The sequence below is a fragment of the Pseudomonas sp. GOM6 genome, assembly GCF_029537485.1.
Lineage (GTDB): Bacteria > Pseudomonadota > Gammaproteobacteria > Pseudomonadales > Pseudomonadaceae > Aquipseudomonas.
The window spans coordinates 1-56,783 of sequence record NZ_JARPUS010000015.1 but is presented as its reverse complement, the minus strand read 5'-3'; the positions used below and the strand labels follow the sequence as shown (position 1 = coordinate 56,783).

The 56,783-nt window shown below is 63.0% G+C and carries 52 protein-coding genes and 1 pseudogene (1 of these 53 running past the window's edge); 22 read left to right on the top strand and 31 right to left on the bottom strand.

Features of this window, described 5'->3' with window-relative positions:
• The 3 genes in view from P7A97_RS16720 to P7A97_RS16710 are tightly spaced (at most 47 nt apart) and all read right to left on the bottom strand, a layout consistent with a single transcriptional unit that may run on beyond the window.
• A protein-coding gene (locus P7A97_RS16720; protein ID WP_277691201.1) for an FAD-binding oxidoreductase crosses the window boundary here: on the bottom strand, positions 1-776 show its 5' portion. It extends 643 nt beyond the left edge of the window; the window shows 776 of its 1,419 coding nt (coding positions 1-776); it begins with the start codon at positions 774-776; its stop codon lies off the left edge, out of view.
• 47 nt (positions 777-823) lie between these two features.
• A complete protein-coding gene (locus P7A97_RS16715) occupies positions 824-1,642 on the bottom strand; it encodes a nuclear transport factor 2 family protein (RefSeq protein ID WP_277691200.1) in 819 nt (272 codons plus the stop codon).
• A 43-nt stretch (positions 1,643-1,685) separates the two neighbouring features.
• The gene (locus P7A97_RS16710; protein WP_277691199.1) at positions 1,686-2,465 is read right to left on the bottom strand and encodes an AraC family transcriptional regulator; all 780 of its coding nucleotides are present in this window, start codon (positions 2,463-2,465) and stop codon (positions 1,686-1,688) included.
• Between the two features lie 226 nt (positions 2,466-2,691).
• On the opposite strand from P7A97_RS16710, the gene P7A97_RS16705 reads away from it, so the two are divergent.
• From P7A97_RS16705 to P7A97_RS16695, 3 genes are all read left to right on the top strand, one after another.
• Positions 2,692-3,630 (top strand): triacylglycerol lipase, encoded by a 939-nt coding sequence (locus P7A97_RS16705; protein WP_277691197.1) that lies wholly within the window; start codon positions 2,692-2,694, stop codon positions 3,628-3,630.
• Between the two features lie 55 nt (positions 3,631-3,685).
• Positions 3,686-4,696, top strand: a complete 1,011-nt coding sequence (locus tag P7A97_RS16700; RefSeq protein ID WP_277691195.1) for a lipase secretion chaperone — start codon at positions 3,686-3,688, stop codon at positions 4,694-4,696.
• A gap of 65 nt (positions 4,697-4,761) precedes the next feature.
• On the top strand, positions 4,762-4,980 hold the full coding sequence (locus P7A97_RS16695) for a DUF2970 domain-containing protein (RefSeq protein ID WP_277691194.1): 219 nt from the start codon (positions 4,762-4,764) through the stop codon (positions 4,978-4,980).
• Positions 4,981-4,982: 2 nt separating this feature from the next.
• Here P7A97_RS16695 and P7A97_RS16690 read toward each other — a convergent pair whose 3' ends face one another.
• The gene (locus P7A97_RS16690; RefSeq protein WP_277691192.1) at positions 4,983-6,119 is read right to left on the bottom strand and encodes an ABC transporter substrate-binding protein; all 1,137 of its coding nucleotides are present in this window, start codon (positions 6,117-6,119) and stop codon (positions 4,983-4,985) included.
• Between the two features lie 357 nt (positions 6,120-6,476).
• Here P7A97_RS16690 and P7A97_RS16685 point away from each other — a divergent pair, with 357 nt between their 5' ends.
• Together P7A97_RS16685 and P7A97_RS16680 are read left to right on the top strand one after the other, a co-directional pair.
• Positions 6,477-8,135: a nitrite/sulfite reductase gene (locus P7A97_RS16685; protein WP_277691191.1), complete on the top strand. Its 1,659-nt coding sequence runs from the start codon at positions 6,477-6,479 to the stop codon at positions 8,133-8,135.
• The gene (locus P7A97_RS16680; protein WP_277691190.1) at positions 8,119-8,616 is read left to right on the top strand and encodes a DUF934 domain-containing protein; all 498 of its coding nucleotides are present in this window, start codon (positions 8,119-8,121) and stop codon (positions 8,614-8,616) included. The genes P7A97_RS16685 and P7A97_RS16680 overlap by 17 nt, the downstream gene beginning before the upstream one ends.
• A 76-nt stretch (positions 8,617-8,692) precedes the next feature.
• Here the strand turns inward: P7A97_RS16680 and P7A97_RS16675 are convergent, their stop codons facing one another.
• Complete coding sequence (locus P7A97_RS16675) at positions 8,693-9,271, bottom strand: TetR/AcrR family transcriptional regulator (RefSeq protein WP_277691189.1); 579 nt, start codon at positions 9,269-9,271, stop codon at positions 8,693-8,695.
• Positions 9,272-9,373: 102 nt separating this feature from the next.
• Between P7A97_RS16675 and P7A97_RS16670 the strand changes: the two genes are divergently transcribed.
• A complete protein-coding gene (locus P7A97_RS16670; protein WP_277691188.1) occupies positions 9,374-9,811 on the top strand; it encodes a hotdog fold domain-containing protein in 438 nt (145 codons plus the stop codon).
• Between the two features lie 52 nt (positions 9,812-9,863).
• Here P7A97_RS16670 and P7A97_RS16665 read toward each other — a convergent pair whose 3' ends face one another.
• Positions 9,864-10,853 carry a YhdH/YhfP family quinone oxidoreductase gene (locus tag P7A97_RS16665; RefSeq protein ID WP_277691187.1) on the bottom strand — a complete coding sequence of 330 codons (990 nt, stop codon included), beginning with the start codon at positions 10,851-10,853 and terminating at the stop codon, positions 9,864-9,866.
• An 8-nt stretch (positions 10,854-10,861) separates the two neighbouring features.
• Positions 10,862-11,884 (bottom strand): protease SohB, encoded by a 1,023-nt coding sequence (sohB, locus tag P7A97_RS16660; RefSeq protein ID WP_277691186.1) that lies wholly within the window; start codon positions 11,882-11,884, stop codon positions 10,862-10,864.
• Between the two features lie 204 nt (positions 11,885-12,088).
• On the opposite strand from sohB, the gene P7A97_RS16655 reads away from it, so the two are divergent.
• From P7A97_RS16655 to P7A97_RS16640, 4 genes are all read left to right on the top strand, one after another.
• Positions 12,089-12,799 (top strand): histidine phosphatase family protein, encoded by a 711-nt coding sequence (locus tag P7A97_RS16655; RefSeq protein ID WP_277691185.1) that lies wholly within the window; start codon positions 12,089-12,091, stop codon positions 12,797-12,799.
• A 59-nt stretch (positions 12,800-12,858) separates the two neighbouring features.
• Positions 12,859-13,173: an SCP2 sterol-binding domain-containing protein gene (locus P7A97_RS16650; RefSeq protein ID WP_277691184.1), complete on the top strand. Its 315-nt coding sequence runs from the start codon at positions 12,859-12,861 to the stop codon at positions 13,171-13,173.
• 199 nt (positions 13,174-13,372) lie between these two features.
• Positions 13,373-14,440 (top strand): phosphotransferase family protein, encoded by a 1,068-nt coding sequence (locus P7A97_RS16645; protein ID WP_277691182.1) that lies wholly within the window; start codon positions 13,373-13,375, stop codon positions 14,438-14,440.
• Between the two features lie 24 nt (positions 14,441-14,464).
• Entirely contained in the window at positions 14,465-15,232 is a 768-nt protein-coding gene (locus tag P7A97_RS16640) for an SDR family oxidoreductase (protein WP_277691181.1), read from the top strand.
• A gap of 60 nt (positions 15,233-15,292) precedes the next feature.
• Here P7A97_RS16640 and P7A97_RS16635 read toward each other — a convergent pair whose 3' ends face one another.
• The 5 genes from P7A97_RS16635 to dnaX all read right to left on the bottom strand — a co-directional run bounded on the left by P7A97_RS16635 (position 15,293) and on the right by dnaX (position 20,609).
• Positions 15,293-16,441, bottom strand: coding sequence for an acyl-CoA dehydrogenase family protein (locus P7A97_RS16635; RefSeq protein WP_277691179.1), 1,149 nt, complete (start codon positions 16,439-16,441; stop codon positions 15,293-15,295).
• 59 nt (positions 16,442-16,500) lie between these two features.
• Positions 16,501-17,082 (bottom strand): DUF4157 domain-containing protein, encoded by a 582-nt coding sequence (locus tag P7A97_RS16630; RefSeq protein ID WP_277691178.1) that lies wholly within the window; start codon positions 17,080-17,082, stop codon positions 16,501-16,503.
• Between the two features lie 296 nt (positions 17,083-17,378).
• On the bottom strand, positions 17,379-17,978 hold the full coding sequence (gene recR, locus P7A97_RS16625; protein ID WP_277691177.1) for a recombination mediator RecR: 600 nt from the start codon (positions 17,976-17,978) through the stop codon (positions 17,379-17,381).
• Between the two features lie 174 nt (positions 17,979-18,152).
• Entirely contained in the window at positions 18,153-18,479 is a 327-nt protein-coding gene (locus P7A97_RS16620) for a YbaB/EbfC family nucleoid-associated protein (RefSeq protein WP_003460931.1), read from the bottom strand.
• Positions 18,480-18,503: 24 nt separating this feature from the next.
• Positions 18,504-20,609: a DNA polymerase III subunit gamma/tau gene (gene dnaX / locus P7A97_RS16615; protein WP_277691168.1), complete on the bottom strand. Its 2,106-nt coding sequence runs from the start codon at positions 20,607-20,609 to the stop codon at positions 18,504-18,506.
• A gap of 263 nt (positions 20,610-20,872) precedes the next feature.
• Between dnaX and P7A97_RS16610 the strand changes: the two genes are divergently transcribed.
• Complete coding sequence (locus P7A97_RS16610; RefSeq protein WP_277691167.1) at positions 20,873-22,741, top strand: UvrD-helicase domain-containing protein; 1,869 nt, start codon at positions 20,873-20,875, stop codon at positions 22,739-22,741.
• A 54-nt stretch (positions 22,742-22,795) separates the two neighbouring features.
• On the opposite strand, the gene cysS is transcribed toward P7A97_RS16610, so the two are convergent.
• Both cysS and P7A97_RS16600 read right to left on the bottom strand, forming a co-directional pair.
• Complete coding sequence (gene cysS, locus P7A97_RS16605; RefSeq protein ID WP_277691165.1) at positions 22,796-24,181, bottom strand: cysteine--tRNA ligase; 1,386 nt, start codon at positions 24,179-24,181, stop codon at positions 22,796-22,798.
• Between the two features lie 3 nt (positions 24,182-24,184).
• Positions 24,185-25,852, bottom strand: coding sequence for a glutamine--tRNA ligase/YqeY domain fusion protein (locus P7A97_RS16600; protein ID WP_277691164.1), 1,668 nt, complete (start codon positions 25,850-25,852; stop codon positions 24,185-24,187).
• Positions 25,853-26,026: 174 nt separating this feature from the next.
• On the opposite strand from P7A97_RS16600, the gene P7A97_RS16595 reads away from it, so the two are divergent.
• Together P7A97_RS16595 and lpxH are read left to right on the top strand one after the other, a co-directional pair.
• The gene (locus tag P7A97_RS16595) at positions 26,027-26,521 is read left to right on the top strand and encodes a peptidylprolyl isomerase (RefSeq protein WP_277691163.1); all 495 of its coding nucleotides are present in this window, start codon (positions 26,027-26,029) and stop codon (positions 26,519-26,521) included.
• 4 nt (positions 26,522-26,525) lie between these two features.
• Positions 26,526-27,248: a UDP-2,3-diacylglucosamine diphosphatase gene (lpxH, locus tag P7A97_RS16590; RefSeq protein ID WP_277691161.1), complete on the top strand. Its 723-nt coding sequence runs from the start codon at positions 26,526-26,528 to the stop codon at positions 27,246-27,248.
• Here the strand turns inward: lpxH and P7A97_RS16585 are convergent.
• From P7A97_RS16585 to P7A97_RS16545, 9 genes are all read right to left on the bottom strand, one after another.
• Positions 27,245-30,109, bottom strand: a complete 2,865-nt coding sequence (locus tag P7A97_RS16585; protein ID WP_277691160.1) for an HD domain-containing phosphohydrolase — start codon at positions 30,107-30,109, stop codon at positions 27,245-27,247. The two genes, lpxH and P7A97_RS16585, sit on opposite strands and share 4 nt — an antisense overlap.
• Positions 30,106-30,957 carry a transporter substrate-binding domain-containing protein gene (locus P7A97_RS16580; RefSeq protein WP_277691158.1) on the bottom strand — a complete coding sequence of 284 codons (852 nt, stop codon included), beginning with the start codon at positions 30,955-30,957 and terminating at the stop codon, positions 30,106-30,108. Before P7A97_RS16580 ends, P7A97_RS16585 begins: the two co-directional genes overlap by 4 nt.
• 193 nt (positions 30,958-31,150) lie before the next feature.
• Entirely contained in the window at positions 31,151-32,083 is a 933-nt protein-coding gene (locus P7A97_RS16575) for a class I SAM-dependent methyltransferase (protein WP_277691157.1), read from the bottom strand.
• 186 nt (positions 32,084-32,269) lie between these two features.
• Positions 32,270-33,760: a sodium/proline symporter PutP gene (putP, locus tag P7A97_RS16570; RefSeq protein WP_277691155.1), complete on the bottom strand. Its 1,491-nt coding sequence runs from the start codon at positions 33,758-33,760 to the stop codon at positions 32,270-32,272.
• Positions 33,761-33,931: 171 nt separating this feature from the next.
• Positions 33,932-34,102, bottom strand: coding sequence for a hypothetical protein (locus P7A97_RS16565; protein ID WP_277691153.1), 171 nt, complete (start codon positions 34,100-34,102; stop codon positions 33,932-33,934).
• Between the two features lie 69 nt (positions 34,103-34,171).
• Positions 34,172-34,591 carry a group 1 truncated hemoglobin gene (locus tag P7A97_RS16560; RefSeq protein WP_277691152.1) on the bottom strand — a complete coding sequence of 140 codons (420 nt, stop codon included), beginning with the start codon at positions 34,589-34,591 and terminating at the stop codon, positions 34,172-34,174.
• Positions 34,592-34,593: 2 nt separating this feature from the next.
• Complete coding sequence (locus P7A97_RS16555; RefSeq protein ID WP_277691151.1) at positions 34,594-35,448, bottom strand: DUF3034 family protein; 855 nt, start codon at positions 35,446-35,448, stop codon at positions 34,594-34,596.
• A gap of 2 nt (positions 35,449-35,450) precedes the next feature.
• Positions 35,451-37,754, bottom strand: a complete 2,304-nt coding sequence (locus P7A97_RS16550) for an EAL domain-containing protein (protein WP_277691238.1) — start codon at positions 37,752-37,754, stop codon at positions 35,451-35,453.
• 31 nt (positions 37,755-37,785) lie between these two features.
• Complete coding sequence (locus tag P7A97_RS16545) at positions 37,786-38,451, bottom strand: methylamine utilization protein (protein WP_277691150.1); 666 nt, start codon at positions 38,449-38,451, stop codon at positions 37,786-37,788.
• Between the two features lie 235 nt (positions 38,452-38,686).
• Between P7A97_RS16545 and P7A97_RS16540 the strand changes: the two are divergent.
• From P7A97_RS16540 to P7A97_RS16510, 7 genes and pseudogenes are all read left to right on the top strand, one after another.
• Positions 38,687-38,915: pseudogene (locus P7A97_RS16540) on the top strand (hypothetical protein); the annotation flags it as partial.
• Positions 38,912-39,739, top strand: a complete 828-nt coding sequence (gene nadE, locus P7A97_RS16535; RefSeq protein WP_277691148.1) for an ammonia-dependent NAD(+) synthetase — start codon at positions 38,912-38,914, stop codon at positions 39,737-39,739. The pseudogene P7A97_RS16540 and the gene nadE, both read left to right, overlap by 4 nt.
• A 312-nt stretch (positions 39,740-40,051) precedes the next feature.
• Positions 40,052-41,143, top strand: a complete 1,092-nt coding sequence (locus tag P7A97_RS16530) for an AI-2E family transporter (protein ID WP_277691146.1) — start codon at positions 40,052-40,054, stop codon at positions 41,141-41,143.
• On the top strand, positions 41,133-42,650 hold the full coding sequence (locus P7A97_RS16525; RefSeq protein ID WP_277691144.1) for a TolC family protein: 1,518 nt from the start codon (positions 41,133-41,135) through the stop codon (positions 42,648-42,650). The genes P7A97_RS16530 and P7A97_RS16525 overlap by 11 nt, the downstream gene beginning before the upstream one ends.
• The gene (locus tag P7A97_RS16520) at positions 42,643-43,740 is read left to right on the top strand and encodes an HlyD family secretion protein (RefSeq protein ID WP_277691142.1); all 1,098 of its coding nucleotides are present in this window, start codon (positions 42,643-42,645) and stop codon (positions 43,738-43,740) included. The genes P7A97_RS16525 and P7A97_RS16520 overlap by 8 nt, the downstream gene beginning before the upstream one ends.
• A gap of 1 nt (position 43,741) precedes the next feature.
• Positions 43,742-44,767, top strand: coding sequence for a DUF2955 domain-containing protein (locus tag P7A97_RS16515; protein WP_277691140.1), 1,026 nt, complete (start codon positions 43,742-43,744; stop codon positions 44,765-44,767).
• Positions 44,758-45,201, top strand: a complete 444-nt coding sequence (locus P7A97_RS16510) for a potassium channel family protein (RefSeq protein WP_277691138.1) — start codon at positions 44,758-44,760, stop codon at positions 45,199-45,201. The genes P7A97_RS16515 and P7A97_RS16510 overlap by 10 nt, the downstream gene beginning before the upstream one ends.
• 55 nt (positions 45,202-45,256) lie before the next feature.
• On the opposite strand, the gene P7A97_RS16505 is transcribed toward P7A97_RS16510, so the two are convergent.
• Positions 45,257-45,907, bottom strand: coding sequence for a hypothetical protein (locus tag P7A97_RS16505; protein WP_277691136.1), 651 nt, complete (start codon positions 45,905-45,907; stop codon positions 45,257-45,259).
• A gap of 100 nt (positions 45,908-46,007) precedes the next feature.
• Between P7A97_RS16505 and P7A97_RS16500 the strand changes: the two genes are divergently transcribed.
• Positions 46,008-46,784, top strand: coding sequence for a TSUP family transporter (locus P7A97_RS16500; RefSeq protein WP_277691134.1), 777 nt, complete (start codon positions 46,008-46,010; stop codon positions 46,782-46,784).
• Between the two features lie 37 nt (positions 46,785-46,821).
• Here the strand turns inward: P7A97_RS16500 and nudC are convergent, their stop codons facing one another.
• Genes nudC through P7A97_RS16485 form a run of 3 tightly spaced genes read right to left on the bottom strand, consistent with a single transcriptional unit; the run spans position 46,822 to position 50,169 of the window.
• Positions 46,822-47,655 carry an NAD(+) diphosphatase gene (gene nudC / locus P7A97_RS16495; RefSeq protein ID WP_277691131.1) on the bottom strand — a complete coding sequence of 278 codons (834 nt, stop codon included), beginning with the start codon at positions 47,653-47,655 and terminating at the stop codon, positions 46,822-46,824.
• Positions 47,655-49,328 carry a ferrous iron transporter B gene (locus P7A97_RS16490; protein ID WP_277691129.1) on the bottom strand — a complete coding sequence of 558 codons (1,674 nt, stop codon included), beginning with the start codon at positions 49,326-49,328 and terminating at the stop codon, positions 47,655-47,657. The genes nudC and P7A97_RS16490 overlap by 1 nt, the downstream gene beginning before the upstream one ends.
• Before the next feature lie 28 nt (positions 49,329-49,356).
• Positions 49,357-50,169, bottom strand: a complete 813-nt coding sequence (locus P7A97_RS16485) for a crotonase/enoyl-CoA hydratase family protein (RefSeq protein WP_277691127.1) — start codon at positions 50,167-50,169, stop codon at positions 49,357-49,359.
• Between the two features lie 221 nt (positions 50,170-50,390).
• Between P7A97_RS16485 and nhaB the strand changes: the two genes are divergently transcribed.
• Positions 50,391-51,893, top strand: a complete 1,503-nt coding sequence (gene nhaB / locus P7A97_RS16480; protein ID WP_277691125.1) for a sodium/proton antiporter NhaB — start codon at positions 50,391-50,393, stop codon at positions 51,891-51,893.
• Here the strand turns inward: nhaB and P7A97_RS16475 are convergent.
• The 4 genes from P7A97_RS16475 to rnhA form a co-directional block, all read right to left on the bottom strand.
• A complete protein-coding gene (locus P7A97_RS16475) occupies positions 51,877-53,220 on the bottom strand; it encodes an amino acid permease (protein ID WP_277691123.1) in 1,344 nt (447 codons plus the stop codon). The genes nhaB and P7A97_RS16475 overlap by 17 nt on opposite strands.
• 40 nt (positions 53,221-53,260) lie before the next feature.
• The gene (locus P7A97_RS16470; RefSeq protein ID WP_277691121.1) at positions 53,261-55,501 is read right to left on the bottom strand and encodes an Orn/Lys/Arg decarboxylase N-terminal domain-containing protein; all 2,241 of its coding nucleotides are present in this window, start codon (positions 55,499-55,501) and stop codon (positions 53,261-53,263) included.
• A gap of 128 nt (positions 55,502-55,629) precedes the next feature.
• Entirely contained in the window at positions 55,630-56,364 is a 735-nt protein-coding gene (gene dnaQ / locus P7A97_RS16465; RefSeq protein ID WP_277691118.1) for a DNA polymerase III subunit epsilon, read from the bottom strand.
• Positions 56,357-56,783, bottom strand: a 427-nt coding sequence (gene rnhA / locus P7A97_RS16460) for a ribonuclease HI (protein ID WP_277691116.1), incomplete at its 5' end; no start/stop codon positions are given. The genes rnhA and dnaQ, both read right to left, overlap by 8 nt.

Genomic DNA, 56,783 nt, shown 5'->3' with positions numbered 1-56,783 from the left:
ATCAGGCTCTGTACCGGCAACTGGTAGTGCCCCAGCGGCGGCATCTCGGCGGCATAGCCTTCCACCGCCGGCACCACCCAGTCGGCCCGCACGCTGCCGTGCTCGGTGCGTACCAGACCCGGCTGCCAGTCGCTCACCCGGCTCTGTTCGTAGATTTCGACGCCCAAGGCTTCGACGCTGCGCGCCAGACCGCGGGCCAGCTTGGCCGGCTGGATAGTGGCGCAGTGCGGGCTGTGGATGGCGCCGTAGGGGTTGGCCACGCGCAGCTGTTCGTTCAGCTCGCCAGGCTCCAGCCAGCGGTAATCGTCTTCGCCCAGACCCAGCTCACGCAGGTGCTGCAGGTACTCGCGCAGGCCACTGAGCTGCTCCGGATAGCGCGCCGCGCAGTACAGCACGCCGCCCTTGCGCAGATCGCAGTCGATGCCCTCGCGCGCCGTGACGGCCGCCACTTCATCGGGAATGCCATGCAGCAGGTCGAAGCCGGCCTTGCGCTGCTCGGCGGGCAAGCCACCGAGTAGGCGGTCCTCACCGAGGATATTGCCCATCAGCCAGCCACCGTTACGCCCGGAGGCGCCGAAGCCGGCGGTCTCCGCCTCCACGATCACCACCCGCAGCTGCGGTGCCTGGTGCTTGAGGTAGTAGGCGGTCCACAGCCCGGTATAGCCGGCGCCGATGATCGCCACGTCGGCACTGATGTCTGCCTGCAAACTCGGGCGAGCCTGCAGCGGCTCGTCGAGCTGGTCCATCCACAGGCTGATGTTGCGCCACTGGCTCATCGGGGAGTCTCCGCCAATCAATCGATGGCGCAGACTAGTCAGCCGACTCAGGCTTTGTCTTGCGTGCGTGCCCGCGAGGAAATTTGCTTGAGATAGGCCTTGGGCGTCATACCCATGCGCTCACGGAAGCACTTATAGAAGGCCGACAGCGAATTGAAGCCGGCGGCAAAGGCCAACTCGTCCACTCGACCGGCATCACCACTCGCCTCCAGGCCATCTAGCAGGTACTGCAGGCGCGCCTGGTTCACGTAACGATAGAAGCTCTGCCCCAGCACCTGGTTGAGCAGATGGGAGATTTGGTTGCGGCTGTAACCGGTCGCGGTGGCCACCTGCTGCAGGTCCAGCTCCGGATCGAGAAACGGCTGGTGCTTGTTGAAGTAGTCCTGCAGATCCTGCGCCAGCATGCTCAGCTGCCATGCCGACAGCCCCAAGCGACTGGTGGCCGGTCGCGTACTCGCGCCCTTGCTGGCGCGGACCTCGTGTACCAGCGTGGCGTATTCGTTGATCCGCCAGATCAGCCCATCGCGCACGGTGATCGACTCGCCGGTGCGGAACGAGGCCAGGCCCTCACTGCCCTGCAACGCGAAGCGGTACTGGATGAAGGCCGTGTGGCCGTCGATGCGGATGCGGTCGACATGCTCCAGCATTTCGCCAGGACGCCGCGGCAGGTTGTCTTCGACATACTCGCGCAACTCGTCCAGGCGCATGCTGCGCTGCTGGAAGAAGTCGTTGTACTCGATGTCCGGGTGGAACAGCGCCATCACCGCCTCAAGGTCACGGCAGCGCCAACTGAGGTGATAGAGCAGGATGGTCTCGCGCGTGCGCTCGGTTTGCGCGGCATCGTCGGGAAAATCGTCGTCTTGCATGGTAATTCGGCGCAACGGGGATTGGCCCAGCTTGCCCGATTCGTCAGCCGGCGAACAGCCGAATCCCGCGTGGCTGCGCCAACGCCGCCGAGGGGCTCATGCCGATGATGCTGCGAAAGGTGTGGCTGAAATGCGCCGAGTCGGTGAAGCCGGCTGCCATGGCGGCATCAGTCAGGTTCATCCCGCGGGCGACCCCAACGCTGGTGACGAACAGTCGGTGCCACTGCCGGTAGCGACGGATGGGCACGCCGACGTGCTGGCGGAACAACTGGGTCAAGCGCGGCACTGAAAGGCCAACATGCTCAGCGAGAAAATCGATGGACTGATTGCAGGCCACGTCCAACTTGATCAGTTCCACGACTCTCACGATACGCGGGTCGCAGGCATACCCGACTGGCTTCAGAGCCTGAGGATTGATCAGCGCCTCCAGCGTCTGCCAGATCTCCTCGGGCGGCGCGCTGACGCAGTGCAACTGGTCAAAACGCTCAACCCAGAAGGCCTCGTCATCCAGCGCAGCGTGCACTGCGCCCTGCTGCCGCGCCATGCGCGGTGCCAACAGCGCATGATCCTCACCGAACACATCCAAGTAACAGATGGCGACCCGCGAATCGCGGCAGTCCACGGTCAGATCCAACCCCGCGGGCAACAGTGCGCTACGGCACTCCAGGGTGCTGCCGGCACAATCGACCGACAAGTCGCCATCAAGGCTGAGCAGCAGCATGGCCGCCGCCTGAGACAGCTGCAGCGGCTCCGTGAAAGGGCTGAGATAGAAGGTGCGCTTATCCCACAGATAGAGCAGCACCGGGGCTTGGCTGGCCGGCATGGACGTGTTCGCCCTGATTCTTGTTGTTTTTGTTGACGCAGAGTTAGCACAGCTTACGCAGCCTCGAAAGACCAGCTGCGAAAGCCGTCGCAATAAATTGTGCGCCGTCGGCGCGATTTCATCAGTTCTTACAAGCCGGTGTCGCGTACCGGTGGTTTTATGACCACCACCTCCGCAGCTGTGAGCGGAGCTACAACAACAAAAAACGAATACACAGGAAACCATCATGAAAAAGCTGCTGACTCCGGCGCTGGCCACCCTCGGCCTGTGCGTGGCCATGTCATCCCAGGCTGGCACCCAGGCGCAAACCAAGCATCCCATCGTCCTCGTCCCCGGCATCTTTGCCTTCGACAGCATTGCCTTCGTCGATTACTGGTACCAGATCCCCAGCACCCTGCAGAGCCAGGGTGCCAAGGTCTACGTCCCCAAGATCAATGCCTTCGACAGCTCGGCCAAACGCGGTGAGGCGCTGATTAGCCAGCTGGAACAGATTCGCGCCGCCTCCGGAGGCAGCATCAAGAAATTCAACCTGATCGGCCACAGCCAGGGTGGCCTGACCACCCGCTATGTACTCAACGTGCGCCCTGATCTGGTGGCTTCGGTGACCACCCTCAACTCGCCCCACCAGGGCTCTCCGCTGGCCGATCTGGTGACCGGCGTCGCCCCTCCCGGCAGCCTGCAGGGTGTGGCCTTCGACGTATTCGCCAACGCCGTGGGCAACCTGGTCAACCTGCTGTCGAACAACAAAAAGAGCCCATCCGATGTACGCGCCATGCTCGCCGAGTTCAACAAACCCGGCGCCGCCTCGTACAACCAACGCTACCCGGTTGGGCTGCCGTCCACGGCCTGCGGCCAGGGCCCGGAAACCGTCACCCTGAACGGCAACAGTGTGCGCCTGTACTCCATGAGCGGCACTGCACCGCTGACCAACGTGCTGGACATCTCCGACCCGCTGTTCACCGTTACCTCGTTTGCGTTCAACGAGGCCAACGACGGCGTCACCGGGCGCTGCTCAAGCCACTTCGGCAAAGTGCTCAAAGACAATTACACAATGAACCACCTCGACATCAACAACCAGGTATTCGGCCTGGTGTCACTGTTCGAGACCAACCCCAAGACCGTGTTCACCAACCAGGCCAATCGCCTGAAAAACCTCGGCCTGTAACACCTGCGGCGGGCCTGGCGTGCCCCTTCGCCAGGCCCGCCACAAGGAGTATCCGATGTCCAAGCGAATCATCCTGACAGCACTGATAGTGAGCGCCGCCACCGTCGGCGGCACCTGGCTGGTCTATCGACCACTCCCCCAACCGACCAGCCAGCCCGCCATTGCGGCGGTAGACGATGCCCGCAGCCAGCAGGCCCGTGCCCTTAACCAGCAACTGCGCAGCATACCCACAGCCACACTGGTCGACCCGGGTCCGCTGCCACCTTCACTGCAAGGCAGTGAACATGGCATTGCCCTGAGCAGTGACGAGCAAGGCAACCTGAGGCTGCAGGCAGATATGCTGCAGCTCTTCGACTTCTATCTCGCCGGCCTTGAAGAAGAAGGACTGGACAAGGTACTCACCCGCATTCACCAGGAGCTAGCCACACAACTGAAGGGGCCAGCCCTGGAGCAGGCCCGCGAGCTGCTGAGCCGATATGTGGATTACCGCATCGCCCTGCAGGGCCTGCCCGAAACCGGCATGGAACTGGATCCAACCGCCCTTCGCCTGCGCCTGGACGCTATCAACGCGGTGCGCCAGCACTACTTCAGTAGTGAGGAGTATCGGGTGTTCTTCGCCAGGGAAAATGCCGAAAGCGAATACATGTTGCAGCGCCTGATGCTGGCCCGGCAGGACGGTTTGGACGACGATGCGCGACAACAAGCACGGGCCGAAATGGAGTTGCAACTAACGGAAGAGGTACGCCAGGCTCGCCAAGAGAGCATGCGTCATGGCGAACTCTACGCCACGACCCAAGCCTTGCAGGCGCGGGGTGCCAGCGCCGAAGAACTGCACCAGGTGCGCGAACAGAGCCTGGGCCGTGAAGCCGCCGACGCCCTGGCCGAACTGGATCGCCAGCAAGCAGCTTGGCAACAACGCCTGAACGACTATGCCCGCGAGCGCAATCGGCTGCGTGAAGCAGGGCTCAGTCAGACCGACCTGCAAGCGGCCATTGCCGACTTACAGGCAAACCGCTTCGATGCGCTGGAGCGCAAGCGCGTGCAGGCACTGGATGCCGAACTCTGAAAGCCACCTCCTGGCCTGGCAGACGGTTAACAACTACCTGCTAGGCTGTGTTCAGGAGGCAACTCATGGACAGCGATAAAGACGATAAACCACTGACCTTCCGCGAAATGCTGCAAAGCGTCCTGGCGGCCGCCTTCGGCGTGCAGAGCGGCAAGAACCGTGCGCGTGACTTCAGCCGTGGCAAACCCAGTCATTTCATTCTGCTGGGGGTGCTGTGTACCGCGGTATTCGTTCTGCTGCTGTTTGCCCTGGTCAAGTTGGTACTCCACCTGGCGGGTGTCTGAGTTCAGCGCAGCAGGCTATCGATAGAGCAGTTGTAGCGATGCAGTTCGCTATGCCGAGTCGCACTGAACTGACCGAAATCCAGCCCTACGTCAGCTCGTGCCAGACGCCCCTGCAATCGCAGCGCCTGCTGCCGATCCACCAGACGCAACAAGCGAGCCATCTGATCCTTGCCCCCACGTTCGGCAAAATCACGACCCTGCGCATGATCGTAAAGCATGACCATGGCGCAGCCGCCGAGCAGAAAATGTCCGAGAGCCAATACATCTGCCTTGCCTGAAATACGCGCCTGCAGCGCCTCCTTGGAGTTATTCAGCGCCGTGTAGAGCAGCTGTCGCCCCTGCTCCTTGGCAGCCTGCATCACCCCGAATGCCATCTCGTCATTGGTTGACCAGACCAGTTTGACCTCTGGGTAACGCGGCAATATGCCCAAGGCCTGCTCATAGGCACGCTGATATTTCCACTCGCCGTACAAAAGCTGGCGTAAGCGGATCTGTGGATGCTCTGCCAAGGCACGCTGCAGGCCTGCCTCACGCAGGCTGGCCGAGGGCGTATTCTTCACGCCGGAAAACGCCAGCAACTCCCCGCCATCAGGCGCCAGTTTGAACAGCGCGGAAGCCATCAGGTAACCGGCCTCTTCGTCATTCGGCACCAAGCTGCCAATCCAGTTGTGATACTTACCCCGTGTACCACCGACCAGTGACTGCTGCTCAGGCGTCAAGGTGCTGTGCAGGGAAAAAAGACGAGTACCGCTACCCTCGAACAACCTCAGAATTTCAGGCCCTGTATACATTTCGTTGGTGAATATCAGGTAATCGGGGGGCTGTTTTCGCTCCAGCACACTCCGCGCCTGGCGCAGGATATTCGAGGCGTCGCGCTGACCGTAGAGCACTTCGAGCTGCATGCCCAGATCGTCAGCTGCATCGTCCATGTAGCGGCTGTAGTCGACCCAGAAACGCTCGTTGGTATAGCCAGGGTTGAGAAATACCACGGAGGTAGCTTGAGCAGATGCCCAGCCACAGAGAAGAAAGCTGACTAATAGCGTACGAAGTAGCAACACGTTCAACCTGGCTCGAAATGCCCGCAGATTATACAGCGCCAGCCAAGATGGTATGAAAAAGCCAGCATGGCCATCAGCCAATGCTGGCTCGACGCTCTACACGGCTATTGGTGGCTGACCCAAAACACCGCGGTGGTCACAACGATCACGATCAGCGCGAAGATGGCCCAAGCATCGATGACGCTATCATTACCCTGTTCGGTCATGGTTGCCCCCTGGTTTTGTGATTATTGGCCCCTTGCAGTTAAGACCAGGCTAGCTCCGCCCTCAAGGTCAGCTCATCGCTTATCACTTTTAGTGAAGTGCATATATAAAAACATCACTTTTTCACATATTGCGTTGCTGTTATCGTGCCCGCCTCTGCCAGCAGAGCGCGTTGCCGTGCGCGAAACGAGCCTCAGCTGCCGATGAAGCAGCAGCCTGAATGACAGGACATTTATGTACGTTTACGACGAATACGATCAGCGGATTGTCGAGGACCGCGTCAAGCAGTTCCGCGACCAGACCCGCCGCTACCTGGCCGGCGAGCTGTCCGGCGAGGAATTCCGCCCGCTGCGCCTGCAGAACGGTCTCTATATCCAGCGCTTCGCGCCCATGCTGCGCGTGGCCGTGCCTTACGGCCTGATGTCCTCGGCCCAGGTACGCATGATGGCCAAGATCGCGCGCGACTACGACAAAGGCTACGCGCACATCAGCACTCGGCAGAACGTACAGTTCAACTGGCCGGAACTGGAAGACGTGCCGGACATTCTTGCTGAGCTGGCCACCGTGCAGATGCATGCCATCCAAACCAGCGGCAACTGCATTCGCAACACCACAACTGACCAGTTCGCCGGCGTGGCCAAGGACGAAATCATCGATCCGCGCCCCTGGTGCGAAATCATCCGTCAGTGGTCGACTTTCCACCCCGAGTTCACCCACCTGCCGCGCAAGTTCAAGATCGCCGTCAATGGCGCCGTGAGCGACCGTGCCGCCATCGAGGTGCACGACATCGGCCTGGAAGCGGTGCGCAACGAAGCCGGCGACCTTGGCTTCCGCGTCTCGGTCGGCGGCGGCCTGGGCCGTACGCCGATCGTCGGCAGCTTCATCAAGGAATTCCTGCCCTGGCAGCACCTGCTGGGCTACCTCGACGCCATCCTGCGCGTGTACAACCGCTATGGCCGTCGTGACAACAAGTACAAGGCTCGTATCAAGATCCTGGTCAAGGCGCTGACGCCGGAAGTCTTCGCCGAGAAGGTCGAGGCCGAGTTCGCCCACCTGAAGGATGGCCCGACCACCCTGACCGAAGCCGAAGTGGCCCGCGTTTCCGCCCACTTCGTCGACCCGGCGTATCGCCCGCTGGCTGATCAGGACGCCGAACTGGCCTCCCTCGACGCCCAGCACCCGGGCTTCGCCCGCTGGCGCCAACGCAACACCTTTGCCCACAAGCAGCCGGGTTACGTTGCCGTGACCCTGTCGCTGAAGCCGACCGGCGTCGCGCCAGGTGATGTCACCGACAAGCAGCTGGACGCCATCGCCGACCTGGCCGATCGCTACAGCTTTGGCGAGGTGCGCAACAGCCACAACCAGAACATCATCCTCGCCGACGTCGAGCAGCAGCAGCTGTTCACCCTGTGGGGCGAGCTGCGCGAACTGGGCTTCGCCACGCCGAACGTGGGCCTGCTGACCGATATCATATGCTGCCCGGGCGGCGACTTCTGCTCGCTGGCCAACGCCAAGTCGATCCCGGTTGCCGAGGCCATCCAGCGTCGCTTCGACGACCTCGACTACCTGTTCGACATCGGCGACCTCGACCTGAACATCTCTGGTTGCATGAACGCCTGTGGCCACCACCACGTTGGCCACATCGGCATCCTCGGCGTGGACAAGAAGGGCCAGGAGTTCTACCAGGTATCCCTCGGCGGCAGCGCCGGTCGTGAGGCTAGCCTGGCGCAGATCCTCGGCCCGTCCTTCGCCCAGGAGGAAATGGCCGACGTCATCGACAAGCTGATCAAGGTCTATGTCGAGCAGCGCACTGAAGAAGAAACTTTCCTCGACACCTTCCGCCGTGTCGGTATCGACCCGTTCAAGGAGCGCGTCTATGCAGCGAATCATTAAGAACGGGCAGATCATCGACGAAACCTGGCACCTGCTGCCAGCCGACGTCACGCTCGAAAGCATCAGCAACAGCGACGATCTGATCGTGCCGCTGGCCCTGTGGCGCGAACACGCGCATGCGCTGAGGGCCCGTGACGGCGGCTTGGGCGTATGGCTGGAAGCGGGCGAAGAAATCGAGGAAATCGTCGCTGATCTGGACAGCTTCCAGGTCATCGCCCTCAACTTCCCCGCCTTTACCGACGGCCGCCACTGCTCCAGCGCCTACCTGCTGCGCAACCGCTATGGCTACAAGGGCGAGTTGCGCGCCATCGGCGACGTGCTGCGCGACCAGCTGTTCTCGTACCAGCGCGTAGGCTTCGACGCCTTCGCCCTGCGCGCGGACAAGGACCCGGTCGATGCGCTGAAAGCCTTCGAGGAGTTCAGCGAGGTCTACCAGGCCTCCACCGACCAACCGCTGCCGCTGTTCCGCCGCCGCGCCTGATCCGGCTCCATGAAAAAGCCCCGCACTGCGGGGCTTTTTATTTGCGAAGGGCGTAATGGTGCCGTAGCTCGACGGCTCAGGCCTTCACCGCATCCCAGGCAATCTGCGCCAGCAGTTCGCGACACTCGCTCAGCTCACTGGTCGTGCGTCCCGCCAGCCAGTTGCGGGCAAAGTCGTGGGTCGGACCGATGATTACCGAGGCGAAGCAGTCGGCCGGCATGGCCTTGAACAGGCCCTCCTTGCGATAGCCATCCAGGGCATCGGCGATGCGCTGGTAATGTTCGCGGTTGGCCTCGCGCAGCGCCTCGCCCATCTCGCTCGCCTCCACCCGACCGCGGGTGTGCAGAATGAAACGCGCCCAGTCCGGGTTGGCCACCACCCAATCGATGTAACTGACCACCAACAGCCGCACACAGGCTTCGGCGGAGTCGGCACGGCTGAAGCCTTCGGCGAGCAGCGCCGCGTATTGCGCGGTACCGGCCAGATACAGGGCGCCGATGATGCGCTCCTTGTTGCCGAAGTGGTGATAGAGACTGCCAATACTGGCCCCGGAGCGATGACGGATCATCTCGATGGTGGTCGCATCCACCCCGTGCTCCGTGAAACAGCTCAGCGCGGCCTGGAGGATTTCGTCCTTGCGAGAACGGCGGGCCATCGGGCCTCCTTAGCAATCTAGAATTATTTTCTATAATTTAGTTCTGTTAATCGTATACTGCCCGGGCGCGCACTTCTCTTCAATCCCAGTGCAGGAATCCCCATGAGTCAGATGATGCAGATGTACCAGCAGGTCGGCCCGACCCAGTTCAGCGCCATGATCGGTCAGGTCGCGCCCTACTTCGCCAGCATCGCCCCGCAGTTCGTCGAGCTGCGCCCGGGCTACGCCGAAGTCACTTTTCCCAAGCGCCGCGAGGTGCTCAATCACATCGGCACCGTGCATGCCATTGCCCTGTGCAACGCCGCCGAGTTGGCCGCCGGCACCATGACCGACGCCTCGATTCCCGCAGGCCATCGCTGGATTCCGCGCGGCATGACGGTGGAATACCTGGCCAAGGCCGATGGCGATATCCGGGCCGTGGCCGATGGCAGCGCCATCGACTGGAGCCAGACGGGAGACGTGAAAGTGCCGGTCATGGCCTATGTTGGCGAGAAGCCGGTATTTCGTGCCGACATCACCATGTACGTCAGCCGGGCCTGAGGGTACAAATGAAAAGGCCCGGATCGACCGGGCCTTTTCCCAACACAGCTGATCAGCCGAGATTGACCAGCACCCGGCCGACCATCTTGCCGGCGAGTATCTGCTCGATGGCCTTAGGCAACTGCTCCAGGCTCACCTCTTCGGCCAGGCTTTCCAGGTTGCCGAGCTTCCACTGCAGCGACAGCTTGTCCCACATGGAAGCCTTGACCACCAGCGGCAGCTCCACCGAATCCACGCCCAGCAGGTTGACCCCACGCAGGATGAAGGGTGCCACACTGCCCTTGAAGCCCATGCCCGCCGTCAGCCCGCAACAGGCGGCACTGGCTCCGTAGCGCAGCGCCTTGACCACGTTGAACAGGATGTCGCCGCCCACGGTGTCCACCGCACCGGCCCAGCGCTCCTTGAGCATGGCCTTCTCACTGCCTTCCTGCAGCTCCTCGCGGGACACGATCTGCCGGGCGCCGAGCTGACGCAGGAACTCACCCTGCTCAGCCTTGCCGGTAGACGCCGCCACGTCGTAGCCCAGGCGTGCCAGCAGGGCTACGGCGATACTGCCCACCCCACCGGTGGCTCCGGTGACCAGCACCGGGCCGGCAGCCGGGGTCAGACCGGCCTGTTCCAGCTTGTCCACGCACAGGCCAGCGGTCAGGCCGGCAGTGCCGAGCAGCATGGCCTCACGCAGACTCAGGCCCTTGGGCCGCTTGATCACCCACGCAGCCGGTACGCGGATGTACTGGCCGAAGCCACCGGCTGTGTTCATGCCCAGGTCGTAGCCAGTAATGATCACTTCATCACCGGCGGCGAACTCGGCAACGCTGGACTCCGCCACCACGCCTGCGGCGTCGATGCCCGGGGTGTGCGGAAACTGGCGGGTCACCCCGCGGTTGCCGCTGGCGGATAACGCATCCTTGTAGTTGAGTGAGGAGTAGTGCACGCGGATCAGCACCTCGCCGGCAGGCAGGTCGTCAACCTGGCGCTCGACCACCTGCGGTACGTAGGCGCCATTTTCCTCGGTGACCAACAAAGCCTTGAAAGCTGTCATGCATCCTCCTACCAGAAACGTTGTTGATTGAGCCGGCTCCACCAGCTCAATAGCAGTCGATCCACCGTGACGCTGGCGGCGATGCCGAAGCGCTCCGGCAGGCTCTTCTTCTGCACGAAATGCAGATGGAACAGCTCCGCCTCACGGGCACGCTCGGCCAGATACTCGTCGCTGGTCTTGAGTTCGTCCACCAGGTGCTTGTTCAGCGCCGAAATCCCCAGCCAGACCTCGCCCGTGGCGATCTCGTCGATATTCAGTTGTGGCCGGTAGCGGGCCACGAAGTTCTTGAACAGTTCGTGGGTGGTATCCAGATCTTCCTGGAACTTCTCCCGCCCCTTTTCAGTGTTTTCGCCCAGCACGGTGAGGGTACGCTTGTATTCGCCAGCGGTAAGCATCTCGACATCGATGTCGTTTTTCTTCAGCAACCGGTGGATATTCGGCAGCTGCGCCACCACGCCGATGGAGCCGAGGATGGCGAACGGCGCGGACAACACCTTGTCGCCGATGCAGGCCATCATGTAACCACCACTGGCTGCGACCTTGTCCACACACACCGTCAATGGCACACCCGCCTGGCGAATGCGCGCCAGTTGCGAGGCAGCCAGCCCGTAGCCATGCACCATGCCGCCGCCGCTCTCCAGGCGCAGCACCACTTCATCCTGAGCCGTCGCCATACTCAGCAGCGCGGTGACTTCGTGACGCAGGTTGTCGGTCGCCGAGGCCTTGATGTCGCCATCGAAGTCGACCACGAACACCCGCGGCTTGTGCTGGCCCTGCTTCTTCTCCAACTTGGCCTGCTTGGCTTCGGCCTTGCGCAGCTGTTTCATCTGCGCCTTATCCAATAACTCGTGCTCGAGTCGCTCGCGCAATGCCTTGTAAAAATCATTGAGTCGCTGCACCTGCAGCTGACCGGCCGCTTTGCCGCGCCCCTTGCTGCGCAGGGCCGCGATCGTTACCAGCACCACAATCACCGCGACCAGGACGGTCAGGGTCCGCAGTAGGAAATCCGCATAATCCAGCAAAAACTCCACAAAGCCCCCTTGTCTAACAATCTCCATTGCCCACGTGGGCGTGAATCCTGTGCAGCATAACGGTGCCGGCAATGCCAGGCCAATCGCCTGAACAGGCTTCATCACGCCATTCCAGCATTCAAACAAGCGTATGTTTTTTCGTTGACAGAGGCCCGACTCAGCCCATACCCTCGCCAAACTTCAAGCCGGCAGGACTAACGCGACGTGGGTAGCATCTATCTCATTCGACACGGCCAGGCCTCTTTCGGTGCCGACGACTATGACGTCCTGTCACCGCTCGGCGTACGCCAGGCCGAAGTCCTCGGCGATCACCTTGCCGAACTCGGAATCCGCTTCGATCGCTGTGTCAGCGGCAGTCTACGGCGTCAGCAACATACTGCCAGTGCCGCCTTGCAACGCAGTGTTGCGGCAGGCCTGACGGCCCCCGAGCTGGAAATCGATGCAGCCTTCAACGAATTCGATGCCGAGTCGGTCATTCATGGCCTGCTCCCCGCCATGCTGCCGGACGAGCCCGACGCACTGACCATCCTCGGCAACCCGAAGGAGCATCGCGCCGCCTTTCAACACCTGTTCGCCCGCATCATCGACCGCTGGGTGACCGGCCAGTACGACCAGCCCAACCATGAAACCTGGCAGGGCTTCGTCGACACCGTGCGCGGCGGCCTTGAACGCCTGCTGACGCAGGCGGCGCGGGGTGACAGGATTGCCGTGTTCACTTCCGGTGGCACCATTACCGCCCTGCTGCATCTGGTCACCGGTATGCCGGCAGGCAGTGCGTTCGACATGAACTGGCAGATCGTCAACACTTCACTCTCGCGCCTGCAGTTTCGCGGCAGCGAGGTGACCCTGGCTTCCTTCAACAGCCGTGTGCATCTGGAGCTGTTGAAGGCCCCGGAACTCATCACCTATCGCTGAGTACCGGATAACAAGCGACCCGCAAGGTCGCCAGAACCCTTGATAAAAAGGACAGAAACATGAGCTCCGTTGCCGAAATCATCAGCACCATGCAATCCAAGTTCAACGCCAGCGCCGCCGCCGGCCTGGATCTGGTCTTCCAGTTCAACATCGAAGACGGCGACAACTACGCGCTGATCGTCAAGGACGGCACCTGCGACGTACAGCAGGGCGACAACCCGAACGCCAACGTCACCCTGATCATGGACAGCGCTACTCTCGAAGGCATCGCCACTGGCGAAACCGACGGCATGCAGGCTTTCATGGGCGGCAAACTGCGCGCTGAAGGCGACATGATGCTGGCCATGAAACTGGCCGAGCTGTTCCCGGTATAAGCCTTTCGGGCACTGCCGCGCAGTTGAAAAAACCGGAGTCGCGAGGCTCCGGTTTTTTTTCGCCGCCAGGGTAATCAGAACTCGTGATCCACAACTAACAGCCAGATCTATAACGCTGTGCTTTGCTTGTTAGGCCCAAGCCAGCAACATTAGATTAGCCAATAATTGATGCCCCCCATCATAAGTAGAAGGGATAAGAATGACGCTGACAGACCAGTCCACCGGCATCCGCGAAGGCGAAGAACTCGATGTCGCGCAGATCGACCCGTACCTGAAAGCGCATATTCCGGGACTGACCGGCGAACCGCGTATCAGCCAGTTCCCGGGCGGAGCCTCGAACCTCACCTACCTGCTGGAATACCCGGATCACGAATTTGTCCTGCGCCGCCCACCGTTCGGCCACAAGGCCAAGTCCGCCCACGACATGGGCCGCGAGTTCCGCATCCTCAACCAGCTCAATGCCGGTTTTCCCTACTGCCCCAAGGCCTACGTGCACTGCACCGACGAATCGGTGATCGGCGCCGAGTTCTACGTGATGCAACGGGTCAAGGGCATCATTCTGCGCAGCGACATGCCGGCCGAACTGAACTTCAGCGCCGAGCAGACCCGCGAGCTGTGCAAGAGCTTCGTCGACAAGATGGTCGAACTGCACAACGTCGACTACCAGGCTTGCGGCCTCGGCGACCTGGGCAAGCCGGAAGGCTATGTGAAGCGCCAAATCGAAGGTTGGAGCGACCGCTACGAGAAGGCCCTGACGCCCGACGCGCCGACCTGGGAACCGGTCAAGGCGTGGCTGCGCGAGAAGATGCCGGCTGACCACCACAAGCCGGGCATCGTGCACAACGACTACCGCTTCGACAACGTGCTGCTCGACCCCAACAACCCGATGCAGATCATCGGTGTGCTGGACTGGGAGCTGACCACCATCGGCGATCCGTTGATGGACCTGGGCAACACCCTCGCCTACTGGATCGAAGCCGACGACCCACAGCCCATGCAGCTGATGCGCCGCCAGCCAAGCAACGCCCCGGGCATGCTGACCCGCCAGGAATTCGTCGACTATTACGCCGAGCGCGCTGGCATCCGCATCGAAAACTTCGACTTCTACTACGTGTACGGCCTGTTCCGCCTGGCCGGCATCGTGCAACAGATTTACTACCGCTTCTTCCACGGCCAGACCAAGGACAAGCGCTTCGCCCAGTTCATCATGATGAACAAGCTGCTGGAGCAGGCGGCTCTGCAGGTCATCGGCAAATCCACCCTCTAACCCGGCTCAGACAAGGTAACCAGCATGTCCAAGACCCACCTGTTCGACCTCGACGGCAAGATCGCTTTCGTTTCCGGCGCCAGCCGCGGCATCGGCGAAGCCATCGCCAAGCTGCTGGCCCAGCAAGGCGCCCATGTGATCGTGTCGAGCCGCAAGATCGACGATTGCCAGAAAGTCGCCGACGCCATCATCGCCGACGGCGGCCAGGCCACCGCCTTCGCCTGCCACATTGGTGAGATGGAGCAGATCCAGAACGTCTTCGCCTTCATTCGCGAAAAGTTTGGTCGCCTGGACATCCTGGTCAACAACGCCGCCACCAACCCGCAGTTCTGTAACGTGCTGGACACCGACCTGGGCGCCTTCCAGAAGACCGTCGACGTCAACATTCGCGGCTACTACTTCATGTCCATCGAAGGCGGCAAGCTGATGAAGGCCAACGGTGGCGGCTCGATCATCAACGTGGCTTCGATCAATGGCGTATCGCCGGGCGAATTCCAGGGCATCTACTCGGTGACCAAAGCCGCCGTGATCAGCATGACCAAGGTCTTCGCCAAGGAGTGCGCGCAGTTCGGCATCCGCTGCAACGCCCTGCTGCCGGGCCTGACCGACACCAAGTTCGCCTCGGCGCTGGTGAAGAACGACGCCATCCGCAACGTTGCCCTGCAGCGCATCCCGCTCAAGCGCGTGGCCGAGCCGAGCGAAATGGCCGGTACCGTGCTGTACCTGGCCAGCGACGCCTCCAGTTACACCACTGGCGTGGCGCTGAACGTCGACGGCGGCTTCCTCTCCTGAGGACTCGCTACGCATGAGAAAGGGGCCTGCGGGCCCCTTTCTTTTTGCTCAGGCGCAGCACTAAAGCCCCATCTGCTTACTGATGATCTCGTTCATGATCTCCCGCGAGCCGCCGCCGATGGAGAGGATGCGGTTGTCGCGGTACAGGCGCTCCACCAGCGACTCACGCATATAGCCCATGCCGCCGAGCAGCTGCACCGCATCATAGGTAATGCGATCGGCCACATCGGTGGCGAAGTTCTTGGCCATGGAGATTTCCTTGATCACGCTTTTGCCGGCCGCCATCTTGGCCGCCTGGCGATAGGTGAATTCGCGGGAGACTTCCAACTGGGTGGCCATTTCGGCCAGACGGTGCTTGAGCACCTGGAACTTGCCGATCGGCTTGCCGAACGCCTCCCGCTCTCGCGCCCAGGTCATGGCCTCCTCCAGCGCCAGCTGGGAAGTCATATTGGCCATCAGCGCCAGGCTCAGGCGCTCACTCTGGAAATTGGCCATGATGCAGGCGAAGCCCATGTTCTCAGCGCCAATCAGGTTCTCGACCGGCACCCGGCAGTCGTCGAAAAACAGCTCGGCGGTGTCCGAGGCCCACCAGCCCATCTTCTTCAGCGAGCGACCGACGCTGAAGCCCGGCGTGCCCTTTTCGATCAACAGCAGGCTGACGCCACCAAAACCTTCGCCGCCGGTGCGCACCGCCACGGTGTAGTAGTCGGCACGCACGCCACTGGTGATGAATGTCTTGCTGCCTGTGACCCGATAGTGGTCACCGTCGCGCACCGCGCGGGTTTTCAGATTGGCGACGTCGGAGCCACCGGATGGCTCGGTCACCGCCAGCGCCATGATCTTCTCGCCACTCAGCACCTGCGGTACTACGCGCTCTCGCAGCGCTGGCTTGGCCCACTTGAGCACCGGCGGCAACCCGATGTCCAGCGACCCCAGGCCCGCGACCAGGCCACCTGAACCCGAGCGCATCAGCTCTTCGCTGGCGACGACTTTGGCGAACAGATCACCTTCATGACTACCGCCATACTGCTCCGGGTAACCGATGCCGAGGATGCCGGCCTCGCCTGCCTTGCGGTACAGCTCACGGGGAAAGCTCTCAGCCTCCTCCCAGTCAGCGATATGCGGCAGGATTTCGCGCTCGACGAAACGGCGTACCGAGTCGCGCACCAGTTGGTGGGATTCGTCAAAGTATTCTTGGAAAGCAGACATGCGGGTGGCTCCCGTTTTTGTTTCCGCCACCCTAACCGAGCGCTTGCTTGGTTTTCAAGTCATGGTTTCTTCGACACCAGCAACTCCCGCATCACGCGGATCTGCATGTCATAGGCTGGTTTCTCCACCGCCTCGAAATCGCGGGTGTAGCGTTGAGCAAAGCCGGTCGAACCCCACACGCGGTATTGCTGGGCGTGCCACAGCTCATGCGCCCACAGCCCGGTGTCGCGCTCGGCAGCCTCCTGGCTGCGGAACACCACCACGTCGACCAGGGTTACCGCCTTGATGTCCGGGTTCTGCAGCATGGCGCTGGCCACGTCCAGTTCGTCGAGGGCACCGACGCGAAAGCGAACCGTGTCGAGCAGATCGCTGTCGTAGTAGGGTGCCAGACGGGCGCGAACCTCCAGCGGCATCGGCAGGGTGCCTGCCATCAGTGCCGAATCGCGGGACTGCAAAATCCAGCGCTCCAAGGCCATGGAAGCCGAGCCCAAAACCTGTTCGCGAACATGCGCCAAGTCAGGCACACACAAGCAGTTGGTGAAGCAAATCTCCACCTGCCCCGCTGGGCAGGCGGCACTTGCGCCGAGCGGCACGGACAGGACGAAGAGCAACGCGGCGCGACGAAAAAAGACAGAGGTCACGGAGCTTCCAGGGAGAGGTTTGGGGGGCAACGGCAGCCATCATGGCAGCAGGTGGCGGCCAAGACTATGACCGCCGAAGAGGCCTGATTATCCCAATACGCGGGCCCGATTGCGCACGCAATCTAGAGCAGCCTTGAAGCAGCTATCTGGAGATTCGCGCCAACCGGATACCGCCACACGCACAACACGTATCCAGCCTGGCTCTTTCGATGATGCACAGCTGACCTGCCAGGCAGCGACTAGCGCGTGTGCCATCCAGGAGATGAAGATGCCAAGGTAGACGCGTGACGGAACAATCAACCGGAAATCGGCCGACGCCCGGCTAGGGCGTGGGCCAGGGTACCGCCATCGACCAGCTCCAGCTCGCCACCCAGGGGTACGCCATGGGCGATACGCGACAGCACGATGCCTTTGCCACTGAGCATCTGTGCGATGTAATGGGCCGTGGCCTCACCTTCCACGGTCGGGTTGGTGGCGAGGATCACTTCACTGAACTGGCTGGCACCGATATGCGCCAGCAACTCGGGAATGCCAATGGCCTCAGGCCCCAAGCCGTCGAGTGGCGACAGATGCCCTTTGAGCACGAAGTAGCGCCCGCGATAGCCGGTCTGCTCCACCGCAAACACGTCCAGCGGCCCCTCGACCACGCACAGTAGCGAATCGTCGCGGCGCGGATCGCTGCACTGCGGGCACAACTCGTCCTCGCTCAGGGTACGGCACTGTTTGCAATGCCCAACCCCCTCCATCGCCGCAGCCAGGGCCTGCGACAGACGCATGCCGCCACTGCGGTCGCGCTCCAGCAACTGCAAGGCCATGCGCTGCGCCGTCTTCTGCCCGACACCGGGAAGAACACGCAGCGAATCGATCAGTTGGCGGATCAGCGGGCTGAAGCTCATGGAGGTACTACCAGATACACGCTTTTAGGGGGGCATCTCGGTGCAAGTGCCGATCAGACGCTGTGCAGAGCAAGGCTCGTGACGGCACGGGCACCGGAGTTTACTAACCGTAAATGAGGGTGCCCGGGCCGTCACGCAACACAGCTATGCGCAGTGGCTGGGCGGCACGAATCCTCAGAAGGGCATTTTGAAACCGGGGGGGAGCTGCATACCTGCAGTCATGCCGGACATCTTCTCCTGGCTGTTCTGCTCGACCTTGCGCACGGCATCGTTCACCGCCGCAGCGATCAGGTCTTCCAGCACTTCCTTGTCTTCCTGCATCAGGCTGTCATCCAGAGTGATGCGCTTGACGTCGTGGCGACCAGTCATCACCACGCTCACCAGGCCAGCGCCGGACTGGCCGGTGACTTCGGCGTTGGCCAGCTCTTCCTGCATCTTCTGCATTTTTTCCTGCATCTGCTGGGCCTGTTTCATCAGGCCTGCCATGCCACCTTTCATCATGACGATGTTCCTCAGCTATATGACTCAGGGAGTCAGGGGTTCGATGGAGTCGGCGCGGACAGTGGCGCCAAACTGTTGAATCATCTGCTGCACCAGCGGGTCGTTGTGGATCGACTGCTCGGCCTGATGCTGGCGCTCGGCACGCTTGCGCGCAGCGGCCTGGGCGGGGGTTTCCTGCTCAGGACGAATCAGCTCGATACGCAGCTTCAGACTACGTCCCAGATGCTGGTTCAGCGCCTCGTTCAGGCGGCGCTGCTGAGTGGCATTGAACAGCGCGCTGTGCGCCGGATCCAGATGCAGCAGCCAGTCGTCGCCGTGGGTCTCGATCAGCGTACAGTTGGCGCCGATGCTGCCGGTCATCCCGGACAGGCCCAGGCGCGGGAACAGGTCCAGCCACTCGGCGGCCAGGCCGGTAGCGGGTTGTGCGGCCGGCAGCGGCTCAGCCACCACGGCCTCGGGCTGGGCCGGAGCATCGAAATCGTAATCGAGGCTGTCGGCATCGGCCTCGTAGTAGTCGTAGTCGCCGGGTGGTGGCTCGTCGTCATCGCCCTCCTCGGCCGCAGCCACGGCGGGAGTTTGAACAGCCGGAGTCGCAGGAGCTGGGTCGGCCGGCACGTCGGCAACGGCAGGGGCCACAGCAGGCGGCTCGGCAAGCTGTGCAACGGGCTCGGCGACCTGCACCGGTTGCTGCGGCGCAGGCGCCTCCCAGGGCAGATCGACCGGCTGTGCGGCGTCGGCCACAGGCACGACAGACGCGATGACCGGCTCAGCAGCGGGAACCTCGGCAATGGCTGCGAGCGGCGCAACGGCCTCATGGGCCGGAACCGGAGCTGGAGCTGGAGCTGGAGCTGGAGCTGGAGCTGGAGCTGGAGCCGCCACAGGCTGGGGTGCCGACGTGGCTGGCGCAACAGCTGGAGCAACCGGAGCAACGATAGCGGCCGGCGCAGCCATGGGGGCCACACCGGCCACCGGGGTCTGGCTGGAATCAGCGGTGGCCTTGCTGATCCCCAGATCCTTTAGCGGCGACCTGGGTGAGCCTTCGGCATCGGCCGGCCGGAACGCCAGCATGCGCAGCAGCACCATCTCGAAGCCACCGCGCGGGTCCGGCGCCAGGGGCAAGTCACGGCGGCCGATCAGGCCCATCTGGTAGTAGAACTGCACATCTTCGGCCGGCAGCGCCTGAGCCAAGGCCAAAACCTTGTCGCGATCCCCCTGACCGTTGTCCACCGCCTCCGGCAGGGCCTGGGCAATGGCAACGCGATGCAAAACATTGAGTATCTCGGCCAGCACGCCACTCCAGTCCGGCCCCTGTTCGGCCAGATGGCGCACCGCTTCGAGCAACGCGCGGGCGTCTCCCTCCAGCAGCGCATGCAGCACGCCGTACACCTGGCCGTGATCGAGGGTGCCGAGCATGGCGCGCACATCAGCCGCGAGTACCTTGCCTTCACCGAAGGCAATGGCCTGGTCGGTCAGGCTCATGGCATCGCGCATCGAGCCATCAGCAGCACGACCGAGCTGCCACAGGGCGTCTTCCTCGAACGGCACGTTCTCGACAGTCAACACATGGGTCAGGTGCTCGACCACCCGCTCCGGCGGCATGTTCTTCAGGGAGAACTGCAGGCAGCGCGAGAGGATGGTCACCGGCAGCTTCTGCGGGTCGGTGGTGGCGAGCAGGAACTTGACGTGGGGCGGCGGCTCTTCGAGGGTCTTGAGCAGCGCGTTGAACGAGTGCGTGGAAAGCATGTGCACTTCGTCGATCAGGTAGACCTTGTAGCGACCGCGGGTCGGCGCGTACTGCACGTTCTCCAGCAGTTCGCGGGTGTCCTCGACCTTGGTGCGGCTCGCGGCGTCCACCTCGATCAGGTCGACGAAACGGCCCTCGTCGATCTCCCGGCACACCGAGCACTGGCCACAGGGGCTGGCGCTGATGCCAGTCTCGCAGTTCAAACACTTGGCAATGATTCGCGCGATGGTGGTCTTGCCCACGCCGCGCGTGCCGGTGAACAAATAGGCATGGTGCAGGCGCTGGCTGTCCAGCGCATTGATCAGGGCCTTGAGCACATGCGTCTGGCCAACCATCTCGCGAAAGCTGCGCGGGCGCCATTTGCGTGCAAGAACCTGATAACTCATGAAAAACCGTCGCGACTGAGGGTGGCGGAAGTGGCTAATCCTAGCGGAGCACCGGGTAAAATGCACTCGCCCATGTAAGCAGAAGGAAAACACGACGCTTCACAATGATCGCTCAGAACCACCCCGTTACGGGATGCCAGAAGAACAAAGTAGATGCTGTGTATCGCCTCATAAAGGCTCTCTGCGCCAGAGCCCTGACCCGCTGGCCCATTGCCAGGGCAAAGCCCGTATGATGACCGGCCGCACCTGCTTTTCGAGTTGCCATGCTGTCCACCGTCAAACGCTACCAGGCGCTGCTTTCCAGCACCCTGGCGCGCTACTTCCCCCGCACCAGCGAATACCTGCGCGCCGAGCGCGAAGCCGCGGCCCGGCTGCGCCAGCCACAACCGCGCGCCAAGCGCCCCGCCAACAGCAGCAAGACCAAGACCGGCGGACGCAAGCAGAAGGCCAGCGATGGCCCTGCCCCTGCCCCCATCGGTATCTATTCCAGCGCCCGCCTGAAGATCGACGAGAGCCAGATCGCTGCCATGCGCGAACGCGTTGCCGAGGCGGTAGCGGCCGGGCTGATCGGCGCGCCCTCCGACGAGCAGTGGGCGATGATCCTCTGCCGTGCGCCGCTGGCACGCATCTTCGCCGGCGCCGGCTCGGGCAAGTCCACCACCCTGCTGCTGCGCGTGGTGTTCATGCTCTGCCACCTGCGGATTCCAGCCACCAGCCTCACAGTGATCTCCTTCACCAACGCCTCCTGCGCTGAGCTGCGCGGGCAATTGCTGCGCCTGCTGGCCTTCTGGCAATTCCCCTTCGACGAGGGCCAGGCACGCCAGTGCGTGCGCACCTTCCATTCGGCCATGGCGCTGCAGGCCAAGGCGCTGCTGGCCACGCCGAACTGGTTTGAGCAGCTCGGCGGCACCAACACTGAGGAGCCGGATGCACCTAACGGTGGCCGCCTGCCCGCCGCCCAGCAGCGCCTGTTGCGCCAGGCCCATGACGAGCTGTACGCCAGCGATGCCACATTCCGCCAGCAGGTGCACGAACTGCTCGGCGTGGCCATGCCCAAGACCGTCGGCAAGCCACCGCAGGAAGGTTTGCGCCTGGCCGGCGAGCTGCGCGCGGCCCCGCTGTTTGAAGTGTTCTACCAGCAGGCCTGCTTCGCCGAGAGCCTCGGCCTGCGCCCGGATCAAATCGACGCCGCCACGCTGGACTGCGGGCCGCGCGAGCGCCTGTTCCTACAGGCACTCGCCCGCTTCTGGACGCGCTTTCAGACGGTATTGCAGGCGCAAGGCGTTACCACCTTCGATGCTGCTTTCCGCCAGCTCGGCGAGCGCCTGGCCAGCGCCGAGGAACTGCCAGCGGAGGCCATCGAGCCGCTGCGCCATCTGCTGATCGACGAGTTCCAGGACATCTCGCCGCAGATCGTCCATTGGTTGCAGGCCGTGCACCGCGCCCTGGCCGGGCGTGGCAAGGCGGTCAGCCTGATGGCCATAGGCGATGATTGGCAGTCGATCTATGGCTGGCGCGGCAGTTCGCCGGAGCTGTTCCTCGACTTCGACCGTCACTTCCCCAGCCGTGGCAAGGCCAAGAGCCAGGTGCTGATGTTGACCACCAATTTCCGCAGCATCGAGCCGATCCTGCGCGATGCCGAGGCGCTGCTGGAAGGCGTTGCCTGCAAACAGGCCAAGCGCAGCCAGGCGGTCAAGAAGGAGCAACCGGGCGACCACGGCGTGCGCCGCGTCGAGGGCTTCGACCTCAAGCGCCAACTGCCCGAGCTGCTGCAGGAAATCTCCACGCAGTGCGCGCATGTCGCCCAGCGCGGCAGTCGCGAGCGCAACCCGGTACTGCTGCTGGGCCGGCGCAACGATGCGCTCAAACAGGTGCAAGCCCAGCTGGGCCCAAGCCTGCCGGTGCGCGCCTACAGCATCCACCGCTCCAAGGGCCTGCAGGGCGAGGTGGCGATCATCCTCGACGATGGCGGCAGCTCCGAGTCGCACCCACTGCGCAACGCGCTGTATGCCCACTGCGGCCTGTTCCGCAACAGCTACGACCAGGCCATGCGCGACGAGAGCCTGCGCCTGGCCTACGTGGCAGCAACCCGTGGTGTCAGCCGGGTGATCTGGTTCGCCGGCAAACGTTAAGCGCGCAGGCATAAAAAAGGCCGCCCGAGGGCGGCCTTTTTGCGGTGCAATCGCTTATTCAGCCAGGCGCCAGGTGGTGCCGCCCTTGCCGTCTTCCAGCACCACACCCATGGCGGTTAGCTGGTCGCGGATACGGTCGGACTCGGCCCAGTTCTTGTCGGCGCGAGCCTGCAGGCGCGCGGCGATCAGAGCTTCGACCTCGGCGGCGTCGACCTTGCCGGCGGCGCCGGCCTGCAGGAACGCATCCGGCTCCAGCTGCAGCACGCCGAGTACGCCAGCCAGCTGCTTGAGCTGGGCGGCCAGGCCGGCGGCGGCCTGTTCATCCGACTCGCGCAGGCGGTTGACCTCGCGGATCATCTCGAACAGCACGGCGCAGGCTTCGGGGCTGTTGAAGTCGTCGTCCATGGCCGCGCCGAAGCGCTCGACGAAGGCTTCGCCGCCGGCCGGAGCCACTTGCGGCAGACCTTTCAGGCCGTTGTAGAAGCGTTCCAGAGCGCCCTTGGCTTCCTTGAGGCTGTCTTCGGAGTAGTTGATCGGGCTGCGGTAGTGGCTGGACACCAGCAGGTAGCGCACCACTTCCGGGTGGTACTTCTCCAACACCTCGCGGATGGTGAAGAAGTTGCCCAGGCTCTTGGACATCTTCTCGCCGTCCACGCGCACCGCGCCGGCGTGCATCCAGGCCTTGGCGTAGAGCTTGCCGGTGGCCGCCTCGCTCTGCGCGATCTCGTTCTCGTGGTGCGGGAACACCAGGTCCGGGCCGCCGCCGTGGATGTCGAAGGTCTCACCCAGGCAGCAGGTGGACATCACCGAGCACTCGATGTGCCAGCCCGGACGCCCGGCGCCCCAAGGGGATTCCCAACTCGGCTCGCCCGGCTTGGCGCCCTTCCACAGCACGAAATCCAGCGGGTCCTCCTTGATCTCGTCGACCTCGATGCGTGCGCCGATCTTCAGCTCGTCGATCTTGCGGCGGGACAGCTTGCCGTAGCCTTCGAACTTGGTGACGCGGTAGTACACATCGCCGTTGCCCGGAGCGTAGGCGTAACCCTTGTCGATCAGGGTCTGGATCATCGCGAACATGCCGGGGATGTGCCCGGTGGCGCGCGGCTCGATGTCCGGGCGCAGCACATTGAGACGACCTTCGTCCTCGTGCATGGCGGCGATCATGCGCTCGACCAGCGCCTCGAACGGCTCGCCGTTCTCCTGGGCGCGCTTGATGATCTTGTCGTCGATGTCGGTAATGTTGCGCACATAGGTCACGTCATAGCCGCGCTGGCGCAGCCAGCGGGTGACCACGTCGAACGCCACCATCACCCGGGCATGACCGATATGGCAGAAGTCGTACACGGTCATGCCGCATACGTACATACGCACGCTGTTGCCTTCCAGCGGCTGGAAGACGTCCTTGGTCTTGCTCAGGGTGTTGTAGATGGACAACGCCATGGATCAGGCTCCCCAGGAATCGCGCAGGGTGACGGTGCGGTTGAAGACTGGAGCGCCCGGCTTGGAGTCTTTCAGGTCGGCGACGAAGTAGCCCTCGCGCTCGAACTGGAAACGATCTTCAGCAGCGGCGTTGGCCAGCGACGGCTCGGCACGGCAACCTTGCAGAACCACCAGCGAATCCGGGTTGATGTTGTCGAGAAAGCTGCCGCCCTCCTCACTCTTCTCCGGGTTAGCGGAGCGGAACAGGCGGTCGTACAGGCGCACCTCGCACTCGACGCTCTCGGCGGCCGGCACCCAGTGGATCACGCCCTTGACCTTACGGCCCTCGGGGTTCTTGCCCAGGGTGTTCTCGTCATAGGAGCAGCGCAGCTCGACGATATTGCCGGCGGCGTCCTTGATCGCCTCGTCGGCGCGGATCACGTAGCTGCCACGCAGGCGCACTTCGCCGCCCGGGATCAGGCGCTTGAAGCCGTCCGGCGGGGTTTCCTCGAAGTCGCTGGCGTCGATGAGTATCTCACGGCTGAACGGCAGCACGCGCACGCCCATGTCCTGTTTGGGGTGGCGCGGCAGTTCGAGGTTCTCGACCTGGCCTTCCGGGTAGTTGGTGATCACCACTTTCAGTGGCTTGAGCACGCACATGGCACGCGCGGCGTTGGCGTCCAGGTCTTCGCGGATGGCGAATTCCAGCATGCCGATATCGACCACGCCGCCGGCACGGTTGACGCCGATCATGTCGCAGAAGGTGCGGATCGAGGCCGGGGTGTAGCCACGGCGACGGTAGCCGGACAGGGTCGACATTCGCGGATCATCCCAGCCGGCGACGTGCTGCTCATCGACAAGCTGCTTGAGCTTGCGCTTGCTGGTGATGGTGTAGTTCAGGTTCAGACGGGCGAATTCGTACTGACGCGGGGTCGCCGGCACCGGCAGATTGGCCAGGAACCACTCGTACAACGGGCGGTGATCCTCGAACTCCAGGGTGCAGATGGAGTGAGTAATGCCTTCGATGGCGTCCGACTGGCCGTGGGTGAAGTCGTAGCTCGGGTAGATGCACCACTTGTCGCCGGTCTGGTGGTGATGGGCGTGGCGGATGCGGTACAGAATCGGGTCGCGCAGGTTGATGTTCGGCGAGGCCATGTCGATCTTGGCGCGCAGTGAACGGGCGCCGTCCGGGAACTCGCCGGCCTTCATACGGGCGAACAGGTCGAGGTTCTCTTCCACCGAGCGCTCGCGGAACGGACTGTTCTTGCCCGGCTCGGTCAGGCTGCCGCGATAGGCGCGCATCTCTTCCGCGTTAAGGTCGCAGACGAAGGCCTTGCCGGCCTTGATCAGCTCGACGGCCCAGGCATGCAGTTGATCGAAATAATTGGAGGCGTAGCGCTCCTCGCCGGCCCATTTGAAGCCCAGCCATTCGACGTCGCTTTTGATCGCGTCGATGTATTCCTGGTCTTCCTTGGCCGGGTTGGTGTCGTCGAAACGCAGGTTGCACTCGCCGCCGAATTCCTGGGCCAGGCCGAAGTTCAGGCAGATGCTCTTGGCGTGGCCGATATGCAGGTAGCCGTTGGGCTCCGGCGGGAAGCGGGTGATGACTTTGGCGTGCTTGCCGCTGTCCAGGTCGGCCTGAACGATGGGACGCAGGAAGTTGGCGGCTTTTTCGACGGTGGGCTTGCTCATGATGTCCTTAAGCTAAAGGCGGCGACGGCCGAGACAGTAGGCCGGTCAAGACAAAGCCCGTATGATACCCAACCCGTCAACCCCCTGACAGCCGCAAAGCGACCGGGAGTGGCCTTTTGGCGCGAATGCGCCGCCGCCCTGCCCGCTTTGCCCGAAATTGAGAGCGCACCAGCCATGATCAAGCTGCACACCAACTACGGCGTCATCACCCTGGAACTGTTCGCCGACAAGGCCCCGGAAACCGCTGCCAACTTCGAGCAGTATGTACGTGACGGCCACTACAACGGCACTGTGTTCCACCGTGTGATCAGCAACTTCATGATCCAGGGCGGCGGTTTCGAGCCGGGCATGAAGCAGAAATCCACCCGTGCCCCGATCAAGAACGAAGCCAACAACGGTGTTTCCAACAAGGTCGGCACCGTCGCCATGGCCCGCACCATGGACCCGCACTCGGCCTCCGCGCAGTTCTTCATCAACGTCGCCGACAACGGCTTCCTCGACCACACCGCACCAACCATGCAGGGCTGGGGTTACGCCGTGTTCGGCCAGGTGACCGAGGGCATGGACGTGGTCGAGAAGATCAAGGGCGTGGCCACCACCATGAAGTCCGGTCACCAGGACGTGCCGGTGGATGACGTGATCATCGAGAAGGCCGAAATCGTCGAGTGATTCGATGATCCTGCTGATCTCCGATCTGCATCTGGAAGAAGAACGCCCGGACATTACCCGGGCGTTTCTGCATTTCCTGCAGACCCGCGCCCGTGAAGCCGAAGCCCTGTACATCCTGGGAGATTTCTTCGAGGCCTGGGTGGGTGATGATGGCATGTCAGCCTTCCAGCACGGCATCGCCCGCGCCCTACGCGCACTGAGCGATACCGGCACGCGCATCTTCCTGATGCACGGCAACCGCGACTTCATGATCGGCCGTGCCTTCTGCCGTGAGGCAGGTTGCACCCTGCTGAAAGACCCGAGCATCGTCAGTTTCAACGGCGAACCGGTGCTGCTGATGCATGGCGATAGCCTCTGTACCCTGGATGTGGGCTACATGAAGCTACGCCGCCTGCTGCGCAACCCGCTGAGCCTGTTCATCCTGCGCAACCTGCCACTGAGTGCTCGCCACAAGCTGGCACGCAAGCTGCGCAGCGAGAGCCGCACGCAGACCCGCATGAAGGCCAGCGACATCATCGACGTGACACCGGACGAAGTGGCACGGGTCATGGCCGAGCATAGTGTGCGCACGCTGATCCACGGCCACACCCACCGTCCTGCCATGCATGAGCTTGAAGTCAACGGCCAGCCGGCCAGGCGCATCGTGCTCGGCGACTGGGACCAGCAGGGCTGGGCCCTGCAAGTCGACGCATCAGGCTTGCACCAGGCGCCCTTCGCGCTCAGCTAGAGCTCCTTGACCACATCCAACCAATGCTGAATGTCTACCTCGTCGATCTGTTCTGGCCTGAGGAAGCGCTCACCATACTCGCGGTACACGCCGCTGATGAGGAACAGGCGGAACAACTCCACGTCGATGTGCTGATCGCGCGCCATGAAGCTGAGGATCTTCACTGACTCGGAGAGGGTCTTCGGTGCCTTGTAGGGGCGATCAGCAGCGGTCAGTGCCTCGAAAATGTCGGCAATGGCCATTACCCGCTCGGGAATGCTCATGTCTGCCGCACCGACGCGCCGCGGGTAGCCGGTACCGTCCATTTTCTCGTGGTGACTGCCGGCGATGGTCGGCACCCGTTTCAAGTGCTTGGGTAGCGGCAAGGTGCTGAGCATGATGATGGTCTGCACGATGTGCTCGTTGATCTTGAAGCGTTCCTCTTCACTCAGGGTGCCGCGGCGAATGCCGAGGTTGTACAGCTCACCGTAGTTATAGGCGTAGGCCGGCAGACGCATGTCGAAGCCCCACAGGTTACGTGGATCGTCCTTGACCACTGGTGGCTTGCGCTCGCCCCAGTGCACCAGGTGTTCCGGCCTATCAGCCAGCAACGGCTCTTCGACCGGTAACTGTACGTGCGGCACACCCTCGAAACGCTCGGCTTCGTCATGGGAGATGCCGATACGGTTGTCGAAATGGCGCATCCAGCGGCGCTGGGCAATGGCCTGCAAGCGCTCGACATCCTCGTCCTTCATGAACTCGCCGCCGACGTTGGCATTGGCGACAAAGGCGAACTCCTCCTGCAACTCCGCCCTGACCCGCTCCAGGGTCAGCTGCAGTGCCTCCTGATCACCCCCTGAAGCCAGGCCCTGCCAGTAGTGAACCTCGGCATCCCGCCAGAGTACCTCGAAGCGCATGCGCACCTCATGGATGCGGTTGTAGAGCGTCTCCAGCTTGGTCGCCTTATCGACCACGTATTCCGGACTGGTGACCTTGCCGCAGTCGTGCAGCCAGGCAGCGATACGAAACTCGTACAGCTCCACCTCATTCATATCGAAGTTGGCATAGGGGCCTTCGCGCTTGGCCACGACCTGTTCGAGCAGCATCTGCGCCAACTGCGGCACCCGCTCGCAATGTCCCCCGGTGTAGGGACTCTTGGCGTCGATAGCGTCGGCCAAGAGTTTGATGATGGCGTCCAGCAAGCGTTGCTGAGCCTCGATCAACTGGCGCGTTTCGATGGCCACGGCGGCGGCGCCGGACAACTCCTCGACGAAACGGCGGAACGGCTGGCGCACTTCGTCCAGCTCATGCTCTTCGTCCAGTTGCAGCACCAGGATACCGAGCAGTTCATGGCCTCGGTCATTGAGCGCCACCGCCATGCAGTGGCCGCGCAACTCCAACACCCTGGCGACTGCTGCGGCCAGGTCTTGATGACTGTCAGCAGCCAGCTGCAACTGCTGCGGATAACCCAGCCCATGGCACTCGGCAGCCAAACGCAGCACGCCGCTCTCGTCATCATGCAGATAGACGGCGCCGCCGGGCACCCCAGTGGCTTCGACCAGTTGCTCCAGCACCCCACCCAGCATGCTGTCCAGCCTGGTTTCACGGCTCAGGGTCAGAGTCATCGACTGGAAGTTACGGATGGTGCCGGACATTCGCGTCAGTACATGGCCAAGCTCACTGACCTCCCTGACCCGCGAGCGCACTCCGACTTCGTGACCGAAGTTGAAGTTGGCCAGGGCCTGCACCTGATCGGCCAGCATCCGCAGAGGCTGGCCAATGCGCTGTCCCAGCGCCCAGCCGATCAGCAGCAGTAAAGCAATCAGGGCCGCAGCCCAGAGCGTTTGCTCGAGCAACACCTTGCGAGCACCCGCCAAAAGCTCGGCAGCCGGGATGGCGATCAGCACATGCATATCTTGCTCGGCAAAGGTGGAAAGCGGCACACGCATGCCGTACCAGTCCTTACCGTCAGCCTGAAACAGCTGTGGTGCAGTCCCCAGGCCACGCTCACCAAACATCTGCGCAAGGCTGGGCACACCGAGCTCCTCAATCTTCGAGAGGCGTAAACCATCTCCCTCTTCGATGATCACCCGTTGCAAATCCGGATAAGCCACCACCGAGCCCTGGCCATCCACCACGGCGATTTCGGTACCCGGGGTCATGCGCAGATCCTGGGTTTCGCTGGCCAGATCATCAACAGCGGCATCCAGCCCCAGCACCGCAGCACCGTCGACCGCGCGCTGGGCCAACGTCAGACCGATCTGGCGCGTGGTGAAAAACACATACGGACTGGTCATCACCGTGGTGGCGCGCTGCATGGCACCAGAAAACCAGGGGCGAGTACGTGGGTCAAAGCGGTAATCAGGCTTGATCTCAGACTTGAGCAAGGCCAAGTCGCGGTCGTAGAAACGCCATTCACCCACATAGTTACCAGCATCAGCCAGGGTGATGCTCTGCACCATGAAAGCAGACCCTTTGGGCGCGGCAAAACGCTCACGCAGCTTGTCATCACGCATGCGCCGCACCAGCAGGAACTCGCCATTGGGATAGCCCACGTACGCCGCACTGAGCATTTTGTTCGCAACCAACCCTTCCACCAGCAGCGGTAAGCGCTCCAGACGCTGTGGCAAATTGTCAGCCGCCGAAACGGGATCATAGGCCAACAGGCGGATCGAACTCTGCGCCGGATCTATCAGCCGCCTGGCCCGCTCATTGACTGATTGGCTGAGCTGCTTCGCTGAATCACCAGCCGCTGCCACCAGAGCCTGTTGAACCCCCCGATAGCCCTGCCAGGCCAGTGCACCGCCAAGGGACAGGGTGCTGACCATGATCGCCAGGGCGATCAGCAACTGCAGGGGGATGCCACGTCGCTCTGCCATCATGGTGTGCCACTCCTTTTGCTCACGTCATAACGATAGCCAGTGCGCAAAAACTCTTGTTCAAGATGGGCCGGCATGTGCGTACGCACCAAGCCCGCCAGGCTTCCATCCAGGCGCATAGCCTCGATGAGACGAAGCCATTCAGCCGCCTGGGCTGAGTTGAAGGAGCGCCGCGACAGCATCAGCCCCGCCCCCAGGGACGGCCCTGGATTTAGATCGAGGATACGAAAATCAAGACGTTCCTCAGCCGGAATCAGTTGTGCCAGGTTGATATCGTGACTGATCAGCGCCTGCACCTCGTTGCGCCGTAATGCGGCATAACGTTCGGCATCGCTGGCGAAGGCATGAACCCGCCCCATGCCGGCCAGCATGCGCACGCCCCCTTCAAAATACGGGCCTCGCCAGTAACCGGGGATGACTCCGAGACGTAGTTCCGGGATGGCCTGAAAGTCGGCAAAACGGCTGATCTTCGGTGCCAGCTCAGCACGCACGATCAGCTTGTTGCGGTAATAGATGGTCGGGACGAAGTAACTGAAACGCTGCCGCTCATTATTGGGAATACCACTGGGCAGCATATCCAGAGTGCCCTCTGCAAGACGCTTCCACACTTCACCCCGCGGCACAATCTGGGCATCGAATTGGCAACCGGTACGCTGCCGAAACTCCGCAACCAGGCCAGGATCGAACCCCTGGCCATCACGGTACACCATGCTATTGAGCAGCCAGGCCAGGCGAATCGGCCGTTCACAACCGTAACGCTGAGCGGCGTCATTGGCCTGAGCACTCCCCAGCGCCCCGACCAAAAGCATGCCCACCAGCCAGCGCGGGCAACGCAGATAGGACCAGATCATTCCATGTGCTCCAGCCGATAAACCTGCCAAGAAGGCAGCGACAGCACATCAGTGTAATAGCCGCTGGCTAATCTGCCGGGCGATTCAAGGCGGATTCGGGCTTTCTCCGCACATAATCAGGGCTATGTGATCTGGCAAAGGGCCGATCTACGCCAGTGTTGAGCTAAGGCCTCGCCAGTGTTTCCCGCGCCAATTAGAGCGACTGAAACACCAGTGCCTTGAGCCCGGCCTCGGAGTCGATATCGGCGAACTCGGGGGGATTATCCAGACGTTCGACGAAGCGCAGCTGCGGCGCCTCGCGGGCCATTTCCTCAATCAGGAACGCCGGGCCGATGGCCGGGTCGTTGACACAGGCCAGCACGCTGCCCTGCTCATTTAGCAATTCCGGCAGACGGCGCAGGACCTTGGCGTAATCCTGAGTCAGCACGAAGCTGCCCTTCTGAAAGCTCGGCGGATCGATGATCACCAGGTCATAGGGCCCGCCCCGCTTCACCTTGCCCCAGCTCTTGAACAGTTCATGGCCGAGAAATTCCACCCGACCAAGGTCGTGACCGTTCAGGCGGTGGTTGTCGCGACCACGGCTCAGCGCGGCGCGCGCCATATCCAGGTTGACCACCTTGTGTGCACCACCGGCCAGCGCCGCCACGGAGAACCCGCAGGTGTAGGCGAAGAGGTTGAGCACGCGCTGCCCCGCCGCATGCTCACGCACCCAGTCGCGCCCCAGGCGCATGTCGAGGAACAGGCCGCTGTTCTGCTTGCGGCCAAAATCGAGCTGATAGCGCAGGCCGCTCTCGACGATCTGCCAACTCTCGATGGGCTCGCCCACCAGGTAATCGGTGCCACTGTCCGGGCGATAGCGATGCTGCAACAGCAGGTACCGGGCGCCACTGGCCTGCCACACATCAGTCACCGCCAGGCGCAGCAGCATGGCCTGCACTGCCGCCAGATCCTGCGGCTCGCGAAACAGAGTGACCAGCACCACGCCCGACAGCCAGTCCACGGTCACCTGCTCCAGTCCCGGCCATTGCCGGCCACGCCCGTGGAACAGGCGGCGGGCCTCCTGCGGCGGCGCCTGCAGGCTCGCCGTCAGGTGCTGGAACAGGGTCTCGAGGGCAGCGGGGGTCATGGGGGCAACCGTAGCAAAAAGGGGCAGGCATTCTACCCGGCGCAAAAAAAAACGGCCCATCGCCGGGAGGACGTGGGCCGCAAAGCACTAAAGGTCGTACGTGGTACCCCGCGGGCAGCGGATGAGGGAATCGCCGCCGCGGGGCATCGGCAACTGGCAGGACGACCGGCCCACCAGCGCGCAGGCTCAGATGTGAGCGTCCTGGTATTCCTTCTCGGCCAGGTCGAAACGTTGCTGCATGTTCAGGCTCGGCGCATTGCCGATACGGCTGAACACCAGGATGGCGATGGTCGCGAGAATGAAGCCCGGGATGATTTCGTACAGACCCAGACCGATCCAGTTCTTCCACACCACCACGGTCACGGCACCGACGATCATGCCGGCCAGGGCGCCGTTGCGGGTCATACCCTTCCACAGCACGGACAGCAGTACGACAGGACCGAAGGCGGCACCGAAACCAGCCCAGGCATAGGACACCAGGCCCAGCACACGGTTGTTCGGATCAGCGGCCAGGGCGATGGCGACCAGGGCCACCAGCAGCACCATGGCGCGACCGACCCAGACGAGTTCGGTCTGCGAAGCGCCCTTGCGCAGGAAGGCCTTGTAGAAGTCCTCGGTCAGTGCACTGGAGCACACCAGCAGCTGGCAGCTGAGGGTGGACATCACCGCGGCCAGGATGGCGGACAGCAGGATGCCGGCAATCCACGGGTTGAACAGGATCTTCGACAGCTCGATGAACACGCGCTCCGGGTTCTCTCCGACCGGGCCAGCCAGGTCCGGGTTGGCGGAGAAGTAGGCGATACCGAAGAAGCCGACGGCCACGGCACCCGCCAGGGTCAGGATCATCCAGGTCATGGAGATGCGACGGGCAGCCGGGATCGACTTGACCGAATCAGCAGCCATGAAACGCGCCAGGATGTGCGGCTGGCCGAAGTAGCCCAGGCCCCAGGCCATCAGCGAGATCACGCCGATGAAGGTGGCGCCCTTGAGCATGTCGAAGTGGCTCGGGTCGACGGCCTCGATGGCAGTCATGGCCGGATCGAAACCACCGGTGCCGATCAGCACGAAGACCGGGGTCAGGATCAGGGCGAAGATCATCAGGGTGGCCTGCACGGTGTCGGTCCAGCTCACCGCCAGGAAGCCACCAATGAAGGTGTAGGCGATGGTGGCGGCAGCGCCGGCCCACAAGGCGGTACCGTAGCTCATGCCGAAGGTGCTTTCGAACAGGCGGGCACCGGCCACCACGCCGGAGGCGCAGTAGATGGTGAAGAACACCAGGATCACCACGGCAGAGAAGATGCGCAGGATGCGGCTGTTGTCTTCGAAGCGGTTGGTGAAGTAGTCCGGCAGCGTCAGGGCATTGCCGTTGTGCTCGGTTTGCACGCGCAGGCGGCCGGCGACGAACAACCAGTTGAGGTAGGCACCGATCACCAGACCGATGGCAATCCAGCTCTCGGAAATACCGGCGACGAAGATGGCGCCCGGCAGGCCCATCAGCAGCCAGCCGCTCATGTCGGAAGCGCCGGCGGACAGGGCGGTCACGAAGCTACCGAGGCTACGGCCACCGAGGATGTAGTCGGACAGGTTCTTGGTACGCAGGTAGGCGATGAGACCGATCAGCACCATCGCGGCGATATACACCACGAAGGTAATCAGCATGGGGGTACTGGCTGTCATGGGAGGATGCCCTCTCGTTTGTTGTTATGCGCCACGGGGATGACCCGCGACTGGGTTGGCAAATCGCCCGCTCGTGGCGGACGCTGGAAATCCCCGGCCGTTCGGCTGGGGCTATGAAGACTGACGCTCGCACGCCGAGCCGCATCACGCCGCTCCAATCCGGGAACGACCTCAGGGCGCCAGGGCGCCCTGCTCCACCTGGCCAGCTGCGCACCAGGCGGGTTCGCCACCTTGCTCAGGGGCGGCAACAACACTGTTCAAGCCCAGCAGCATTTCGGCACGCGCGCAACTGCACTCGCCCCCGACCTCTGATGGGATGCAGGACTCTAGTGACAGAGGCATGACCGCTTCTTGCGGAAAACTCCGGAGTTTTTGCGAAAAACTCCGAGCCGGGGAACTTTCTGCGCCGCGCTAACGCTCGATGATCAGCCCGCGCATGGGCGCCAGGCGCGCCAGCAGGCGGTTCTGTTGGCTCACCGGCACGCCTTCGGCGTCCATGGCGTCGATCAGGTCTTCGACCATCGCATTGAAGTCGCTGCGGGTCAGGTGCAGGCCTTTGTGGCTCTCTTCCATGCTGTCGCCGGTGTACTCGCAGGGCCCGCCGGCCTCGACGCAGATCTGCTCGACCAGCTTGTCGCGCAGGCGCTCCATGTCGATGTCCTGGAAGTGGTGGGCGATGCGCGGGTTGCGTACCGCGTTGAGCAGCGTGCCCTCGACGATGCGGGTGATGCCGGCGCGCTCACCCAGGCCCTGATACAGGCTGTCATCCTGTGGCGGCTGGCTGGCGCAGGCGCTGAGCAGAAGCAGCAAGGCAGGCAACAGGTAGCGCATGTTCAGAAGCTCCCCTGGATGGACAGGTAGGCGCCGTCCTGGTTATCCAGCCCGGCGATCTCGCCCAGGCGAGCATAGGCCAGGACCACGGCCAGGTGCTTGTTGGGGAAGTAGCCGAGGAACACATCGGCCCAGTCGCTCTCGCCGGCGAAGCTCAGGTTGTCCGGTTTCTCGCGATATTCCACGCCCAGCGCCCAGCGCGGGTTGAGCAGCACGGCGACGGAGCCTTCCTTGAGCACCGAATGCCGGTCACGTCGGTCGCCGCCGAAGCCGAGCAGGCCCTGCTCGTTGGCCCGGCTGTAACGCAGGTTGCCGTTGAGCAGCAGGTTGTAGCCGAAGGCGCCGCCGAGTATCAGGCGACTGGCGGCCAGGTAGGCCTCGGTGTCCTCGTCGCGCTCGGCGCCGACCAGGCTCGGCACTCGGAAGTCCTTCTGCCGTTTGTGTTCGATACCCAGCGACACCTGCGGCAGACGGTCGTAGATCAGGTCGCCGAACAGGCGCAGCTTGAGGCCGAAGATATCCTGGCTGAGGCTGTTGTCCGGCAGGCTCAGGTCACGTGCCAGTGTGCCCAGGTCGAAGCGCTGGCGGGCGTAGGACAGCTCGATGCGGTTGTCGTAGGAGAATGCCGCGCCGCCCACATCGAGACGGTAATCGCCGGTCTCGACACGGGTGAGAAAAGCCGTGGCGCCCCACTCGCCCTGCTCGCCATAGCCGGACAGCACGGCCCAGGGCACGATGCCGCCACCGGCAGCTCCGTCGATGCTGGTCGCGCCGCCCGTGGCCAGCAGGCGGCCCTGATCGGCAGCGGCCAGGCCAGGCAGCAGCGCGAGAAGAGCAAGGCACAGACGTTTGCGCATGGTCAGGGAACCTTTGCCAGATGGGAACCTTGCCACTGCTGCAGCCAATGCTCGAAGGCGCTCGCCGGCAGCGGCTTGCCAATCAGATAGCCTTGGGCGATGTCGCAGCCCCAGGCCGTCAACAGTTCGAGGGTGGCACGCTGCTCGATGCCCTCGGCGACCACCCGCAGCCCGAGGGCATGACTCATTTCGATGGTCGAGCGCACGATCACCGCGTCCTCGCTGTGCGCATCCAGTTCACGGATGAAGGCCTGGTCGATCTTCAGCTCCTGCACCGGCATACGCTTGAGCTGGGCCAGCGAGGAATAGCCGGTGCCGAAGTCGTCCACCGACAGGGGCAAGCCGCGCTGGCGCAAGCGCTGCAGCACCTCCAGGGCCAGCGCCGGGTCCTGCATCACCGCGCTCTCGGTGATTTCCAGCACCAGCTGCTCGGCGGGCACCTCGTGGGCCTCCAGCAATGTCGCAATGCGCTCGTCCAGATCCAGGCTGACCAGATCCTCGGCGGAGATATTCAGCGACACCTGCAACTTCAGGCCGCACTGGTTCCACAGGTGCAGCTGGCGCAGCGCCTCCTCGATCACCCAGGCGGTGAGCAGCTGGATGCTGCCGGTACGCTCGGCCAGGGGGATGAACTCGCCCGGCGAGACCATGCCGTACTGCGGGTGATTCCAGCGCAGCAGGGCTTCGGCTCCATGCGCCTGGCGGCTGCGTATGTCCAGCTTGGGCTGGTAGTAGAGCAGCAACTCACCATTGGCGGCGGCATGGCGCAGGTCACGCACCAGGTTGACCTGGCGCAGGTGCGCATCGTCGCGACCCTGCTGGTACAGCTGCAGGCGCCCGGGCTGCTGGGCGGCGTCCTGCATGGTGATGGCCGCGCGCCGCAGCAGTTCGTCGGGGTGATTGCCATGGGCCGGAAAGGCGACGATGCCGATGCTGCAATCGAGCACCAGGTCCAGCGTGCCGACCCGCATCGGCGCCAGCAGCAGCTGATGCAGGCGGTCGGCAGCGGCGATGGCGGCGTCGCTGTCGCAGCTTTCCAGCATCATCAGCATCTCGTCGGCGACCAGGCGGGCCAGGCTGTCGCCGGGGCGCAGCGTGGCCTGCAGGCGGCGGCTGAGCTGTTGCAGGGCCAGGTCGAGCCCATCGGCGCCGCAACTCTCGAGAATGCTGCGGAAGTTGCCCACGCCGATGTACAGCAGCGCCGTCGGCCGCTTGGCGCTGATCGCACTGCCCAGGCGTTCCAGCGCCAGGGTGCGATTGGGCAAGCCGGTGAGCCCGTCGTGCAGCGCATTGTGGGCCAGTTGCCGCTCGCGCTCGGCGATGCCCTGCTGCATGGCATTGACCGCCTTGGCCAGGCTGCCCAGCTCATCCTTGCGCTGCAGCTCGACCTGGGTCGCATAGTCGCCCTGACCGATGCGCCCCGCCACCCGCGCCAGCTCGCGCACCGGCTGCGCCAGGCTGCGCGCCAGCAACAACGCGCCCAGCAGCGACGCAAAGAACGCCACCAGGGCGATCAGCAGAATGTCGCGATCAAGCGGCGCGAAGGCTTTCTCCGCCTGGTCCAGGGACTTGTGCAGCAAGGCCAGCACCTGAAAGTCGCTGCCGCTGGCCAGGGTCAGCCATTCGCCCAGATAGCGCTGGCCGGCGGCTTCCAGCATGCGGCTGCCAGTACCACCCTGGCGCTGCGCCAGGATTTCCTCGCGCAGGCGCGCATGCAGGGCCGGCGGCAGGGTGCTGACCCAGCCATCGGCCTTGCCATGCTCGATCGAGACCAGGGTCAGCTCCAGGTGGGTCAGCTCGCGCAGCTCCTGGGCGAAGGCCTCGTCGATGCGAAAGCCCATGACCACCCGCGCAATCGGCAGCGGAGCACTGACGGACGCCTCCACCAGCAGATAGACCTCACCGGCCAGTGGCAGCAGGAATACCTGGGCGCCACGCTGGGCCTGCTCGCGCACCTGGCTGGCCATGCGTTCCACCGCCTCGCCTCCGATCCGTGGGTCCGTGCTGACCTGCAGGCTGCCGTTGAGCGACAGCAGCAGCGCCACGCTGGCATTGATGCGCGCGCCATGATTGGCCAGGGCCGAGGCGATGGTGTCGCGGTCGCGGCTGGCCACCGCATCCTTGAAGCCGAAATCGGCCGCCAGTACCTGCACCGCATCGCTGAGCTGGCGACCACGGACTTCCACCAACTGCTCGAACACCCGCCCACCGACGCCCAACTCTTCGCTCAACTGCGCCTGAACGGCCACGCCGGTGGCCGCCTTGACCGCGAAATACAGCGCGCCGACCACGACCAGTAGCAGCATAATCAGAACCCCGGCGATACGTGTCTGAAAACTATGGTTGAACGTCACTGGCGGCTTTCCTGATGGCCTCACCGAAGGCGCTGGGCGCGGGCTGGGTGGGCAGCGCCTGCGCGGCATCCCCCACCAACTCCAGGGGATAGCGCTGGCTCAGCCCCTGCTCAGGAACCTGCAGGCTGCCTGCGGCGACAGGCAGCATATCGGCCACCTGGGGGTGCCACAGAGTGGCCTGGTAGGTGCCGGCCGGCAGCTCCAGCCGGATTCGGCCGTTCTCATCGCTCACGCCGAACCAGGGGTCGTCGGTGACGTAGACATAACCAAGCATCCAGTCATGAATATTGCAGCCAAGCACCACCAGCCCGGGCTTGTCGAACACTACCGGCTCGCTCGGCGTGCCCTGGTACAGGCGCAACTCAAAGCGTTTGGCCGGCGAGAATGAGTAGACGTGATGGCGGATGTTGTCGCTATTGGGAAAAGACACCGTAGTGCCAGTACGCACTGCCAAGACGCGCGGCAAGAACTGCTTGTCGCGCTGATCCACCACAGCGTCCGTAGAGGCCGCAGCAGGCGCATCACCACGCAATGTCAACACAGCGTTGCCCAGCGGCTGCCCCTGACTGTCCAGCAGGCTGACATCGAGAGTCGCAGCGCTAACGGACAGGCCATAGAGGCCCGCGAAGGCAAATATCAACGGCTTCATGAAATGACCTTCTGCGGAGCAGGAGGCTGACCGCATGGGGATTAACGCCTTCCTGGCAGAAATTCTGTCGCTTAGGGCAGATTAGCCGACTGAAAGACCAAGTTCACGCACTAACTCAACAGCAAAATGCCATCACCGGCGAAGCCCCATCACCCGCGACCATTCGCGTTGATTTCTTCCGACCAAGAAGGCTTCTGTCACGCCAGCAACCGCCAATGGCAAACAGCCTTCTGGAAAATCACTGCAGCGCTATCGTGCACTGCATGGGCGGATCAACGTAAGCTTCAACATCCAGCTGATCTGTGACATGCCCGGCGCGTTTCGATGAACATCGTCATCACTCTGACGGCCTGCCATGACCAGCCGCTGGCCAAGATTTTTGATGCACTGGGCGTACCCGGTGCTGCGACGAACAGTTCGTCTGCTACCTGAATACTTTTTCGCCTACGAGGACTCCGACATGAGCAACCGCCAAGCTGAAATCGCCGCCGCGCTGGACGTAGTGCCGCCGTTCGCCGACGAAGCCGCCCTGCTGGCACAGATCGACAAGCGTAAAGCCTTCATCAAGAACTGCCTGAAAAATTCCGGCCTCAAAGTGCTGGTGTTGGGCATCAGTGGCGGTGTCGACTCGCTCACCGCCGGCCGCCTGGCCCAGCTATCGGTCGAGGAACTGCGCGCAGAAACAGGTGACTCAGCCTATCGTTTCATCGCCGTGCGCCTGCCGCATAACAGCCAGCACGACGAACACGATGCCCAGGACTCACTGAAATTCATCCGCGCCGACGAGGAAGACACTGTCAACATCGCCGGCAGCGTGCATGGCCTCGGCGAGCAGGTCACCCACCTGCAGCAGCTCAGCGACGCCCGCCGCGATTTCGTGGTGGGCAATATCAAGGCGCGCATTCGCATGGTCGCCCAGTTCGCCATCGCCAACGCCAATAACGGCCTGGTCATCGGCACCGACCATGCGGCCGAAGCAGTCATGGGTTTCTTTACCAAGTTCGGTGATGGTGCCTGCGACCTGGCACCACTCTCCGGGCTGGTAAAAAACCAGGTGCGTGCCATCGCCAAGCACCTGGGTGCACCGCAGCATCTGGTGATGAAAACCCCGACCGCCGACCTGGAAGAACTGCGCCCAGGCAAACCCGACGAAGAAGCTCACGGCGTCAGCTATGCCGAAATCGATGCCTTCCTGCATGGCGAAAAAGTCAGCGATGAGGCCTATGCCATCATCGTGCGCACCTACGACAACACCCGCCACAAGCGTGAGCTGCCATTGGTGCCCTGAACCCGCCCTGAGCAAGGCGGCTCGTCTGGCCAAGGAAGCCGAGCCGCCGCGGATCTGATCGGGAGTGCTGCCTGGCCCCTCCCAGGTAAATCCATGTGGGGGGGTAATAGCGCGTAACCTCATGCTGCGATCTTCGGCGCGCACTGAAAAGGTGCTGATCGCTCGCCTCACTACGCTTCAGTTCACGCTCAAAAACGGCAAGCAAGAACTAGAGCGACGTTGCAGCAGACTTCCATAGAGCGAACTACGCTAACTGGCGTAGCCCGCTCTAGGCGTCGGGCCACATATCCAGACTCAGGAAAGGAACCCCTCATGTCCGACCTTCCACCGATCGACCCCCGCATCCCTCGCACACTGCTCGACACGCTGATTCGCGCCGGTCTTATCGCCACCCTGGTCGTGGCCTGCTACGAAGTATTCCATCCCTTCCTCAGCCTGATGGCCTGGGCACTTATTCTCGCCGTAACCCTTTACCCATTGCATGGCATGCTCAAGTCACGCGTGGGGGGCGGTGAAGGGCGAGCCGCAACCCTGCTGGTGATCATCGCCGTCGGCATTCTGTTGATCCCTGCCTACCTGCTCGGTGCCTCGCTGACCGAGTCGGTGCAGAGCGCCATTGCCGTCGTCAAGCAAGATGGCGTGCATATCCCAGCACCACCCGCCAGCGTGAGTGAATGGCCGCTGATTGGTAAGCCGCTCTATGCCTTCTGGGCGCAGACCGCCGCAGATGTGAGCAGTGCCCTGCAGCAAGCAGCCCCCCACCTGAAAGGCGCCGCGCTGGGGCTACTGGGCAAACTGGCAGGGGCCAGTGTCGGTCTGCTGGTATTCATTGGCTCATTGATCATCGCCGGCATCATCATGGCCTATGGCCAAACAGGTCATGCCAGCGCCCTGCGTATCGCCAACCGAGTCGCCGCCGAAGGCCACGGCAAGGACATAGTCGCCCTGTGCACTGCCACCATTCGCGCGGTTGCCCAAGGCGTGATCGGTATTGCCTTCATCCAGATGCTTCTGATCGGCGCAGGCTTCATCATCAAAGGGGTGCCCGGCGCGGGGCTACTGGCCCTGGCCGTATTGATCATCGGCATCATGCAGCTGCCTGCCACCCTGATCACACTGCCAGTGATCGCTTACGTTTTCTTCACCGAGGGCGCCAGCCTGGCGGTCATCATCTTTGCCATCTACACCTTCGTCGCAGGTCTTGCCGATAACGTGCTCAAGCCACTGTTGCTGGGCCGTGGCGTGGACGTTCCTATGCCCGTGGTGCTGATCGGCGCGCTGGGCGGCATGGTCGTAGGCGGCATTATCGGCCTGTTCATTGGCCCGGTGCTGCTGGCCGTCGGCTACAAGCTGTTCTGGCAATGGGTGGATCAACAGCCGCCCCAGGTCAAGGATGAGGCGTGATGGCTACCGTCCCTGGTTAGTGCTGGCCGCAGCCGCTCTTGGCGGCTGCGTACGCCTGGGGCCGGACTTTCAAACGCCACGCGAAGACTGGATTGAGCACTGGCAGAGCAGCGCGCTGCAGAGCGCCAGCGTGCAGCAGGAACAGGCATCACCTCAGCACTGGTGGAGGCTGTTCAACGACCCCGTGCTCAACCGTCTGATTGAGCTGGCAGACGCCGGCAACCCCAACTTGCGCATCGCTGCCCTGCGCATCCTCGAGGCCAGGGCTCAGCTCGGCATCGCCCGCAGCGGACGCTATCCACAAGTACAGCAAGCCAGCGCCGATGCGCTGTATCTGGATCGAAACCAATACGACGGCAACAACCCGCAGGATCTGACTGCCTGGCAATACTCCGCCGGCTTTGACATCGGCTGGGAGCTGGACTTCTGGGGGCGCTATGCGCGCGCCATTGAATCCGCCGATGCCGCCTATTTTGCCGCCCATGCCAACTATCAGGATGCATTGGTACTGCTACGCGCCCAAGTCGCGCAAAGCTACTTCAGCCTGCGTACCGCCGAAGCCCGCCTGCGCATCGCCCGTGAGAACGCCAAACGCCAGAAGCGCAGCCTGGAAATCACCGAACGCCTGTTCAAAAGCGGCAACAGCGCCGAACTCGACCTGCAACAGGCCAAAACCCAGTGGCTGGGAACCCTCAGCAGCATCCCCGAGTTCGAAACCCAAGTCGCCCAAACCCGCAATACAATCTCGGTTCTGCTGGGTCTACCGCCCAACGGACTGGTTGAGCTGCAGGAACAGACCGGCCTGATTCCGTTGGTCGACCACGCGCTGATCAACGAAGTGCCCGCGCAACTGCTGTTACGCAGGCCCGACGTCCGCGCTGCCGAATTGCAGGTCGCGGCACAGTCGGCCCTGATCGGCGTAGCGCAAACCGACCTTTACCCCTCGCTCAGCTTGCTCGGCAGCATCGGTTGGTCTGCCAGCGATCAGGCTGGCAGCTCGGACACCGTGAGCTATGGCGGCGGCCCCAGCCTGACCTGGAACCTGTTCGACCATGGCCGTCTTCGCAACAACGTGCGCGTACAGGACGCTCGCCTGCAACAGTTGATTGAGGCCTACCGAAACCGCGTGCAGCAAGCCGCTCGCGAGGCCGATGACGCCGCCACTGGACTGCTCAAGGCCCTGGAACGCGAACGTATCCTGCGCGAGGCAGCCTCCTCAGCTGAACGCTCCCTGACCTTGGCCAGCGCTCAGTACCGCGAAGGTTATTCGGACTTCCAGCGCGTACTCGATGCCCAGCGGGCCCTGTTCGCCCAGCAGGATGGCTACCTGGTAGCCCGCAGTGCGGCCGTCAGCAACCTGATTGATCTTTACCGTGCCTTGGGTGGCGGCTGGACCACGCCACAACCCTTGCTGCCCGCCACTACCCGCGAGCAGATGAGTCAGCGCACCGACTGGGGCGAACTGCTCGACGATACCAACCGACCGGAGACCTCGCCAGATGAATGACAAGGCCAAGACTCAGCAGGCCGACCCCAGCCGCCGCGGCGTGCAGATCGTGCTTGCGCTGGTGGGTCTGAGCCTGCTCTGGTATCTGGGAGCCGACCGTTTCACCCCCTATACCCAACAGGCGCGGGTACAGGCCTATGTAGTGGGCGTGGCGCCAGAAGTCGCAGGACGCGTGACGGCCGTAAAAGTGGGCAACAACCAGATGGTCAAGGCTGGCGAGGTGCTCTTCGAGATCGACCGAGAGCCCTATGAGATTGCAGTCGCCAAGGCACGCGCCGAGCTGGAAAACATGAGGGGTCAGGTCGGCGCCAGCACTGCCGCCATCGACTCGGCTCAGGCCAACCTGCGCGCCGCGCAAGCCGGCGAACTCAAAGCACGCCAGGATCGCGACCGCCTGGAGCGCTTGTACCGAGAGGACTCCGGCACTATCTCTCTACGCCGTCTGGAGGTGTCCCGCGCCACCTTGACTCAAGCCCGCGCCCAGGTTGCTGCCGCCGAGGCGCAGGTCGAGCAAGCTCGCGAGACCGAGGGAGGGAGCGGCGAAGACAATGCCCGTCTACGCAGCGCCGCCTCAGCCCTGGAAAAGGCCGAACTGGATCTGGCCAAGACCCAGGTTCGCGCCGCGTCCACCGGGCTGGTTACAGACTTGCGCATCGAGGCCGGGCAGTTCGCCGGTGCAGGCAGCCCGCAGCTGACATTGATCGCACTCAATGACCTGTGGATCAACGCCGAAATGACCGAAAACAACCTCGGCCACCTACAACCCGGCACGCCCGTGGCCATCGTTCTGGACGCCCGCCCCGGGCATGTCTATCGAGGCAAAATCCGCAGCATCGGCTACGGCATCAGTGCCAGCCAGCCCACACCCCCAGGCAGCCTGCCAAGCGTACAGAACAGCCGCGACTGGCTACGCGCCGCCCAGCGCTTTCCCGTGGTGGTGGAGTTCGAGCCGGGCGAGTTGGGTACTTACCAGGGGCTACGCGTCGGCGGCCAGGCCGAGGTAATGGCCTTCCCGAGCGAGGGGAACCCGCTCAACCTGCTCGGCCGCGCCTTTCTGCGCCTGATGAGCTGGCTATCGTTTGCCTACTGACATGCTCGACCCCCGCCCACAACGCGCCCTGCGCCTGGCATTCGGAGTAGCCCTCGGCACTGCGCTGGGCTTTGGCCTGGCCCTGCCTATTCCCTTTCTGACGCCTTTGCTGGTGCTATTCCTATTGATACTGCGCAACCAGCCGCTGAGCCTCAAGGCTGGGCTGGCGCTGGCACTGGTGGTGGCACTTACCACCGGTAGCGGACTGCTACTGGCTCCCCTACTGGATCACCAGCCTTTTGCCGGCGTACTGCTGGTCGCCCTGGGTCTGTTCTTCTGTTTTCGCTACGGCCTGCGTGGCGGCAACGGCCTATTGAGCAACCTGATGGTGGTTGGCCTGACCATGATCACTGCAGCCAGCACCACATCCATGGCACTCGGCCAACTGGTGATCGAAGGCCTGCTCAAGGCGGTGCTGCTGACCACGCTGTGCGTAGCCGTCAGCCACTGGCTGTTCCCGGAGCCTAAAGGGTTGCCGCCAGCCAAGGCGGCGGCAGCACAGCCACTGGAACAAGCCAACTGGGTCGCTTTGCGTGCCATGTTGGTGGTGCTGCCGGCCTGGTTGCTGGCGATGATCAACCCGGCCAGCTACATGCCACTGGTGATGAAATCCGCCAGCCTGGGGCAGCAGGTCTGTGGAGTAAGCGCCCGTAACGCTGGGCGGGAACTGCTTGGTTCGACACTGCTCGGCGGTCTACTCGCCATCCTCTTCTGGGCCGTGCTGAGTATTTGCCCGCACCTGTGGCTGTTCTTCCTGCTGATGCTGCTGTTCGCATTGCTCCTGGCCCGGCGCCTCTACCAACTGGTCAGTAACAGCCTGACCCCGGGGTTCTGGCTCAACACCTGTGCCACCCTGATCATTCTGCTCGGCCAGTCGGTGCAGGACAGCGCCGCCGGCAAGGATGTGTATAGCGCCTTTGCGCTGCGCATGGGCCTGTTTCTACTCGTCACCCTCTATGCCTGCGCGGCGGTCTACCTACTCGACCGCCGCGCAGCCCCTAAACAAGGAATCCCCGCATGCTCATGAACCTGATGATCGGCTTGCCGGTGATGCTGCTGTGCCTGTTGCTGCAGGCACTGGTGGTGGCCATCAGCCTGCGCTATTACGTGCGCTATAAACGGCGCCACAGCGAGCCTTCGATCAGCAGGCACATCGGCATCCTCGCCCTGGTGATGCTGCTGATGCTGCTCGGCAACTTTCTGCAGATGGGGATCTGGGCCAGCCTGTTCGTGCTGCTGGACGAGTTCGAGACCTTTGCCCAGGCGCTGTACTTCTCCGGCGTAACATTCGCCACCCTGGGCTATGGCGATGTGGTGCTGTCACCCCAATGGCAACTGCTGAGCCCATTGGAGGCGGCCAATGGCATTCTGATGTTTGGTGTGTCCACCGCGGTCATGACCGCCGCGGTAGGCGACGAGATCAAGCGCTATGCCCAGCAGCTGAGAAAAATGGGGGGATGAAGGTGCCGGATAGCGCAGCAGTGTCGGGGCCGCTAGCCCCGACACTGCGATGAGATTACTGCCAGTCCGTGAGTGCCTGTTGCGCCACCGAGTTCATAGGCTTGGCCAGCAGCCCGGTCGGCGTCAGGCTGACGGCAAACACCGCACCATCGGCAATCGGCAGGTAGGTGACCCGCGCAGCTTCGGGATCGAACAGAAACAGGTCACGCTGATTCAGGCGCATCCAACGCCACAGGTCGATGCCGTAGGGGCTGCGGGCAAGTTCGACACGTGCGTGACGCGCCATCTGTTGCTGTTCGATGGCCAGGAAGCGGCCCGACAACTTCTCCAGGCGATAACCGGACTGCAGCCCGATCAACGCAGCCAGGCCCTTCCAGTCGAGCAGGCGTGCATCCAACTGCCACAGATCGCCCTCGAGCAATACCTCGCGCTCTTCACTTCCCTCGAGCAGGGTGACCCGATAGGCCTGATCACCTTCTGCGCGAAAGCTCAGGGTGACCAGCGGCTTACCTTCAACCAGCGCGTCATAGCTGCGCAGATCATAGGCGATCACAACCATGAGCCCGGCCAAGGCGACGAAAGCCAGGCCCACGGTGCCACGCAGCCAAGCCAGAAACCAGTTGGGCGCGAAGAGGATGCGGGCGGCGATAAACAGCGCCAGCAAGGCCAGCAGGCCGGTGAACCAGGCCAGGCCGTCATACTGCATGGGAACGATTCCTTCTGCGTGAATTTGCCGGCATTATGCTCAGCAGCCGCTCGCCGGGCCAGCAACTGGCCCGCACATTTGAATCGACTTCGAGTTTTTTATGCCCTTCTTGCCTGAGCTGGGAATGGATCCCGGCATTGTGCTGGTGCTTGCCCTGGTCGCCTTCACCGCTGGATTCATTGACGCCATTGCTGGCGGCGGAGGATTGCTGACAATCCCCGCCCTTCTCACTGCCGGCCTGCCTCCGCATCTTGTACTGGGCACCAACAAGCTGTGCGCCACCTTCGGCTCAGCCACCGCCAGTTACACCTTCTACCGCCGCAAGCTATTTAATCCGCGGGAATGGCGTAACGCTCTACTGGCGACGGCTATCGGCGCCTGCATCGGCGCCGTTATTGCCCACTGGTTGCCCGCCTCCTGGCTCAACCAGATGCTACCGGCGGTGATCTTCGGCTGCTGCCTTTATTTGCTGTTCGGCAAGACACCGCAGAACGAGGGTCAGCAAGACAGTCCCATTGCCCAGCGCAGGCAGTGGCCTCAAGGGTTGGGACTGGGCTTCTACGATGGTGTCGCCGGCCCTGGAACCGGCGCATTCTGGACCGTCAGCACCCTGCTGCTTTACCCAATCGATCTACTGCGCGCCAGCGGCGTAGCGCGCAGCATGAACTTCGTCAGCAACGCCATGGCCCTGGTCGTTTTCATCTTTGCCGGCCAGGTCGCCTGGCTGCTCGGCATCAGCATGGGCCTGGCGCTGATGGCGGGTGCTTTCCTTGGCGCTCGGACAGCAATTCAGGGCGGCTCGAAATTCATCCGCCCGGTGTTCATTCTGGTAGTACTGGCGTTGACGGCACGTCTGGCCTGGCAGCATTGGTTCTGATCATGCCGGGCACCCGCGCCAGCCACAGCCGCTGAAATCAGCGATGCAGCTGAGGCTCAGGCTGGCCCAGGCGGCGAGCCACGTAGAGATCGATCAGATAGCGAGCGATGGAGCGCTGCATCGGGAGCGGCGGCAGGTTGTCGATGGGAAACCACGCAGCGTCTTCGATTTCGTCTGCCTGCGGCACTATCTCGCCGCCGGCATATTCAGCATGGAAACCCAGCATCAGTGAATGCGGAAAGGGCCAGCCCTGGCTGCCGAGGTAATGCAGGTTGTGCACCTCGATGCCCACCTCTTCGCGCACCTCACGGGCGACGCACTCTTCGGCGGACTCACCAGGTTCGACGAAACCGGCCAGGGTACTGTAGACACCGGCGACAAAGCGTGGCGAACGCGCCAGCAGGATTTCGTCGCCCCGGGTGACCAGCACGATCATGCTGGGCGAGATACGCGCATAGCTGTCCAGGCCACATTCGGGGCAACGCATGCAGCGCTCACCGGCCACCTGCTGGGTGGGCGAGCCACAACGACCACAAAAGCGATGATTGCTCCGCCAGGTACCCACCTGCTCGGCAAAGGCCAGCATACGGAAAGTCGGATAGTCGGCCTGCAACATGAACTGTCGCAGGCTCTGCCAGAAGCAGCCCTCGGGCATGACCGGATGATCCAGTGACAGCAGCCACACGGGCTGGTCGTCGAACTGCCCCAGCCCCTGCTCATCGCAAATGGGCAGGTCCTGACGCTTCAGCCACTCGCGCGGAAACAGCACCCCGTTGGCATCGACCAGAAAACCCTGCGGGCTGCGCACCAACGCCCAACCACCCGGCTGAGCATTGTCCAGCAAAGGTGTAGTCTGCCAGCCACGTGCCATCAGGCAGCTACCGAAAGACCGAGGGCACGGACACTCTCCTCGGCCAGATCAAGCACGCTCGGTGTGGTCTCCGGGCGCAGCACAGCGCCAGCTTCCAGGTAGTACTCCAGGCTGCTCAGGGCATCAGCGAGGGTTTCCAGCATCTGCTCGGACGGCATCTGCGGGACATCGATCATCTGCTTCTGGATGTATTCGGCACACAGGCCGATCAGCCTGGCCGCCCGCTCCTGGTTAAGGAACCACATACCACCACGCACCGCCTGCAGGCTGACAGGTACGTTAGCCAGGTGCATGCGGTCGCCACCCGACTCCAGATAAGAGGTGATGGCACGCTTGGCCAGCGCCAGGCCGCCCTGGGCCTCATCGATCACCACAATGCGCGCCTCGATCAACTGATGGGCGGCAAAAGACTCGCCCTCGTCACCCGGAGCCACCGGCGCCGGGCGTGAACTACGCTGCTCGCCACGCTCCAGACTGGCCACCATGCTTTCAACGTACAGCACAGCCTCGGCCAGGCGATGTAACTCATCGGCCTGGGCTGGGTTGTTCTCGCTCCAGGCACCAACAACCGGCAGCTGCACATGTAACGCATTGGCTGCCGAACTCAGGCCAACCATGCTCAGGGTCTTGGCCATTTTGCCCAGCAGGGCATGCAGGCTGCTGAAGCTGTCGGGCTGCGCCGTACCTCGTTCGATCAGATCGAGCAGATCCTTGGCACTCGCCAGTTCCTCACGGATGGCTGAAGACAGGGAGCGCATAACGCCCTGCCCCGGCCCGGAAAGGCGTTGATATTCCTCGTCGAGCAGATGATCGGTGAAAGGCAGCGGTGCCAGCCCGAAAGCCTCGTGCACGCTTGCCGCATGCGGGCCACGGCTGTCCGCCAGCGCAACCAGATACAGCAGCTCCTTGAGCAGGCTGCGTGGCAGCTCGTAGCTGCCATTACTGGCAAGCGCCTGCTTGATTTCGCGATCCAACCGGGAGAACAGCTGCTTGCGCGACTTGCGCGGCAGCAGCTGACCATCGAGCTGCGACTCCAGAGCTGCGGCGCCAACCCAGTACAAACGACCAGCAGGCTTATCGATAAACAGGCTGTCCAGGCGCGCCAGTGCCCGCAACATCAGTTTGAGGCTGGCCTGAGTGTTGTCTTCACGGATGAAACCGAGCAGGCCTACCTGGTACATATGGCGCAGACGGCGAACGGCTTCAACGCTCACCGCCGCAGCCGGTACTCCAGCCGGGCGTGCATGATCGAGACGCACACTGAAGAAGAAACTTTCTGGCAAGGGCTGCTGACCGCAGGCCTGACGCAGATCGTTGATCGCCGGCAGCAGCAGTTCGGGCATTTCCTGGCGATGAGCATCCACGTTTTCCAGGTAACGGCGCAGCACATACAGTGCATTGCTCAGAGCAGCGAGCTGACCGTCGCGCTCCTCACCGGCTCCCGTGGGGATATCCGTCGCCTGTTGCAGCACTTCCTGAGCCAGCAACTCGGCGCCAGCCAGCTCGATCAGGTTGAGCGTGCCGCGCACCTGCTGCAGGTTTTCCACAGCCTGCTGCAGCAGGCTGCCATTGTTACGCTCGGCAATGAAGTGTTCGAGACTCTGTTCGGTCTCTTCCATGGTGGTGAACAGCTCATCACGCACCAGGCTCAGGGATGTCGCTCCAGTGACCATAGGTCTGCTGAACCTCTCTAGACTGCGATCAGTCGGCGAATTCCGGTTTCTGCTTGCTCATATGCGCGGCCATCGCCACCCGCAGGTCGGCGGACTGCAGCATGGCGGCGTTCCAGTTGGCGACGTATTCCAGACCATCGTCGACGCGGTGGTCACGCATATAGCGGATCATGTGCTTGGTGCCACGAATGGCGATAGGCGACTTCTCGGCTATCTCGCGGGCAATGGCCAATACGCCATCCAGCAGTTCTTCCTGGGTGGCATAGGTGCGATTGACCAGGTTGATGCGCTGCGCTTCGGCGCCATCGATGGTGCGGCCGGTATAGGCCAGTTCACGCATCATGCCGTCACCGATGATCCGCGGCAGACGCTGCAACGTGCCGACATCGGCCGCCATGCCCATGTCGATTTCCTTGATCGAGAACTGCGCATCCACCGTGCTGTAACGCATGTCGCAGGCCGAAATCAGGTCGATGGCGCCCCCCAGGCAGTAGCCCTGGACAGCGGCCAGAACCGGCTTGCGACAGTTGTCCACGGCGTTGAAGGAGGCTTGCAGCTGGAGGATCTTGCGGCGCAGCGCCTCGGCATTGCGCCCTACATCCTTGCCCAGCTGGCTGCCGGCTTGGGCCAGCAGCATCAGATCGATACCGGAGGAGAAGTGCTTGCCAGCACCGGACAGGACGACCACACGTACCGCATCGGTGTCATCGACCCAGCGGAAGATCTCGATGATCTCTTCCCAGAAGTCGACGTTCATCGCATTGATTTTGTCGGGACGATTGATCTGCACATGGGCGATCTTGTCGAGCAGTTCGACGCGGAAAGCTTTGTATTCAGGCACGCAGATCATCCTCACAGGCAAAGCACGCCGGGGTGCACATAGATGTATTGTTTTGGAATATATCGGCCCACTATAACAAGCACGCGATAAAAGTCGATGCCGGCCACTGTGACGCAGAACACGCTAGCAAAGCTGAGAAGATTTCTGACTATATCCGTTAAACGCTTGATCTACTTGGAACTGAGCTGGGATGCTCGGCCTTTGACCTGGGGGAAACACAGATGCAGAGATCACTCGCCAGCGCCCTGATGCACAACTTTCTGGGCAACTCGCCGCACTGGTACAAGCTGGCCATCGTCCTGTTCCTGATCGTCAACCCCATGGTGTTGTGGAGTCTCGGCCCTGCCATCACCGGCTGGCTGCTGGTGGGCGAGTTCATCTTTACCCTGGCCATGGCGCTCAAGTGCTATCCCCTGCAACCTGGTGGTCTTCTGGTGTTGCAGGCGCTGTTATTGGAGCTAGCCACTCCCAAGGCCCTGTATGAAGAACTGGTGCACAATTTCCCGGTTCTGTTGCTGCTGATGTTCATGGTGGCAGGCATTTACTTCATGAAGGACCTGCTGCTCTTCATCTTCTCCCGCCTGCTGCTGGGTGTGCGTTCCAAGGCCCTGCTGTCACTGCTGTTCTGCCTTTTCTCCGCTTTTCTATCAGCCTTTCTCGATGCACTGACCGTCACCGCCGTGATTATCAGCGTTGGCGTTGGCTTCTTCTCGGTCTACCACCGGGTTGCCTCAGGCAAGAACCCCCGCGAAGAAATCGGCGTAAACAGCGATCATGAAGTGGTGGAATTGCACCGCGAGGATCTTGAACAGTTTCGTGCCTTCCTGCGCAGCCTGCTCATGCACGGCGCCGTTGGAACCGCTCTGGGCGGCGTGTGCACCCTGGTTGGCGAACCGCAGAACCTGCTGATCGGGCATGAAGCGGGCTGGCACTTTGGCGAGTTCTTTAGCCGCATGGCCCCCGTGTCGATGCCGGTGCTGGCCGCCGGCCTGGCGACCTGTGTACTGCTGGAGCAACTGCGCTGGTTCGGCTACGGCACCCGCCTGCCTTCGGCTGTACGTCAGGTGCTGGCCGACCACGCTCGCGAAGAGGACAGCCACCGCACCCACGCCCAGTGCGCAGCCCTGCTGGTGCAGGGCGCGGCTGCGCTTATCCTGATCCTCGGTCTGGCCTTCCATGTTGCGGAAGTCGGCCTGATCGGCCTACTGGTCATCGTGCTGATCACCGCCTTCAACGGCATCACCGACGAACACCAGATCGGCCGAGCATTCCAGGAAGCATTACCGTTTACAGCGCTTCTGGTGGTGTTCTTTGCTGTAGTGGCGGTCATCCATGAGCAGCACCTGTTCAGCCCCATCATCGAGTGGGTACTGGCACTGCCTCAGGAGCAGCAACCGGGCATGCTTTTCATCGCCAACGGCCTGCTCTCGGCCATCAGCGACAACGTATTCGTTGCCACGATCTATATCAGCGAGGTGAAGCAGGCCTTCCTGGCCGGCAACATGAGCCGCGAGCATTTCGACACCTTGGCTATCGCCATCAACACGGGCACCAATCTGCCCAGCGTGGCAACGCCCAATGGTCAGGCCGCCTTCCTGTTCCTGCTGACCTCCGCCATCGCCCCGCTGATCCGCCTGTCCTACGGCCGCATGGTCTGGATGGCCATACCCTACACCCTAGTCATGGGCGGTCTAGGCTGGTGGGCAGTCAGTCATTGGCTATGACGGACTGCAGCCGGTTTCGCCACTGCCGCCAGGTGTAGAGCGGAATGCCGACCATCATCACCAGAAAGCCCCAGAACACTGCCTGCTCGCCGGTGCCGTAGAGCGCCCACACCGAGTAGATGAAGGCGCAGCTGCCGACCAGCAGCTGCCGCCCGCGCTCCCGCTCACCGAAACCGTCGGGCCGGGTCGCCAGCAGGTGCAGCAGCGCGGCGGCACACAGCACATAGGGCACTACCCCGGCCATGGTGCCGAGCAGGATGATCACGTTGAACACCTCGACCAGCTCGCCCTGCCCGTTCACCAGCACCAGCAGGGTCACCAGCACACCCGAGATCAGCATGCCATGGGCCGGTACGCCGCGCCGGCTGGTCCTGGCCAGCACCGCCGGAAACAGGCCGTCACGCGCCGGCGCCATGGGAATCTGCCCCTGCAGCAGCACCCAGCCATTGAGCGCACCGAGGCAGGCAATCACCGCGCCGCCGGCGATGAAGTAGTAGCCCCAGTCGCCGAACATTACCCGTGCCGCATCGGCGAAAGGCGCGCTGGAGTGGGCCAGCACATCGGGCGACAGGATGCCCTGCACCGCCGTGTTGGAGAGGATGTACACCACCGCCGCCACAACAGTGCCGAACAGGGTGGCGCGCGGGATAGTACGGCGTGGGTCACGCACGTGCTCGGCCGGCACAGTCGCCGACTCCAGGCCGATGAACGACCACAGGGTGAGTGCCGCCGTGGTGGCGATGGCCTGCACGTAACCGCCACCCGGCAGCGCGGCGGGCTCGGGAATGCGCAGGTAGCTCGGGTTGAAATAGAACCAGCCAAGCAGGCCGACTAGCAGCAGCGGCACCAACTTGAGCAGGGTGAGGATGTTCTGCGCCACCGCGAAAGAGCGGATGCCACGCAGGTTGATCAGGGTGCACAGCCAGATCGCGCCGATGGCCGTGCTGACCATCAGCACAGGGTCGCGCAGCACCGGCAGGAACACCTGCAGGTAGCCGACCAGGGTCACCGAGATCGCCGCATTGCCGATCCAGGCGGCCATCCAGTAGATCCAGGCGCACAGGTAGCCGGCGAAGCTGCCGAAGGCATCGCGGGTATAGGCGTAGGGTCCGCCGGCGGCCGGGTCGAAACGTGCCAGGCGCGAGAAGGTCAGCGCCAGCAATATTGCGCCAGCGCTCGACACCAGCCAGCCGATCAGGCTCAGACCGCCGTAGGGTGTCAGGCTGGCGGGCAGCAGGAACACCCCCGACCCCACCATGTTGCCGATCACCAGGGCACTGCAGGTCCAGAACCCCATCTCGCCCTTGCTGCTCTGCTCCTGAGCCATATTTCCCCCGGATTGCACAGGCCCGGCCACCTGACCGGCGTTATTCCTTGATGCAATCCACGGTATAGCACGCCCCGTCGCGCTGCAGTCCATGCACATCGGCATCGAAGCCGGGGAACTGGCTGTCGAAGGTGCGGGCGAACTGCAGGTAGTCGATGATCGAGCGGGTCTCGGCGGTGAAGCGCTCGCCCGGCATGATCAGCGGGATGCCAGGCGGATAAGGCACCAGCATCACCGCTGCGAGACGCCCTTCCAGCTGCTCAATCGGCACCGCCTCGACCTCACCGCGCACCAGCTTGTCGTAGGCATCGGCCGGCTTGATGGCCACCTGCGGCAGCACCGTGTACATGCGCTTGAGTGCCTTGGCCGTGGCGTTCTCGCGGTAGCAGCCGTGCAACTGGTCACACAGATCGCGCAGGCCCATGCCGGCGTAGCGCGCGCCGCCCTCGCGGGCGATCGACGGCAGCGCATCGAGCAGCGGCACGTTGGCATCGTACAGACGCTTGAACTCCAGCAACTCGGTGAGCAGGGTGCTCCACTTGCCCTTGGTGATGCCCATCGAGAACAGTACCAGGAAGGAATACAGGCCGGTCTTCTCCACCACCAGGCCGCGTTCCCAGAGGAACTTGCTGACCACCGCGGCCGGAATGCCGGCCTCGGCCAGCTTGCCGTCGGCGGACAGCCCCGGCATCACCAGGGTGACCTTGATCGGGTCGAGCAGCACATAGTCCTCGGCGATATCGCCGAAGCCGTGCCAGTCGGCGTTGGGCTGCAGCAGCCAGTCACCGGTGTGCACGCCCTCGCCACCGGCCTGCTCCGGCTGCCAGATGCTGAACCACCAGTCGTCCGCCGCCAGGTTCTGGCGCAGGTTGGCCAGGGCCCGGCGAAAGCTCAAGGCTTCGTCGAAGGTCTCCTGAATCAGCGAGCGCCCGGCCGGGCCTTCCATCATCGCCGAGGCCACATCCAGCGAAGCGATGATGCCGTACTGCGGCGACGTGGAGATGTGCATCATGAAGGCTTCGTTGAAACGATCGCGGTCCAGCTGGCGGGCGCCACCATCCTGCACGTGGATCATCGACGCCTGACTGAAGGCCGCCAGCAGCTTGTGCGTGGAGTGGGTACTGAAAACCAGCGGCGAATGTTCGTCGCAGTGGGTACCCATGCCGTAGCGCCCGGCATAGAACTCGTGGAAGGCAGCGTAGGCGTACCAGGCCTCGTCGAAGTGCAGCACCTCCACCGAGTCGCCCAGGGCCTGCTTGACCATCTCGGCGTTGTAACAGAGGCCGTCGTAGGTGGAGTTGGTCACCACCGCCAGCTTGACCTTGGGCGCGCGCCCCTTGGCCAGCGGGCTGGCGTCGATCTTGGCCTGGATCGACTCGCGGCTGAATTCGGAAAGCGGAATCGGCCCGATGATGCCCAGTTCGTTGCGCTCCGGGCACAGGTACAGCGGGATGGCGCCGGTCATGATGATCGAATGCAGGATCGACTTGTGGCAGTTGCGATCGACCAGCACCAGGTCGTCGCGACCGACCATGGAGTGCCAGACGATCTTGTTTGCCGTCGAAGTACCGTTGATGACGAAAAAGGTATGGTCGGCGCCGAAGTTGCGTGCCGCACGGGCCTCGGCCTCGGCCAGCGGGCCGGTATGGTCGAGCAGCGAGCCCAGTTCGGGCACCGACACGGACAAGTCGGAGCGCAGCGTGTTTTCGCCGAAGAACTGGTGGAACGCCTGCCCCACCGGACTCTTGCGGTAAGCCACACCGCCGCCGTGGCCAGGCGTGTGCCAGGAATAGTTGGACTGCGCGGTGTGCTGCACCAGCGCCTTGAAGAACGGCGGCAGCAGGCCGTCGAGGTAGTTGTGCGCCGCACGCGCCACCTGGCGAGCGAGGAAGGATACGGTGTCCTCGTACAGGTAGAGGATACCGCGCAGGTGGTTGAGGTCGGCCATTGCGTCGGCCGGCGCGTTCTCGATGGTCACCTGCTCGCCGAGGGCAAAGATCGGCAGCTGCGGCGCACGCACGCGGGCGATGCGGATCAGCTCGACCATGTCCTGCAGCAGGCGCTGGTTCTCCCCCGCGCCCTCGGCGGCCACCAGGATGCAGGCCAGACCGTGGTGAGTGGAGGCGACGATACGCCCCTCGGCGGAGTTGGCGGTGGAGAGGATGGTGAAACCGTCCTTGCTCAGTTCCTGCGCGATGGCACGGACGCGTTCGCCGGCGACGGTATCAGCCTTGATGTCACGGTGGACGATGAGAATGGGGAAGTTCAGGTCTTTATACATTGGAGGTTCCTGAAGGGAGGCGCTCTGCGGCGCCTGATCCCCTCAGGTTAGAAGCTCGCCCGAACGGGCGGAACCCCCTGTGCGGAAGGCTGTACGAAAAGGTCGCATTGGCTGCGACCCGGACCTGATCAGGACTCTTTCGGCGCCTCCATCTGCGCCCACAGCGAAGGTCCGCCGGCCGACTTCTCAATGATCGCCAGGCGAGCGGCATGAGCCGCCAGCTCCTCGTCGCTGGCACGCAGCACGCGGGTCAGGTTGCGGCCCGGATCGAGACGACGGATCGGGCTGGGCAGCACGCGGCCGGAGCCATCACCGCCTTCCCCTGCCAACGACAGATGGGTCTGGCCACCCGTCATGGTCAGATAGACGTCGGCGAGGATCTCGGCATCGAGCAGTGCGCCGTGCAGGTCGCGGCCGGAGTTGTCGACGCCGTAGCGTTTGCATAGGGCGTCGAGGTTGTTGCGCTGACCCGGGTGACGCTCACGCGCCATCAGCAGGGTGTCGAGAATCGCGCAATAGTCACTGACGTCGCTGCGCTCGGTCTGCCCGAGCAGGGCAAATTCGTTGTTTATGAAGCCAACGTCGAACGCCGCATTGTGGATGATCAGCTGGGCGCCGGTGATGAACTCGAAGAACTCGTCGGCCACATCCTTGAAACGCGGCTTGTCGGCGACGAACTCGTTGGTGATGCCGTGGACCGCGATGGCGCCCTCGTCGATCTCGCGATCAGGATTGAGGTAGACGTGGAAGTGGCGACCGGTCAGACGTCGGCCTTCCAGCTCGACGCAGCCGATCTCGATGATGCGGTGACCATCGGTGACGGGCATGCCGGTGGTTTCGGTGTCGAGTACGACGCTACGCATGTTTCTTTGCCCTCACTTCTTCTACGCCGCGGTTGGCCAGCTGATCGGCCTTTTCGTTGCCCGGATGGCCGGTATGGCCGCGAACCCATTGCCACTCGACCTGGTGGCGACCCACCTGCTCGTCCAGCGCCTGCCACAGGTCGGCGTTCTTTACCGGCTCCTTGCTGGCGGTCTTCCAGCCGCGCTTCTTCCAGTTCGGCATCCACTCCTGGATACCTTTCATCACATACTGCGAGTCGGTCACCAGGCGTACCGCGCAAGGCCGGGTCAGGGCGATCAGCGCGCAGATCGCAGCCATCAGCTCCATGCGATTATTGGTGGTGTTGGGCTCACCGCCCCACAGTTCCTTCTCCGCGCCCTTGTAGATCAGCAAAGCCCCCCAGCCACCCGGGCCGGGATTGCCCTTGCAGGCGCCGTCG

Bases quoted from the DNA above. Each gene is read 5' to 3' on its own strand.
- P7A97_RS16715 (WP_277691200.1), bottom strand. From the start codon at position 1,642: ATGCAAGACGACGATTTTCCCGACGATGCCGCGCAAACCGAGCGCACG.
- P7A97_RS16710 (WP_277691199.1), bottom strand. From the start codon at position 2,465: ATGCCGGCCAGCCAAGCCCCGGTGCTGCTCTATCTGTGGGATAAGCGC.
- P7A97_RS16705 (WP_277691197.1), top strand. From the start codon at position 2,692: ATGAAAAAGCTGCTGACTCCGGCGCTGGCCACCCTCGGCCTGTGCGTG.
- P7A97_RS16700 (WP_277691195.1), top strand. From the start codon at position 3,686: ATGTCCAAGCGAATCATCCTGACAGCACTGATAGTGAGCGCCGCCACC.
- P7A97_RS16695 (WP_277691194.1), top strand. From the start codon at position 4,762: ATGGACAGCGATAAAGACGATAAACCACTGACCTTCCGCGAAATGCTG.
- P7A97_RS16685 (WP_277691191.1), top strand. From the start codon at position 6,477: ATGTACGTTTACGACGAATACGATCAGCGGATTGTCGAGGACCGCGTC.
- P7A97_RS16680 (WP_277691190.1), top strand. From the start codon at position 8,119: ATGCAGCGAATCATTAAGAACGGGCAGATCATCGACGAAACCTGGCAC.
- P7A97_RS16675 (WP_277691189.1), bottom strand. From the start codon at position 9,271: ATGGCCCGCCGTTCTCGCAAGGACGAAATCCTCCAGGCCGCGCTGAGC.
- P7A97_RS16670 (WP_277691188.1), top strand. From the start codon at position 9,374: ATGAGTCAGATGATGCAGATGTACCAGCAGGTCGGCCCGACCCAGTTC.
- P7A97_RS16665 (WP_277691187.1), bottom strand. From the start codon at position 10,853: ATGACAGCTTTCAAGGCTTTGTTGGTCACCGAGGAAAATGGCGCCTAC.
- P7A97_RS16650 (WP_277691184.1), top strand. From the start codon at position 12,859: ATGAGCTCCGTTGCCGAAATCATCAGCACCATGCAATCCAAGTTCAAC.
- P7A97_RS16645 (WP_277691182.1), top strand. From the start codon at position 13,373: ATGACGCTGACAGACCAGTCCACCGGCATCCGCGAAGGCGAAGAACTC.
- P7A97_RS16640 (WP_277691181.1), top strand. From the start codon at position 14,465: ATGTCCAAGACCCACCTGTTCGACCTCGACGGCAAGATCGCTTTCGTT.
- P7A97_RS16635 (WP_277691179.1), bottom strand. From the start codon at position 16,441: ATGTCTGCTTTCCAAGAATACTTTGACGAATCCCACCAACTGGTGCGC.
- recR (WP_277691177.1), bottom strand. From the start codon at position 17,978: ATGAGCTTCAGCCCGCTGATCCGCCAACTGATCGATTCGCTGCGTGTT.
- P7A97_RS16620 (WP_003460931.1), bottom strand. From the start codon at position 18,479: ATGATGAAAGGTGGCATGGCAGGCCTGATGAAACAGGCCCAGCAGATG.
- dnaX (WP_277691168.1), bottom strand. From the start codon at position 20,609: ATGAGTTATCAGGTTCTTGCACGCAAATGGCGCCCGCGCAGCTTTCGC.
- P7A97_RS16610 (WP_277691167.1), top strand. From the start codon at position 20,873: ATGCTGTCCACCGTCAAACGCTACCAGGCGCTGCTTTCCAGCACCCTG.
- cysS (WP_277691165.1), bottom strand. From the start codon at position 24,181: ATGGCGTTGTCCATCTACAACACCCTGAGCAAGACCAAGGACGTCTTC.
- P7A97_RS16600 (WP_277691164.1), bottom strand. From the start codon at position 25,852: ATGAGCAAGCCCACCGTCGAAAAAGCCGCCAACTTCCTGCGTCCCATC.
- P7A97_RS16595 (WP_277691163.1), top strand. From the start codon at position 26,027: ATGATCAAGCTGCACACCAACTACGGCGTCATCACCCTGGAACTGTTC.
- lpxH (WP_277691161.1), top strand. From the start codon at position 26,526: ATGATCCTGCTGATCTCCGATCTGCATCTGGAAGAAGAACGCCCGGAC.
- P7A97_RS16585 (WP_277691160.1), bottom strand. From the start codon at position 30,109: ATGATGGCAGAGCGACGTGGCATCCCCCTGCAGTTGCTGATCGCCCTG.
- P7A97_RS16580 (WP_277691158.1), bottom strand. From the start codon at position 30,957: ATGATCTGGTCCTATCTGCGTTGCCCGCGCTGGCTGGTGGGCATGCTT.
- P7A97_RS16575 (WP_277691157.1), bottom strand. From the start codon at position 32,083: ATGACCCCCGCTGCCCTCGAGACCCTGTTCCAGCACCTGACGGCGAGC.
- putP (WP_277691155.1), bottom strand. From the start codon at position 33,760: ATGACAGCCAGTACCCCCATGCTGATTACCTTCGTGGTGTATATCGCC.
- P7A97_RS16565 (WP_277691153.1), bottom strand. From the start codon at position 34,102: ATGCCTCTGTCACTAGAGTCCTGCATCCCATCAGAGGTCGGGGGCGAG.
- P7A97_RS16560 (WP_277691152.1), bottom strand. From the start codon at position 34,591: ATGCGCTACCTGTTGCCTGCCTTGCTGCTTCTGCTCAGCGCCTGCGCC.
- P7A97_RS16555 (WP_277691151.1), bottom strand. From the start codon at position 35,448: ATGCGCAAACGTCTGTGCCTTGCTCTTCTCGCGCTGCTGCCTGGCCTG.
- P7A97_RS16550 (WP_277691238.1), bottom strand. From the start codon at position 37,754: ATGCTGCTACTGGTCGTGGTCGGCGCGCTGTATTTCGCGGTCAAGGCG.
- P7A97_RS16545 (WP_277691150.1), bottom strand. From the start codon at position 38,451: ATGAAGCCGTTGATATTTGCCTTCGCGGGCCTCTATGGCCTGTCCGTT.
- nadE (WP_277691148.1), top strand. From the start codon at position 38,912: ATGAGCAACCGCCAAGCTGAAATCGCCGCCGCGCTGGACGTAGTGCCG.
- P7A97_RS16530 (WP_277691146.1), top strand. From the start codon at position 40,052: ATGTCCGACCTTCCACCGATCGACCCCCGCATCCCTCGCACACTGCTC.
- P7A97_RS16525 (WP_277691144.1), top strand. From the start codon at position 41,133: ATGAGGCGTGATGGCTACCGTCCCTGGTTAGTGCTGGCCGCAGCCGCT.
- P7A97_RS16520 (WP_277691142.1), top strand. From the start codon at position 42,643: ATGAATGACAAGGCCAAGACTCAGCAGGCCGACCCCAGCCGCCGCGGC.
- P7A97_RS16515 (WP_277691140.1), top strand. From the start codon at position 43,742: ATGCTCGACCCCCGCCCACAACGCGCCCTGCGCCTGGCATTCGGAGTA.
- P7A97_RS16510 (WP_277691138.1), top strand. From the start codon at position 44,758: ATGCTCATGAACCTGATGATCGGCTTGCCGGTGATGCTGCTGTGCCTG.
- P7A97_RS16505 (WP_277691136.1), bottom strand. From the start codon at position 45,907: ATGCAGTATGACGGCCTGGCCTGGTTCACCGGCCTGCTGGCCTTGCTG.
- P7A97_RS16500 (WP_277691134.1), top strand. From the start codon at position 46,008: ATGCCCTTCTTGCCTGAGCTGGGAATGGATCCCGGCATTGTGCTGGTG.
- nudC (WP_277691131.1), bottom strand. From the start codon at position 47,655: ATGGCACGTGGCTGGCAGACTACACCTTTGCTGGACAATGCTCAGCCG.
- P7A97_RS16490 (WP_277691129.1), bottom strand. From the start codon at position 49,328: ATGGTCACTGGAGCGACATCCCTGAGCCTGGTGCGTGATGAGCTGTTC.
- nhaB (WP_277691125.1), top strand. From the start codon at position 50,391: ATGCAGAGATCACTCGCCAGCGCCCTGATGCACAACTTTCTGGGCAAC.
- P7A97_RS16475 (WP_277691123.1), bottom strand. From the start codon at position 53,220: ATGGCTCAGGAGCAGAGCAGCAAGGGCGAGATGGGGTTCTGGACCTGC.
- P7A97_RS16470 (WP_277691121.1), bottom strand. From the start codon at position 55,501: ATGTATAAAGACCTGAACTTCCCCATTCTCATCGTCCACCGTGACATC.
- dnaQ (WP_277691118.1), bottom strand. From the start codon at position 56,364: ATGCGTAGCGTCGTACTCGACACCGAAACCACCGGCATGCCCGTCACC.